The sequence below is a fragment of the Pseudomonas sp. 15C genome (assembly GCF_055484735.1).
This window is the reverse complement of sequence record NZ_JBUDGD010000035.1, coordinates 1-57,671: the sequence shown is the minus strand read 5'-3', so window position 1 is coordinate 57,671 and position 57,671 is coordinate 1. Positions and strand designations below refer to the sequence as shown.

The following is a 57,671-nucleotide window of genomic DNA, read 5'->3' as shown; positions in this document are numbered from 1 at the left end:
CTGTTCATGGGCGGTGTGGTCGGGCGGTTGTTCAAGGAATTCGCCTTGACCGCGACCTCGACCATCATGATTTCTGTAGTCGTTTCGCTGACGCTGGCGCCGACGCTGGCGGCGCTGTTCATGCGCAAACCGACGCACCACGCCCACGACAAACCGGGTTTCAGCGAACGCTTGCTCGGCTGGTATGAACGCGGCCTGCGCCGCGCCCTCGCCCATCAGAAGTTGATGATCGGGGTGTTCGGTCTGTCGCTGGCACTGGCCATCGGCGGTTACATCTTTATCCCGAAAGGTTTCTTTCCGGTGCAGGACACCGGCTTCGTCCTCGGCACCACCGAGGCGGCTGCGGACATTTCCTACGGCGACATGGTGAAAAAACACCTGGCGATGGCCGAAATCGTCGCCGCCGATCCAGCGGTGCAGGCGTTTTCCCATTCGGTTGGAGTCTCCGGCAGCAACCAGACCATCGCCAACGGGCGCTTCTGGATTGCCCTGAAAAAGCGCGGCGATCGCGACGTCAGCGCCAGCCAGTTCATCGACCGTATCCGCCCACAACTGATGAAAGTCCCAGGCATCGTGCTGTATCTGCGCGCCGGTCAGGACATCAACCTCAGCTCCGGCCCGAGCCGTGCGCAGTACCAATACGTGCTCAAGAGCAACGACGGCGCGACCCTCGCGACGTGGACGCAACGCCTGACCGAAAAACTGCGCAGCAACCCGGCGTTCCGCGACATTTCCAATGACCTGCAACTGGGCGGCAGCATCACCCACATCAGCATCGACCGCAGCGCCGCCGCGCGCTTCGGCCTGACCGCCAGCGATGTCGATGAAGCGCTGTACGACGCCTTCGGCCAGCGACAGATCAATGAGTTCCAGACCCAGGTCAACCAGTACAACGTGATCCTCGAGCTGGATACCAAACAGCGCGGCAAAGCCGAAAGCCTGAATTATTTCTATCTGCGTTCGCCGCTGAGTGGCGAGATGGTGCCGCTGTCGGCGCTGGCGCGATTCGATGCGCCGACCATTGGACCGCTGTCGATCGCCCACGACGGCATGTTCCCGGCGGCGAATCTGTCGTTCAACCTCGCCCCCGGTGTGGCGCTGGGTGATGCGGTGATTCTGCTCAATCAGGCCAAGGCAGAGATCGGCATGCCGACCGCGATCAGCGGCAATTTTCAGGGTGCGGCGCAGGCGTTTCAGAGTTCGCTGGCCAGTCAGCCGTGGCTGATTCTTGCGGCGCTGGTGGCGGTGTACATCATTCTTGGTGTGCTTTATGAGAGCTTCGTGCATCCGCTGACGATCATTTCGACATTGCCGGCGGCGGGTCTGGGCGCGGTGATCATGCTGTGGATCTGCGGGCAGGACTTTTCGATCATGGCGTTGATCGGGCTGGTATTGCTGATCGGCATCGTCAAGAAAAACGGCATTCTGATGATCGACTTCGCGCTCGAAGCGCAGCGCCAGCGAGGCCTGTCGCCGCAGGAGGCGATTTTCGAGGCGTGCATCACGCGGTTCCGGCCGATCATCATGACCACCCTCGCCGCCCTGCTCGGCGCCCTGCCGTTGATGCTCGGTTACGGCACCGGCGCCGAACTGCGCCAGCCGTTGGGGATCGCGGTGGTTGGCGGTTTGCTGGTCAGCCAGATGCTGACGCTGTTTACCACGCCAGTCATATACTTATGGCTCGAGCGGCTGTTCCACCGGCCCCGACCTGTGCCGGCAACGGCATTGGCGACCACAGACTGAGGCGGGCCATGCGCGTTCTGATTATCGAAGACGAGGAAAAAACCGCGGACTATCTGCACCGCGGCCTCACTGAACAAGGCTATACCGTGGACCTGGCCCGCGACGGTGTCGAAGGCCTGCATCTGGCGCTGGAAAGCGATTACGCGGTGATCGTCCTCGACGTCATGCTGCCGGGCCTCGATGGCTTCGGCGTGCTGCGTGCCTTGCGTGCGCGCAAGCAGACCCCGGTGATCATGCTCACCGCCCGCGAGCGCGTCGAGGACCGTATCAAAGGCCTGCGCGACGGTGCCGACGATTACCTCGGCAAACCGTTTTCCTTCCTCGAACTGGTCGCGCGTCTGCAAGCGCTGACCCGCCGCAGTGGCGGCCATGAACCGGTGCAAGTGAGCATCGCCGATCTGTGGGTAGATCTGATCAGCCGCAAAGCCACCCGTGCCGGCACCCGGTTGGACCTGACGGCCAAGGAGTTCTCGCTGCTCAGCGTGCTCGCCCGCCGCCAGGGTGAAATCCTCTCGAAAACCGCGATTGCCGAAATGGTCTGGGACATCAATTTCGACAGTGACGCCAACGTCGTCGAAGTCGCGATCAAACGCCTGCGCGCCAAACTCGACGGTCCGTTCGACGAGAAACTGCTGCACACCATTCGTGGTATGGGTTATGTGCTGGAGAGCCGTGGTGTCCAGTAACTCGATTGCCCTGCGCCTCAGCGGGATGTTTACGCTCGTGGCGCTGGTGGTGTTTGTTTTGATCGGCGGCGCGCTTTATCAACAAGTCGACAAGGGTCTGGGCCTGCTGCCCGAAGCCGAACTCGATGCGCGTTACAGCGTGCTCGAATCCACCGTCGGCCGTTACGGCACGCCGGAGCACTGGGTGAAAATCAACAACAAGCTCAAGCTGCTCGGCGAGGAAGACAAACGCATCAGTTTCTGGATCAGCAGCGGCAACCCGCAATACGAATACGGCAACCTCACGCCACAGATCCGCGCGGTCGCCAACGGCCCGCTGGGCATGCGTGACCTGCAACTGCCCGATCAGCCCGCTCCGCTGAAAGTGCTGGTCAGCCAGTTCCCGGCCAAGGACCAGCGTCCGCCGCTGCGCTTCATGATTGGCATCGACACCGAGACCTTTCACCAGACCCAGCACCAGTTGCTGATTGCCTTGGTCAGCCTGGCGGTCGTCGGCGTGCTGCTGGCGTCGGCGCTGGGTTATTGGGTGGCTCGGATTGGCTTGCAGCCGCTGATCAGACTGTCTCAGGAAGCCCAGCGTCTGGCGCCGCCACTGCGGGCCGGGCGCCTGCGTCTGTCGCCATTACCGCCGGAGCTTGAGCAGTTTGTCGAGTCGTTCAATTCGACGCTGGAGCGCGTCGAACTGGCCTATTCACGCCTGGAATCATTCAACGCCGACGTCGCCCATGAATTGCGTTCACCACTGACCAACCTGATCGGCCAGACGCAAGTGGCGTTGACCCGCGGGCGCTCTGCAGAGCATTACTTCGAAGTGCTGCAATCGAATCTGGAAGAACTCGAACGACTGCGCTCGATCATCAACGACATGCTGTTTCTGGCCAGTGCCGATCAGGGCAACAAGGCGACCCGACTCACCTCTACGTCGTTGGCCGATGAAGTGGCAACGACGCTGGACTATCTGGATTTCATTCTCGAAGACGCGCAGGTGCAAGTGCGGGTCAGCGGCGACGCGCAGGTACAGATCGAAGTCGCGCATTTGCGTCGGGCGTTGATCAATCTGCTCAGCAACGCGGTGCAGCACACCGAGCCGGGTGAGGTGATCGAGGTGTGCATCGAGATCCAGGAACATCAGGTGAGCATCGGTGTGGCGAATCCCGGATTGCCGATTGCCAGTGAACATCTGCCGCGTCTGTTTGAGCGATTTTACCGGGTCGATGCGTCGCGCCGTAATAGCGGCAACAACCATGGACTTGGGCTGGCAATCGTCAAGGCGATTGCGTTGATGCATGGTGGGGATGTGTTTGTGCGCAGTGATCGGGGGGTTAATACCTTTGGAATGCATCTGCCGATCTGAAAGACCTCACTCTAGCCCTCTCCCGGAGGGAGAGGGGACTGACCGCGTTGTTCTCTCGAGTTGCATCGACCTGAAATACCCAGTCGAACTCAAGTTCTGAAAAGCCCCCGATCAGCTCCCTTTCCCCTTGGGGAGAGGGCTGGAGTGAGGGGTTGCTCTTGGCTACACCGCAATCCTGGACTCTTACCTGCTGCGCAACAGTCATTTATGAAAATCACGCTGTTTCCCATCGCCCGGCAACCTTATCTTTGCCCGCACCAAACAGCACTCGCCAAGCGAGAAGGTTTTCAAGATGTCCAACAGTATGGGTATTGCCAGCGCGTTCGTTTTGTCCTCATTGTTCCTGTCGCCGATGGCGATGGCTGAAGAATCGCAAACATTCGTGGCGCACAATATCGCCCGCGCGCAAGCATTCGATCAGCATCAGGCCGAAGTGATGGCCAAGACCCAAGACGCCACGCAAGCCCCGCAGGCTGCCACTTCCCAGACTTCAGTCGGCGAAACCGACAGCTGAGTCGCGCACCGCACCACCGTTTCCCTCGACGCGGTTGTTTGGCTCTTCCCGTTCAACCGTCGTCATTGCAGGCCGCTGATTTTCAGCGGCCTTTTTTCGTTTTGGATTGCTCTCTCCACAGGGTTTTGTGGTGTGTGTTTAACTACGCTAAGAAGATCACCCCAACCGACATCTCATCATGATCGTAAGCCGTACCCCGTCTACCACGGGCAAATCCAAACGCCCCGAGCGGCTGCTGATCTGTGGCAGTCTGCTCAGCGTGATCGCGATTGTGTGCATCGTCACCTTCCTGCTCATCCGCGAGCACGCCAGCGCCCAGGAATCCGCCACTCGCAGCGCCACGACCATTGCGCAACTGATCGACGCCGATGTGCTGCGCACGGTCGAGCTGTACGACCTGACGCTGCAAGGCCTGATTGCCGCCGCGCAACGGGACGACCTGCAGAACGTCTCGCCGCAGATCCGTCATCTGGCGCTGTTCGACCGCTCGACCACGGCGCGTTACAAGGGCGATATCCTGCTGCTCGACACGCTTGGCAATGTCGTCGCCGACTCTTCGCGGGTCGAGCCGAAGCCGGGCAATTTTGCCGACCGCGATTATTTCCTCGCCCACGCCTTCAACCGCGACATCGGCATGTTCATCAGCCGACCGTTCCAGACCCGATGCGACTGCGATGAAGCCAATCAGTGGACGATCAGTTTCAGCCGCCGGATTTCCACGCAAACCGGCGAGTTTGCCGGCGTGGCCGTGGCGTCGCTGAAGCTCGATTACTTCGATCAATTGTTCAACAGCCTCGATATCGGTAAAGACAGCACGCTGAACATCATCAACAGCGATGGCGTGCTGCTCGCGCAGAAGCCTTATCTGCAGAGCGATTCGGTCGGCAAGAGCTTCGGCAACCGTCCAAATGTGGTGAAAATCCTCAGCGACAAGGACGGCAAAGGCAGTTTCACCAGCACCTCGAGCATGGATCAGCAGCAGCGCCTCTATACCTATTCGCGGGTCGGCAATTTGCCGCTGACGGTGATGGTCGCGCTGTCCAGCGACGAAGTGTTCGGCACCTGGCGGCGCACCGCACTACTGATCAGCGGCGCCACCGGTGTGTTGTGCGTGGGGTTGCTCTGGCTGACCTGGCTGCTCGCCCGCGAGCTGCGCTTGCGCCAGCGTGCCGAGCGCGAGCTGGCTCAACTGGCGGCCACCGACGATCTCACCGGCGTGGCCAACCGACGCATGCTTGATCAGACGCTGCGTCATGAATGGTTTCGCGCCCAGCGTTCGGGCCAGCCGTTGTCAGTGATGATGATCGATGCCGATCACTTCAAGGCGTTCAATGACCGCCACGGGCATCAGGCCGGGGATCAGGCACTGAAAACCCTGGCGCAGGTGATTGGCGAAAACGTGCGGCGCCCGGCGGATCTGGTCGCGCGTTATGGCGGTGAGGAGTTTTCCGTAATTCTGGCCGAGACCGACAGCCAGGGCGCGCAACGGATTGCCGAGAAGATTCGCCAGGCAGTCGAGCAACTGCCGCTGGTGGACGGGGCGGAGCGGGCGATGGCGGTGAGCATTGGCATTGCGACCTGGACGACGGCAAGCGAGATGACGCTGGAGCAGTTGCTGTTTGCGGCGGACAAGGCGTTGTATCAGGCCAAGGAAGGGGGGCGTAATCGGGTGGTGGTATCAACCTGAAGCCGTGCGGTGGAGGTGATGGCCCCATCGCTGGCAAGCCAGCTCCCACAAGGATTTGAGGTGTGCTGCAAATTTTTGCCTCACCCGTAAACCTGTGGGAGCTGGCTTGCCAGCGATGAGGCCAGTGCTGGCAACACAAAAACCAAGGGCATAAAAAAAGGCCATCCAGGGATGGCCTTCAAAAAACTAGAGAGGTTTTTTACTTACACGGCCGCAACCGGGCGCATGTAAGAGATCGGTGCGGTGCTGGCGTCTTCGAACGTCACCACTTCCCAAGCGTCTGTCTGCTCAATCAACTTGCGCAGCAGCTGGTTGTTCAGTGCATGACCGGACTTGAAGCCTTTGAACTCACCAATGAGGCTGTTGCCCAGCAGGTACAGGTCGCCAATTGCATCGAGGATCTTGTGTTTAACGAATTCGTCTTCATAACGAAGACCGTCTTCGTTCAACACGCCATCGGCGTCGACCACGATTGCGTTTTCAACGCTGCCGCCGAGTGCGAGGTTGTGCTTGCGCAGGTACTCGATGTCACTCATGAAACCAAAGGTACGCGCGCGGCTGACTTCTTTTACGAACGAAGTGCTGGAAAAGTCCACGCTTGCACTCTGGGTGCGGTCCCGGAAAACCGGGTGATCGAAATCGATCTCGAAGCTCACCTTGAACCCTTCGAAAGGCACGAAAGTGGCGCGCTTGTCGCCGTCTTCCACTGTCACTTCACGCAGGATGCGGATGAATTTCTTGGCGGCGTCCTGTTCTTCCAGGCCTGCCGATTGAATCAGGAATACGAAGGGTCCAGCGCTGCCATCCATGATCGGGACTTCGGACGCGGAGAGCTCGACGTAGGCGTTATCGATGCCCAGGCCAGCCATGGCCGAGAGCAAGTGCTCTACCGTGTCCACTTTGACGTCGCCATTGATCAGCGTCGTCGACATAGTGGTTTCACCGACGTTTTCCGCGCGGGCAGGAATCTGCACCACAGGGTCGAGGTCAGCGCGACAAAACACAATGCCAGTGTCGACAGGCGCAGGCTTGAGGGTCAGATAGACCTTCTCACCGGAGTGCAGGCCTACACCTGTGGCACGGATAATATTTTTCAGTGTGCGTTGTTTAATCATGGCTTGGGCCGCTTCAGCGCAAATTGCGAACTGGTATCAACAAAGGCTGGCGATGATAGCAGACCATGCCTTTGCTGAACACCAATCACCTTCATAGGCCTGATACATTCCATCAATCGGCCTGACGACGCAGGAATGCCGGGATGTCCAGGTAGTCCAGGTCATCTTGCGGATTCATCTTCGCGGCAGCCGCAGCACCGGCCTGAGCCTGGTTGCGCATGACGGTCGGACGGTCCAGATCACGGTAGTTCACCGCTGGCGCTTCCTGACGGGCCGGAGCCGGTTGTTGCACCTGCGCCGACGCCATGGAGGTGTGAACGGTGTTGTCGATGACCTTTACAGGCTTCTCGATTTTCGCGCCCAGACCGGTAGCAACCACGGTGACGTGCAGCTCGTCGCGCATGTCCGGATCGATAACGGTACCGACCTTGACCATGGCGTGCTCGGAAGCGAAGGCTTCGATGATGCTACCCACGTCGGAGTACTCACCCAGCGACAGGTCAGGACCGGCGGTGATGTTCACCAGAATGCCGCGTGCGCCCTGCAGGTTGACGTCTTCGAGCAGCGGGTTGCGGATTGCCGCTTCAGTCGCTTCACGTGCACGGTTCGGACCGCTGGCGCAGCCAGTGCCCATCATCGCCATGCCCATTTCGCTCATCACGGTACGCACGTCGGCGAAGTCGACGTTGATCATGCCCGGACGCTTGATGATGTCGGAGATACCGCGAACGGCACCGGCCAGTACATCGTCTGCCTTGGCGAAAGCCGACAGGAGGCTTGCGTCTTTACCGAGGATGGTCAGCAGTTTTTCGTTCGGAATGGTGATCAGCGAGTCGACGCTTTCCGAGAGCATGCGGATGCCTTCATCGGCGATCTGCATACGCTTGCGGCCTTCGAACGGGAACGGACGGGTCACGACCGCAACGGTCAGGATGCCCATTTCCTTGGCCACTTCGGCGATGATCGGCGCTGCACCGGTACCGGTACCGCCGCCCATGCCAGTGGTGATGAACACCATGTTGGTGCCCTGCAGCACTTCGGCAATGCGCTCGCGGTCTTCCAGAGCGGCCTGACGACCCACTTCAGGGTTGGCGCCCGCGCCCAGACCTTTGGTCACGCCGGTGCCCAGTTGCAGGATGGTCCGCGCGCCGATGTTTTTCAGCGCTTGAGCATCGGTGTTGGCGCAGATGAACTCAACGCCTTCGATGTTGCTCTTGACCATGTGATTGACAGCGTTGCCGCCGCCACCGCCGACACCGATAACCTTGATTACCGGGCTTGCGGGGATGTTGTCTACGAGTTCGAACATTTTCCCTCTCCTTACATTCTCTAGTTTTTTCGCCTACTGCTGTTTGTTGCGGTGTATCTACTGCAGTTGCTTGCCGCTTGAAGCTTGTCGCTTCAAGCTGCTTTTAAAAGTTGCCCTGAACCCACTTCTTCAAGCGGTCCAGCAACGGCGCCTGCGGCTCTTCGTTGCTGTAGCTGTCGCGGCTGCCGATACCGGAGAACGAAACCCCGTCGGACTGCTTTTGCAGGCCGTACATCAACAAACCAACGCCAGTGGAATAGATCGGGTTGCGCACCACGTCATCCAGGCCTTTGACGCCATGCGGTACACCGAGGCGTACCGGCATGTGGAAGATTTCCTCGGCCAGTTCAGTGGCGCCTTCCATCTTCGACGTGCCACCGGTCAGCACGATGCCGGCCGGGATCAGGTCTTCGTAGCCGCTGCGGCGCAGCTCGGCCTGGATCAGCGTGAACAGTTCGTCGTAACGCGGCTCGACCACTTCGGCCAGGGCCTGACGCGACAGTTCGCGCGGTGGACGGTCGCCAACGCTTGGTACCTTGATGGTTTCGCCGGCGCCGGCCAGTTTGGCCAGGGCGCAGGCGTAACGGATCTTGATTTCTTCGGCGTACTGGGTCGGGGTGCGCAACGCCATGGCGATGTCGTTGGTCACCTGATCACCGGCAATCGGGATCACCGCGGTATGCCGGATCGCGCCTTCGGTGAAGATCGCGATGTCGGTGGTGCCGCCGCCGATGTCGACCAGGCACACGCCCAGCTCTTTCTCGTCGTCGGTCAGTACCGAGTAGGCCGAGGCCAGTTGCTCGAGGATGATGTCGTCGATTTCCAGACCGCAGCGACGCACGCATTTTTCAATGTTCTGCGCGGCGTTGACGGCACAGGTGACCACGTGAACCTTGGCTTCCAGACGCACGCCGGACATGCCCAGTGGCTCGCGCACGCCTTCCTGGTTATCGATCACGTAATCCTGCGGCAGGGTGTGCAGCACGCGCTGGTCAGCCGGGATCGCCACGGCCTGAGCGGCATCCAGTACACGCTCGAGGTCCGCCGAGCTGACTTCGCGATCACGGATCGCGACGATGCCGTGGGAATTCAGGCTGCGGATGTGATTGCCGGCCACGCCGACAAATGCCGAGTGAATGCGGCAGCCGGCCATCAGCTGGGCTTCTTCGATCGCGCGCTGAATCGACTGCACGGTGGACTCGATGTTGACCACCACGCCCTTCTTCAGGCCACGGGACGGATGGGTACCGATCCCGACGATTTCCAGCGAGCCGTCGTCGGAGACCTCGCCGACCAGCGCCACCACCTTGGAGGTGCCGATATCGAGACCGACGATCATTTTGCCGCTTTGCACGTTTGCCATGGGTCCTGCCTCTTCTTAATTCTTTGCGACAGCGGGTTGGGCTGTCGTCGGCGCTACGGGTTCCCGCCAGCCAACAGCGAGGCCGTTGGCGTAGCGCAGATCGATGCGCGCAATGTTCGTAATCTGCTCTTTCAGCGTCTTGTCATAGATGGCGATGAAGCGGCGCATCTTTTCCACCAGGTTGCCGCGTCCCAGCAGCAACTCGATGCCGGGGCCGGAACTGCCAGCACCGGTGGTCAGGAACCAGCTGCCGCGTTCACGCAATTCCAGGCGTGCAATCGAAAAACCCAGCGGCCGCAGCATCTGGCTCAACACCTGGTACTGCTGCATCACTTGCTGCTGCGCCCGTTGTGGGCCGAACAGCTGCGGCAGATGTTCGTAGTTCGCCAGTTCCTTGGGCGTGAACGCCTGGCCCTGATTGTTGAGTAACGACTCGTCACCCCAACGCGCGACCGGCAGTTGCTCTTCGAGGCGGATCACCACTTGATCCGGCCACACGCGACGCACTTCGGCGTGGGCGATCCATGGCATCTGCTCAAGCTCGGTGCGCATCCCGGCCAGATCGATGGTGAAGAAGCTCGACGCCACAAATGGCGCGATGCGCTGCTGCACCGCCTGCTGGCTGATGTAGCTCAGGTCGCCCTGCACCGCGATCTTGCTGATCGGCCGGTCGGCGTACGGCAGCAGACGCTGCGCGCCTTCGTACGTACCGAAGCCCAGCGCCACCAGCAGCAGTGGCCAGAACAGACTTTTCAGAAAGCCGAAATTGGCTTTCGGCAGGCGCGCGGACATCGGCTCTTTCGCCACCATTCGGCTGGCGCCACGCGGCACCGGCTTGCGGCCGGGTGCGGGGGGCTGATGTCGCAGATGAGCGCCTTGCATGGTCTTAACCTCGCGCCTCTTTATTGCCGGCGTCTTCAACGCTGGCCGCCAGAATGGCCAGTACCAGTTGCTGGAAATCCAGACCGGCGGCACGCGCCGCCATCGGCACCAGACTGTGATCGGTCATGCCCGGTGCGGTATTCACTTCGAGGAACCAGAACTGCCCGTCGGCATCCTGCATCACATCCGCCCGGCCCCAACCGGCAATACCCAGCGCCTCACAGGCCTTGGCCGTGAGATCCATGAGTTCCTGCTCCTTGGCGGCATCCAGCCCGCACGGAATGCGGTACTGGGTATCGTTGGCGATGTACTTGGCGTTGTAGTCATAGAACGAGTGCGGTGTCCCCAGGGCGATAGGAGGCAACACCTGGTCACGCAGAGTGGCGATGGTGAACTCCGGACCTTGAATCCATTGCTCGACCAACACTTGTGAATCGTAGGTACTGGCCGCTTTCCATGCGTCGATCAACTCGGACGCAGAACTCACTTTGGCCATCCCGATACTTGAACCTTCATGCGCCGGTTTGACGATCAAAGGGAAGCCCAGTTCCGTCGCTGCCGAAATACAATCGGCTTCGCTGCACAGCACGGCGTGACGTGGCGTCGGAATCCCGAGGCTGTGCCAGACCTGCTTGGTGCGCAGTTTGTCCATGGCCAGTGCCGAGGCCAGAATGCCACTGCCTGTGTACGGAATGCCCGCGCATTCGAGCAGGCCTTGCATGCTGCCGTCTTCGCCGCCGCGACCGTGGAGAATGATGAACGCACGGTCGATCTTTTCGCTGAGCAGACGCTGCAGGAAGTCGTCGCCGACATCGATGCCGAACGCGTCCACGCCAGCGCTTTGCAGCGCCTCGAGCACGGCGTTACCGGATTTCAACGAAACCTCACGCTCGGCACTCAGGCCGCCGAAGAGCACGGCGACGCGGCCGAAGTCTTTCGGCGCGATGGTGGAAAACAGCTTGGCGTAGGCAGCAGTCATTTCAACTTCCCCTCGACCGACGCCGCCACGGCGCCAGCGAACAATTCACTTTTCAACAGCTTCGGCGCGAGCCCGCCGATATCACCGGCGCCCTGGCACAGCAGGATGTCGCCGGCACGCAGCAGCGGCTTGACCAGCGGCGCGAGGTCGACGCCACGCTCGATGTAGATCGGGTCGAGCTGGCCGCGCTGACGGATGCTGTTGCACAGCTTGCGGCTGTCGGCGCCGGGGATCGGCTCTTCGCCGGCCGGATAGACTTCCATCAGCAGCAGCACGTTGGCGTCGGCCAGTACATTGACGAAGTCGTCGTACAGATCGCGGGTGCGGCTGTAACGGTGCGGCTGATACACCATCACCAGACGGCGCTCCGGCCAGCCACCGCGCACGGCTTTGATCACCGCCGCGACTTCGGTCGGGTGATGGCCGTAGTCGTCAACCAGCATCACGTTGCCGCCGTCGACCGGCAGTTCGCCGTAGACCTGGAAGCGTCGACCCACGCCCTGGAAACCCGAGAGCCCCTGAACGATGGCTTCATCGCTGACGCCCTCGTCGGTGGCAATACAAATGGTCGCCAGCGAGTTGAGCACGTTGTGGTTGCCGGGCATGTTCACCGACACTTCCAGCGGCTCGCGATCCGGGCGCAGCACGGTGAAGAACGTCTGCATGCCTTGCTGGCGAACATTGATCGCGCGCACGTCGGCGTCTTCGCTGAAGCCATAGGTCACGGTCGGACGCTTGACCAGCGGCAGGATTTCACGCACCACCGGATCGTCCAGGCACATCACCGCCAGCCCGTAGAACGGCAGGTTGTGCAGGAATTCGACGAAGGTTTTCTTCAGTTTGTTGAAGTCGCCGTCGTAGGTCGCCATGTGATCGGCGTCGATGTTGGTGACCACGGCCACCAGCGGCTGCAAATGCAGGAAGCTCGCATCGCTCTCGTCGGCTTCGGCGATCAGGTAACGGCTGGTGCCGAGCTGGGCATTGGTGCCCGCGGCATTCAACCGGCCACCGATTACAAAGGTCGGATCGAGGCCACCGGCAGCAAACACCGAAGCGATCAGGCTGGTAGTCGTGGTTTTACCGTGGGTACCGGCGACGGCGATGCCGTGGCGATAGCGCATCAGCTCGGCGAGCATTTCCGCACGCGGTACCACCGGGATGCGGCGCTCAAGCGCGGTCGCGACTTCCGGGTTGGAGGTGTTCACCGCGCTCGACACTACCAGCACATCAGCGGCCGCAGCGTTCTCGGCACGGTGACCAATGAAGATCTGCGCGCCGAAGGATTCCAGGCGCTCGGTGACCGGCGAGGCTTTCAGGTCGGAACCGGAGACTTGATAGCCCAGGTTCAACAGCACTTCGGCGATACCGCACATACCCACGCCGCCGATACCGACGAAGTGGATGCGGCGGATGCGGCGCATTTCCGGTTGTGGCATGGCTTTCTGATTCTCAACCATGGGCCACCTCCAGACAGGTATCGACCACGCTACGGGTGGCATCGGGTTTGGCCAGACGGCGGGCCGCTTGGGCCATTGCTTCGAGTCGTTGCGGTTGCATCAAGACCTCTGTCAGGCGCGCGGCAAGGTCCGCGGCGCCAGTCGTTCTTTGCGGCATCAGGAAGGCAGCGCCTTCGCGAGCCAAATAATCGGCGTTGCGGGTCTGGTGATCGTCGATCGCGTGGGGCAAAGGCACCAGCATCGAGGGCAGACCGGCGGCCGCCAGCTCACTGATGGTCAGCGCGCCTGCGCGGCACACCACCAGGTCAGCCCAGCCATAGGCTTGAGCCATGTCTTTGATGAACGGCTGCACCTGCGCTTCCACACCCGCGGTGCGGTAGCGCTCGGCAGTCACTTCATCGTGATTTTTGCCGGCCTGATGAAACACTTCCGGGCGCAAATCGGCAGCGACCTGGGCCAGGGCTTCAGGCAGCAATTTGTTCAACGGTTCTGCGCCCAGGCTACCGCCAAGGATCAGCAAACGCGCTTTGCGTCCGGCCAGAGCAGGACGCGAGGTATCGAGGAACAGCTCGCTGCGCACCGGATTACCGGTGGTACGGCGGCTGTCCGACAGAGTAAAGGTGTCGGGGAACGCTTCACACACTCGGGCGGCGAACGGCACCAGCAACCGATTGGCGGTGCCGGCGACGGCGTTCTGCTCGTGAACGATCACCGGCACGCCGGCCAGTTTCGCGGCGAGGCCGCCGGGCCCGGTCACATAACCACCGAAGCCGACCACACACACCGGCTTCAGGCGACGCATGATTGCCCGTGCCTGCCACACCGATTTCAGCAACATCAACGGTGCCCTGAGCAACGACAGTTTGCCCTTGCCGCGCAGGCCGCTGGCGTTGATCCGGTGCAACTCGAGACCCGCCGCCGGGACCAGTTCGTTTTCGATGCCGCGTGGCGTGCCGAGCCAGTGCACGGTGTAGCCGCGCGCCTGAAACTCGCGGGCACAGGCCAGCGCCGGGAACACGTGGCCGCCGGTACCGCCGGCCATGATCAATACGTTAGCGCCCATGAGTCGGCTCCTCGGCGAAGTCGCTTTCATGGAATTCCATCTCTTCGCTGCCCAGGTGGGTTCGACTCTCCCACTCGATGCGCAGCAACAAGCCCAGACAGGCGCAGCAGATCACCAGCGAACTACCGCCGTAACTGAGGAACGGCAAGGTCAGACCCTTGGTCGGCAGCAGGCCGACGTTCACACCGATGTTGATCAGGAACTGACCAATCCACAGGAACGACAGACCGTAAGCCACATAAGCGGCGAAGAACTGTTTGGCCTTCTCGGCCCACAAGCCGATGTACATGCCGCGAACACACACGAACACGAACAGCGCGACGGTGCACAGCGAACCGACCGCGCCGAGTTCTTCGGCGAGTACCGAGAACACGAAGTCGGTGTGCGCTTCCGGCAGGTAGAACTGCTTTTGCACGCTGTTGCCCAGGCCCACGCCCAGCCATTCACCGCGACCAAACGCGATCAACGCTTGCGACAGTTGATAACCGGCGCCGAACTGATCGGCCCACGGGTCGGCGAAGTTGGTCAGACGCGCCATCCGGTAGGGCTGCATCTGAATCAGCAAGACCACGGCACCGACCGCCAGCACCACCATCAGCGAGAAACGGAACAGCCCGACCCCGCCCAAAAACAGCATCGCCGCCGCCGCGCCCATCATCACCACGGTGGCGCCGAAGTCCGGCTCCATCAACAGCAGACCGGCCATCGGCAGCAGCACGATGAACGGCTTGAAAAAGCCCATCCAGCTCTCGCGCACTTCTTTCTGGCGACGCACCAGATAACCGGCGAGGTAGATCACCACAAACACCTTGGCGATTTCCGAGGGCTGCACGTTGAAGAAGCTAAAACCGATCCAGCGCATCGAACCGTTCACTTCGCGGCCGATGCCGGGGATGATCACCATCACCAGCAAACCGAACGCGCCGATCAGCATCATCCAGCCGAGGCGTTGCCAGGTGGCGATCGGGATCATCATGGTGACGATGCACGCGCCCAAGCCCAGCACCACATAAATAAGGTGGCGAATCATGTAATACAGCGGACTGCCCGACTGCGCCGCTGCCACTTCGGTGGATGCCGAGGCAATCATGATCAAACCGAGACCGAGCAGCGCCAGACACCCGGCGAGCATCGGGAAATCGAGGTCGATGCCACGCCCGGTGATCAACGGCGACGGGTACGGTTTGATGATGTTTCTAAGGTTCATGCCAGTTCCTCCACGGCGCGGACGAACTGGTGACCACGGTCTTCGTAATGCTTGAACATGTCGAAACTGGCGCAGGCCGGCGACAGCAGCACCACATCGCCCGGTTGCGCGACGGCACGGCATTGCGCGACAGCATCGACCAGCGAGGTCGCACGAATCAAGGGCACGGCATCGCCGATCGCTTCGCCGATCTTGTCCGAGTCGCGGCCCATCAGGACCACGGCGCGGCAGTTGGCCGCGACCGGAGCACGCAGGTCATTGAACTCGGCGCCCTTGCCATCGCCGCCGGCGATCAGAATGACCTTGCCGTCGATGTCCGCGCCCAGGCCTTCAATCGCGGCCAGTGCGGCGCCAACGTTGGTGGCTTTGGAATCGTTGTAGTAGGCAACGCCATCCAGGTCACGCACCCACTGGCAGCGGTGTTCGAGCCCGGTGAAGTTGCGCAGGGCCGACAGCATGGCGTCGAACGGCAGACCGACCGCATGGCCGAGCGCCAGCGCCGCTAGGGCGTTGGACTGGTTATGCGCACCGCGCACCTTCAGTTCACGCACCGGCAGCAAATTCTGGAATTCGAAAGCCAGGTATTTCTCGCCGCCCTCTTCACGCAGACCGAATGCCTTGAAATCCGGCTTGTTCAGACCGAAGGTCCAGCACGGCTGGCCCTCGCCGATCAACGGACGGCTCAGCGCATCCTGACGGTTGACCACGAACTGCTTCGCACCACGGAAGATCCGGTGCTTGGCCAAGTGATACGCCGGCAGACCGCTGTAGCGATCCATATGGTCTTCGCTGATGTTCAGCACGGTGGCGACTTCAGCGTTGAGCTGGTCGGTGGTTTCCAGTTGAAAACTCGACAGTTCCATCACGTACAGCTCGATGTCGTCGCTGAGCAGATCCAGCGCCGGCGTGCCGAGGTTGCCACCGACGGCGACGCGTTTGCCGGCCGCAGCGGCCATCTCGCCGACCAGTGTGGTGACGGTGCTTTTCGCGTTGGAACCGGTAATCGCGACGATCGGCGCCCGCGCGTTACGCGCGAACAACTCGATGTCGCCGGACATTTTCACGCCACGCGCCGCAGCGGCTTGCAGGGCCAGAGTCGCCAGCGTCAGGCCGGGGCTCACGTAGAGCTCGTCGGCACGGCAGAGGAATTCCACGTCCAGCTCGCCACAACGCACTTCCACGTGCGGATAGTCACGCTTGAGCGTGGCCAGTTCCGGTGGATTGTCCCGCGTGTCGGCGACGGCAAACGCCACGCCCCGGTTCGCCAGGAAGCGAACCAGGGACATGCCGCTCTTGCCGAGGCCGACAACGATGCGGAAGTGGTCAGAAGCGATCAGAGACACTCGTTCTACCTCAGCTTCAGGGTGGCAAGGCCAACCAGCACGAGAATCACGGTGATGATCCAGAAACGGACGATCACGCGCGGCTCGGGCCAGCCCTTGAGTTCAAAGTGGTGATGGATCGGTGCCATGCGGAACACACGGCGACCGGTGAGCTTAAAGGACGCAACCTGAATGACCACTGACAGGGTTTCCATCACGAACACGCCGCCCATGATGAACAGGACGATTTCCTGACGCACGATTACCGCAATGGTGCCCAGTGCCGCGCCGAGTGCCAGGGCGCCAACGTCGCCCATGAACACTTGCGCCGGATAGGTGTTGAACCACAGGAAGCCGAGGCCGGCGCCAATCAGCGCGCCGCAGAACACGATCAGCTCGCCCGCGCCCGGTACGTAAGGGATCAGCAGGTACTCAGCGAATTTCACGTTACCCGACAGGTAGCAGAAAATCCCCAGACCGCCGCCGACCATCACCGTCGGCATGATCGCCAGACCGTCGAGGCCGTCAGTCAGGTTGACCGCGTTGCTCGAGCCGACGATCACGAAATAGGTCAGCACGATGAAACCGGCGCCCAACGGAATGCTGTAGTCCTTGAGCATCGGCAGGATCAGCGTGGTTTCCACCGGGGTGGACGCGGTCATATAAAGGAAGATCGCCGCACCGAGGCCGAACACCGACTGCCAGAAATACTTCCAGCGGCTCGGCAGGCCACGCGAGTTCTTCTCGATGACTTTGCGGTAATCGTCGACCCAGCCGATGGCGCCGAACAGCAGGGTCACCAGCAACACCACCCAGACGTAACGGTTGCTGAGGTCGGCCCAGAGCAAGGTGCTGACACCGATCGACGACAGAATCAGCGCGCCGCCCATGGTCGGCGTACCGGATTTTGACAGGTGCGATTGCGGGCCGTCATTACGCACGGACTGGCCGATCTGACGGTTCTGCAGGGTGCGGATCATCCACGGGCCATAGCACAGCGACAAGACCAGCGCGGTCAGCACACCGAGAATCCCGCGCAGGGTCAGGTACTGAAAGACCGCGAAGCCTTTGTAGAACTGTTGCAGATACTCCGCTAGCAGCAGCAGCATTAATGTTTCTCCAGACTGGGCCCGCACAGAGCCGCAACGATGTTTTCCATCGCTGCACTGCGCGAACCCTTGATCAAAATGGTGGTGTTTGTGTCCTGCTCGGCGTCGAGGGCCTGGATCAGTTCGGCTTGCGTGCCGAAGTGATGCGCCTGTTCACCGAAAGCGTTCACGGCGTGGACCATGTTCGGCCCGACAGCGTAAAGCGCGGAAACCTTGCCTCGGGCGTACTCGCCCACGTCGCGGTGCCCCTGCTCCGCCCACTCGCCCAACTCGCCGATATCCCCGAGCACCAGGACGGTGCGGCCAGAAAAGCCGGCGAGTATATCAACGGCGGCGCACATCGAGGTGGGGTTTGCGTTGTAAGTGTCGTCAATCACGCGCATGCCGTTTTTCGCCAGTTGCGCGACGGTGCGGCCCTTGACCGGCTGCACGGCGCCAAGCCCGGTGGCGATGCCGAACAGCGACACGCCCAAGGCGTGAGCGGCAGCGGCGGCGGCCATGGCATTGGCGACGTTATGGGTGCCGAGCAGGTTCAACTGCACACGTTCGCTGCCTTGCGGTGTGTGCAGATTGAACGCCGGGCAGCCGCGCGCATCGGTGTTCAAGTCGCTGGCGTAGAAGTCCGCCTGAACGTTGCTCAGAGCGAAGGTCAACACTTCGCGAGCGCCTGCACGGGTCTGCCAGATGCCAAAAGCCTTGTCATCGAGATTGAGCACGGCGACGCCATCAGCGGCGAGGCCGTCGATGATTTCGCCTTTGGCTTCGACGATTTTTTCCGGCCCGCCAAACTCGCCAACGTGGGCGGTACCGGCGTTATTGAGGATCGCGACGTGCGGCTTGGTCAAGCCCACGGTGTAGGCGATTTCGCCGAGACGCGAGGCACCCAGTTCGATCACCGCCGAAGTATGCTCCGGGGCGAGTTCGAGCAGGGTCAGCGGCGCGCCGAGGTCATTGTTCAGATTGCCACGGGTGGCCAGCACCGGACCGCGGGTGCGCAGGATGCTCGCGAGCATTTCCTTGACCGTGGTCTTGCCGCTGGAACCGGTCACCGCTGCCACAGGCTGAGTAAAGGCGGCGCGGTTCAAGGCGCCCAACTGGCCCAGCGCCTGACGGCTGTCCTTGACCAGTAATTGCGGCAGCGTGCTGTCGGCGACTTCACGTTCGACCAGTGCAGCAACGGCCCCCTTGCCAGCGACATCGTTCAGATAATCATGACCGTCGAAACGCGGACCGGTCAGGGCGACAAACAATTGGCCTGGCTGGATCGCGCGGCTGTCGATGCTGACGCCATTGAAGCTGGCATCGCTGCCGATAAGACGGGCGTCGAGGGCGTTGGTCAGCTCGCTGAGTGTCAGGGCCTTAAGCATGGGCCACCTCCCACGCGGTCAGGGCATGATCGGCCTCGACCAGATCGGAGAAGGCATGGCGCACGCCGTTGATTTCCTGGTAGTCCTCGTGACCTTTGCCCGCTAGAACAATCACGTCGTCAGCCGTCGCGCCGGCAATCAATTGCGCAATGGCGTGGCCACGGCCGGCGACGAAGGTGACTTTATCCACAGCAGTGAAACCGGCGCGGATGTCATCAAAGATCACGGCCGGGTCTTCGGTGCGCGGGTTGTCGTCTGTGACCAATACTTTGTCCGCCAAACGCTCGACCACTTCGGCCATCAACGGACGCTTGCCGCGATCGCGATCACCGCCGCAGCCGAACAGGCACAGCAACTGACCTTTGACGTGCGGGCGCAGTGCGCTCAGGACTTTTTCCAGCGCATCCGGGGTGTGGGCGTAATCGACCACCACCAGGGGTTGTGTGCCGCCACCCAGACGCTGCATGCGCCCGGCCGGGCCTTCGAGTTTCGGCAGCACTTTGAGAATTTCGTCGAGGGCGTAATCCAGACCGAGCAAGGCGCCGACCGCTGCCAGTACATTGCTCAGGTTGAAACGCCCGAGCAGTGTGCTGCGCAGGTGATGTTCGCCCTGCGGCGTGACCAGGGTGGCGCGCACGCCGTGATCGTCGAACTGCGCTTCGCGGCAAAACAGGTAAGCGCTGCTGTCGAGCAGGCTGTAGGTGATCAAGCGCGATTCACGTTTTTCCGCCGCCAGTTGCCGACCGAAATCATCATCGAGGTTGACCACACGGCATTTCAGGTCATTCCAGGCGAACAACCTGGCCTTGGCCTCGGCATACGCCTGCATGGTGCCGTGATAATCCAGATGGTCGCGGGACAGATTGGTCATCACCGCCACGTCAAACGCCAGCGCGCTCACGCGGCCCTGATCCAGACCATGGGACGACACTTCCATGGCCACGGCTTTGGCACCGGCCTTTTTCAGGTCGCCCAGGGTTGCCTGCACGGCGATCGGATTCGGCGTGGTATGCAGACCGCTTTCCAGCGCGCCATAGAAGCCGGAACCCAGGGTGCCGACGATGCCGCAATGCTGGCCGAGCAGATCCAGCGCCTGCGCGACCAATTGGGTCACGCTGGTCTTGCCGTTGGTACCGGTCACACCGATCAGATTCAGGTGATGGCTCGGCTCGCCATAAAAGCGCCCGGCGATGTCCGACAACTGCGCCGCCAGACCTTTGACCGGAATCAGCGGCACATCGGTGATCGGCAGCACCGTGGCACCTTCTACTTCATACGCCACGGCTGCGGCGCCGCGTTGCAGGGCATCGGCGATGTGCGCACGGCCGTCGAATTTGCCGCCGGGCACGGCGAGAAACAGATCGCCGGCGCGCACGTTGCGGCTGTCCAGCGCCAATTCACGGATCAACAGATCGTGGCCGGCGTGGGGGAATATCTTGTTCAGACTCAATGACATCAGCCGCGCCCTCCATTGGCTTTCAGCGGAATGACCGGGGTAGCGTTGGCCTGTTGCGTGGTCGGCAGGTTATCCGGGGTCACGTTCATCAGGCGCAGGGTGCCGGACATCACACGGCTGAACACCGGCGCCGACACCAGACCACCGAAGTAACCGGCCTTGGTCGGTTCGTCGATCACGACGACGATGGCGTAACGCGGATCGCTCATCGGACCAAAGCCGGCGAACAGCGAGCGGTAGGAGTTTTCCGCGTAGCCTTTGGTGCCCACCGAGGTTTTACGCGCCGTACCCGACTTGCCGCCGACGTGGTAAGCCGGCACTTGCGCACGGAACACACCGCGCGGCGCTTCGATCACTTGCTGCAACATGCCCTGCATGGTTTTCGCCACGGCTTCGGGCAGCACTTGCGTGGTCTGCGGCATCTTGTCGGTTTTGATCAGGGTCAGCGGCGCCAGACGACCGTTGTTGGCCAACGCCGAGAATGCGTGCACCAGCTGGATCGCGGTCACGGAAATACCGTAGCCGTAAGACAAGGTTGCAGTTTCGGCCTTGCGCCATTCGCGGTAATTCGGCAGATTGCCGACACGTTCGCCGGGGAAGCCCAGGCCGGTGTCCTGGCCGAGGCCGACTTTTTGCGCGAGGCGGAAAATCGTTTCGCCGCCGATGTCGAAGGCGACCTTGCTCATGCCGACGTTACTGGAATTGATCAGAATCCCGGTCAGGTCGAGCACCGGACCTTCGCTCTTGGACACGTCTTTAATGGTGTATTTGCCGATCTGCAACGAGCCCGGATACACCTCGACGGTGTCGCTCGGTTTCCAGCGACCGGTTTCGATCGCCGCACTCATCGAGATGGCTTTCATGGTCGAACCCGGCTCGAACACGTCGATCATCGCGCGGTTGCGCATCATCGCCGGTTGCAGGTTTCGACGGTTGTTCGGGTTGTAGGTCGGCTGGTTGACCATGGCGAGAATCTCACCGGTCTTCACATCCATGATCACCAGACTGCCGGCCTTGGCGCCGTTCTCGATGATCGCGTTACGCAGCTCGCGGTTGGCCAGGTATTGCAAACGCAGGTCAATCGACAACGCCAAGGGCTTGCCGGCCTTGGCGTTTTTGGTGACCTGGACATCCTTGATCAGCCGCCCGCGGCGATCCTTGATCACTTGTCGTTTGCCCGGGACCCCGGCCAGCCATTCGTCATAGGCCAGCTCGACACCTTCGCGGCCGTGATCGTCGATATCGGTAAAGCCAACCATGTGCGCGGTGACTTCGCCGGCCGGGTAGAAGCGGCGGAATTCTTCGATGCCGTAAACGCCCGGCACTTTCAGGTCGAGCACAGCCTGGCCCTGCTCGGGGGTCAAGCCGCGCACCAGGTAAATGAATTCTTTATTGGCCTGGGCTTCGAGGCGTTCGGCCAGGGCCTTCGGGTCCTGACCCAGCGCGGCGGCAAGTGCCGGCCACTTTTCTTTGGCCGACTGCATTTCCTTGGCGTTGGCCCACAGCGTCGTCACCGGGGTACTCACGGCCAGAGGTTCGCCATTACGGTCGGTGATCAGGCCACGGTGCGCAGGAATCGGGATGTGCCGCAGACTGCGCGCGTCGCCCTGCCCCTTGAGGAAGTCACGATCGACCACTTGCAGGTCGATGATCCGCCAGCAGATCGCCGCAACCATCAGGCCGAGCAGCGCCACCATCAGGCGGAAGCGCCACGGGAACAGTGCGCCTTCGAGCTTCATCATGGCGCCACCATCTTCACGTCAGCCGCGCCGGGAATGTGCATTTTCAATTGTTCGGTGGCCAGCACTTCGATGCGGCTGTGCGCAGTCCAGGTGCTCTGCTCGAGAATCAGCCGGCCCCACTCGGCCTGCGCCTTGTCGCGCACGCTGAGTTCGTTATAAAGGGTGTTGAGCAACTGACGGTTCCAGTGCGCGCTGTACGACACGGCAATCGCCGAAAAAAGCACGCCGATAAACAGCAGCAGCATCAGAAAGCTGCCGCCAGGCAATGGCTTGGCGAAAAGCTTGCTCACCGCAACTTCTCCGCGACACGCATGACCGCGCTACGGGAACGTGGGTTGGCTTTGAGTTCGGCGTCGGAGGCCGTCTGCGCTTTGCCGTGGATTTTGATTTTCGGTTCGAAGGCAACGTGGCGCACTGGCAGGTTGCGCGGCAGATTGTCGGCCTCGCCCTTGACCAGTTTGCGCATGAACAGTTTGACGATGCGATCTTCCAGCGAATGGAAGCTGATCACCACCAGACGACCGCCGACTTCCAGCGCATCCAGAGCGGCTTCGAGGCCGGCTTCAAGATCACCCAATTCGTTATTGACGTGAATGCGCAAACCCTGGAATGCGCGGGTGGCCGGGTTCTTGCCCTTTTCCCACGCCGGGTTGGCGACTTTCAGTACTTCAGCCAGATCGGCGGTGCGCTCGAACGGCTTGATATCGCGACGCTCGACCACGGCACGGGCCATGCGCCCGGAAAAACGCTCTTCGCCGTATTCCTTGAACACCCGGGCGATTTCTTCAGCCGGCGCGGTGTTGACGAACTCGGCCGCGCTGATGCCACGGGACGGGTCCATGCGCATGTCCAGCGGGCCGTCGTTGAGGAAACTGAAACCGCGTTCGGCATCATCGAGCTGCGGCGACGACACACCGAGGTCGAGCAGAATACCGCTGACCTTGCCGGCCAGACCCTGTTCGGCAACCACCGAACCGAGCTCGGCAAAGCTGCGCTGCACAACGACAAAGCGGCCGTCTTCGGCCGCTAGCGTTTGCCCGGTGGCAATCGCTTGAGGATCCTTGTCGAATCCGATGAGCCGACCGTCCGTGCCGAGCTGGCTCAGGATCAACCGGCTGTGCCCGCCGCGCCCGAACGTGCCGTCCAGATAGCAGCCATCAGGACGTACGGCGAGAGCCTCGACGGCTTCGTCAAGCAGTACGGTGATGTGGTTAAAGCCGCTATCAATAGTCACAGGATCAAATCACGCAGTTCATCAGGCATCGCGCCCGGTTGTTGAATAGCAGCAAGGTCAGCGGCAGACACCGCGTTCCATGCATCCTCGTCCCACAATTGGAACTTGTTCAGTTGGCCCACCAGCATCGCGCGCTTATCCAGCCTGGCGTACTCGCGCAGACGCGGTGGAACCAGAAAACGACCACTGCCATCGAGCTCGAGGTCGACGGCATTACCAATCAGCAAACGTTGCAGGCGACGGTTCTCTTCGCGAAGCGAAGGGAGCGCGCGCAACTTGGTTTCAATGATTTCCCATTCGTCCAGCGGGTAGACACACAAGCACGGGTCGACAGCATCAATGGTCACGATCAATTGGCCGGAACTGCGCGAATCGAGCTCGTCACGGTACCGGCTCGGCATGGCGAGACGGCCCTTTGCATCGAGACTGATAGCGTTAGCTCCGCGAAACACGTCTGCGTTTCTCCAATTTTTATCGTTTTGAGCTCAAAAAACCCACTTCATGCCACTTTCCGCCACTTGCGCACACTATAGGAATGCGCCCACCACACCGTCAAGGCGCGGATTAAAGGAAAACCCTTACAGAACGGAGATTTAGCAGCTTAAAAGGAGGCACAACGAGAATCTGACGGGGGCTTTTGACCAATAACCTGATGCAGCACTGAAAGCTGCGCTCGGAAGTTAAAGTAGTTTGTTAAGAGTAAGATTTTTTTGGTATTACAAATGCGCTTCTGCTGTTGATTGAAGCGAGGTGGGAAATGGCTATTACCGCGTTTGCCGCTGCCGGATTTTCAGCCCAGGCCTGCTGATATTACACAGCCCTGTTGCCATCGATTCAAGCAGGGAAAGAAAAGGTGGAGAGTCGATCTGTAAGCCGGGTTCTGTCTTGAACAGTCATTCGTCTACGATGGCCATCACTGGACATCTTTAGCAACCTACCCGGTCCCAGCGCGGGCCACGCCTTGGGACCCTATTTGGTCTTGCTCCAAGTGGGGTTTACCTAGCCACGAACTGTTGCCAGACGTGCGGTGCGCTCTTACCGCACCTTTTCACCCTTACCGGCGCTTGCGCGCTTAGGCGGTTATTTTCTGTGGCACTTTCCGTAGGCTCACGCCTCCCAGGCATTACCTGGCACTTCGCCCTATGGAGCCCGGACTTTCCTCCCCCCCCTAATTCTCATAGAGGGCAGCGACTGTCCGATCGACTCTCCGCCGCGAAGGTTAACGGCAGAGCGGCGGAAGAACAAGCGCTAAAACCCGCAAGACCGCTATGGGCGACGGCTTACACGCCCTTCTGCTTATCCAGCGCAACCTGATAAAGCACGTTTTTGCGCTCTCCGGTGATCTGTGCGGCAAGCGCAGCGGCGCGTTTGAGCGGCATTTCCTCAAGCAGCAGATCGAGGATGCGCATCGCCTCGCTGCTGACCGCGTCTTCGGATTCCGGCGCGGTCCAGCCCGCCACCAGCACCACGCATTCACCTCGCTGCTGATTGCTGTCCGATTCGACGAATGCGCGCAGCTCGGCCAGCGGCAAGCCCTTGAGTGTTTCGAAGGTCTTGGTGATCTCCCGGGCCAGCAAGGCCTGACGCTCGCCGCCGAACACTTCTTCCATGTCCTGCAGACACTCAAGAATGCGATGCGGGGCTTCGTAGAAGATCAAAGTGCGCGGCTCTTCCTTGACGGCTTCGAGACGAGCCTTGCGCCCCACCGACTTGGCCGGCAGAAAGCCTTCGAAGATAAACCGGTCGGACGGCAGACCGGCCGCCGACAGCGCCGCGATCAATGCACAGGCGCCTGGCACCGGCACCACATTAATGCCCGCCGCTCGCGCCTGACGCACCAGGTGGTAACCCGGATCGGAGATCAGCGGCGTGCCGGCATCGGAGATCAGCGCCACGTTATCACCGGCCAGCAGACGGGTGATAAAGCGGCTACCTTCATCCCGTTCGTTGTGTTCGTGACAGGCCGCCAGTGGCGTACCGATCCCGAAGTGCTGCATCAGCCGCGCCGAGTGCCGAGTGTCTTCGGCGGCAATCAGCGCCACTTCGCGGAGGATTTTCAGGGCCCGGGCGCTGATGTCGTCCAGGTTGCCGATGGGCGTCGCCACCACATAAAGCGAGCCAGCAGCGGAATTCAGGGAACCTGGAGCAGTCAAAGCGCACACCTCGTGATCGGTAAAAGCGGCCATTGTAGCGCGTCACGAGGCTTGCGACGTGCTCGCGCCGAGCGCGGTTTTTCGCACAGTTGCGGGCCGCCGCAACATTTACTCCTGCTAAATTGCCCGTTTCACGCCAGTAACATCGCGCCCCGGCCAGTGCTTGGGTACAATTCCACGCTAATTTGATCGAGTATCAGGAACACTTACATGATCGCTTGCCTGCGGCTGTTCACTGCCCTCTGCCTCGCTGCCTTGTTGGCGGCTTGCGCCAGCTCCCCTTCCTCCAGCCTTGGCGAACTTCCACGGACTCCGGATGCCAGCATCGAGCAACTGCTCGAACAGGCGACCCAGGCTAAAACCCCGGAAAAAGCCGCTCTGTTGCGCTTGAGCGCCGCCGACCTTGCCTATCGCCAGGGCAATGCCGGCCAGTCCGCGCAAATCCTGCAACAAGTGCCGGTCGAGCAACTCAAGCCTGGCCAGCAGATTTTCGCCAACACCCTCTCTGCCGAACTGGCCATGACCCGCAACCAGCCGAAAGCTGCGCTGACTGCCCTGAGCCATCCAAGCCTGCAGAAACTTGGCGAAATGCCGGAAGAGCAGCAAGTACGCACCGGCACTGTTCACGCCCGCGCTCTTGAAGCCGATGGCCAGACCCTGGCCGCCGCACGTGAACGAGTGTTCATCGCGCCGATGCTCGAAGGTGAAGCCGCGAGCAAGAACCACGAAGCGATCTGGACCCTGATCGGCTCGCTGCCGGCCGACCAACTGCAAGCCAACAGCACCGACGACCTCGGCGGCTGGATGGCTTTGGCCCTGGCGGTAAAAACCGCTGGCACGCTGGAACAGCAGCAGGCGGCGATCGACAATTGGCGCACACAGAACCCCAAGCACCCGGCCGCCATCAACCTGCCGCTGCCGCTGACCAAACTCAAGGAGCTGGCCAGCCAGCCTCTGAGCAAGATCGCCCTGCTGTTGCCGCAGGATGGCCAACTGGCCGCGGTCGGCAAAGCCTTGCGTGAAGGCTTCATGGCGGCGCACTACCAGGCACAACAAGCCGGGCAAAAACCGCCAGCCATCGAGTTCTACGACAGCTCCAAGCTGACCTCGATGGACGAGTTCTACCGCAAGGCCCAGGCTGACGGCGTGCAACTGGTGGTCGGCCCGCTGGAAAAACCGCTGGTCAAGCAACTGAGCACCCGCCCGCAACTGCCGATCACGACCCTTGCGCTGAACTACAGCGAAGGCGATCAGGGTCCTGCGCAACTGTTCCAGTTCGGTCTGGCTGCCGAAGACGAAGCCCGCGAAGTGTCGCGCCGCGCCCGTGCCGATGGCCTGCACCGCGCCGCAATCATGGTGCCGAAAGGCGAATGGGGCGACCGCGTATTGCGTGCGTTCAGCCAGGACTGGCAGGCCAACGGCGGCAGCATCGTCGCCACCGAGCGTGTTGATCAGCCGGTGCAACTGGCCCAGCAGATCGCCGACATGTTCCAGCTGCGCCAGAGTGAAGCCCGCGCCAAGAGCCTGCAGAATGCGGCCGGCACCAACGTCGCCGCGCAGCCTTCGCGTCGCCAGGACATCGAATTCATCTTCCTCGCCGCCACGCCACAGCAGGCGCAGCAGATCAAGCCGACCCTGAACTTCCAGTACGCCGGTGACGTTCCGGTCTACGCGACCTCGCACGTGTACAGCGCCAGCGGTGACATCAACCAGTACAACGACATGAACGGCATTCGCTTCTGCGAAACCCCATGGTTGCTGGACACCAGCGATCCGCTGCGTCAGCAAGTGGTTGCCCAGTGGCCGCAAGCCGCCGGCAGCCTCGGCCGTCTGTACGCAATGGGCGTGGACGCCTATCGCCTGGCACCGCGTCTGGGCCAGCTCAAAGCCCTGCCGGACAGCCGCATCGACGGTGAATCGGGCAGCCTCGGCATGACCCAGACCCAACGCGTCGTCCGTCAGTTGCCTTGGGCACAATTCGTCAGCGGCCAGGTGCAGCGCCTGCCGGACACCCCACGCTGATGCCCGACAGGTCACGCTCGCAAAGCGGCAAGGATGCCGAGCGCCAGGCGCTCGAACATCTGCAAAATCAAGGTCTGCGCCTGCTGGCGCAGAACTGGCTCTGCAAACGCGGCGAGCTTGATCTGGTCATGCTTGATGGCGATACAGTAGTATTCGTCGAAGTTCGTTATAGAAAGAACACTCAATGGGGTGGCGCGCTTGCCAGCATCGATGCGCGCAAGCAGCAGAAACTGATTTTTGCCGCGCAGTATTTTCTTCAGCGTGAATCGCGCTGGGCCAATTCCCCCTGCCGCTTCGACGTGGTGGCAATCGACAGCCACCCGGATCAGCTGAACTGGTTGCAGAATGCTTTCGACAGTTGATCGCCGGCGTTGCGACCCGGACAATTCCACCGCCACATTTTGCTCTTTGCTTTGCGGGCTGCACATTCATGTGCCGGACAGCCGCGCTACTTAAGGTCACACAGATGGACATGCAATCCCGAATTCGCCAGCTCTTCCAGGCCAGTATCGACACCAAGCAACAGGCGATGGACGTACTTGCACCGCACATCGAGCAAGCCAGCCAGATCATGGTCAACGCCCTGCTCAACGAGGGCAAGATGCTCTCGTGCGGCAACGGCGGCTCCGCCGGTGACGCGCAGCACTTTTCCTCGGAGCTGCTCAACCGTTTCGAGCGCGAGCGCCCGAGCCTGCCGGCGATCGCGCTGACCACCGACACCTCGACGATCACCTCGATTGCCAACGACTACAGCTACAACGAAGTGTTCTCCAAGCAGATCCGCGCACTGGGCCAGCCCGGCGACGTGCTGCTGGCGATTTCGACCAGCGGTAACTCGGCGAACATTATTCAAGCGATCCAGGCCGCACATGATCGCGAAATGATTGTCGTAGCTTTGACCGGACGCGATGGCGGCGGCATGGCGTCGCTGCTGTTGCCCGAGGACGTCGAGATTCGCGTACCGGCCAATGTCACTGCACGTATTCAAGAAGTCCACTTGCTGGCGATCCATTGCCTCTGCGATCTGATCGACAGCCAACTGTTCGGGAGTGAAGAATGACCCCTAATCGCCTTGGCCTTCTGGCCTTGACTCTGTGCCTCGGCATCAGCGGCTGCACCTCGGTGGTGAATGCCAGCCGTGAAGCACCGATCGAAGACGACCGTGGCACGCGCACCTTCGGCAGCAAGATCGACGACTCGTTGATCGAAACCAAGGTCGGCGTGAACATAGCCAAAGCCGACCCGGCGCTGGACAACGATTCGCACATCGTCGTCACCAGTTTCAACGGCGTGGTACTGCTCGCCGGCCAGACCCCGCGCGAAGACCTCAAGGCCAAGGCCGAACAGGCTGCCGCCAATGTGCAACGGGTCAAGAAAGTCCACAACGAGCTGCAAGTGCTGCAGCCTTCGTCCCTGCTGGCTCGACAGAATGACGCGTGGCTGACCACCAAGATCAAAACGCAGATGCTCACCGACGCCAGCATTCCCGGCTCGCGCATCAAAGTCATTACCGAGAACGGCATCGTCTACCTGCTGGGCCTGCTGACCAAACAGGAAGCCACTCAGGCGACCAATCTGGTTCAGGGTGTTTCCGGCGTGCAGAAAATCGTGAAGCTGTTCGAGTACATCGACTGACCACCGAGCGGCAGACACAAAAAAGGCGATCCATCCGGATCGCCTTTTTTATTACTTTACCACTTTCAGGCTTGGCCGGCCGCTGGGGCGCGGTGGCTCGCTGTCCGGTGGCGGCTGGTCGTCATCCTGCTCGATATCGTCGTCGTCATCCAGCGGCGACTCGAGATCGAACACCATGCCCTGACCGTTCTCCCGGGCATAGATGCCCAGAATCGCGCTGATCGGCACGTACAGGCTGTGCGGCACACCACCGAAGCGACCTTCGAACGTCACCACGTCGTTGTCCATGTGCAGATGGCGCACGGCGCTTGGCGAGATGTTCAGCACGATCTGCCCGTCGCTGGCGAAACCCTGCGGCACCTGCACCGCCGGGTATTCGGCGTTGACCAGCATGTGCGGGGTGCAATCGTTATCCACAATCCACTCGTAGAGCGCGCGGACCAGATAAGGTCGACTGGAGTTCATAGCGGCTCCTTAAGCCTTAGCGCATGTCGCGTTCGACACCAGACAGACTCGCCTGGAAAGCCTCACGCGCAAACTGGCGCTCCATATAATCAAGCAGCGGCTTGGCCGGCCGCGGCAGTTCAATACCCAGAATCGGCAAACGCCAGAGTATGGGTAATAGGCAGCAATCGACCAGACTTTGTTCCTCACTGAGGAAGAACGGCTTGTCCGCAAACAGCGGCGACACGCCCGTCAGGCTTTCGCGCAACTCCTTGCGCGCCACCACCCGCGCGGCTTCCTTGGCCTTGGGATCAAGAATCAGATCCACCAGACCGCACCAGTCACGCTGAATGCGATGAATCAGCAGACGGCTGTTGGCACGCGCCACCGGATAAACCGGCATCAACGGCGGGTGCGGGTAACGCTCGTCCAGATACTCCATGACCACGGTCGACTCCCACAACGCCAGGTCGCGATCGACCAGCGTAGGCAGGCTGCCGTAAGGGTTCACCTCAATCAGTTTAGGCGGCTGGCGGCCGGCTTCCACGTAAATGATTTCAGCGCTGACACCCTTCTCTGCAAGCACGATGCGCACTCGGTGGGAATAGTGGTCGGCGGGGTCGGAGTAACAGGCCAACCGATTGGTCACGCCCATGGCGATCCTCCTCGCTTGTTGAATTTTTCGGAACCGGAAAAACGCGCGCGCCCAGAGGGCACCTCCCGCAGGGTCTGACCGAGCAGACCCTGCTTTATCGGAGGCGCCCTTGGGCGCGCGCGATTAACAGCAATGCTTGAAGCGTATCAGTGCACGTCTTTCCAGTATTCACGCTTGAGCAGGTAGGCGAACACAAAGAAGAACGCCAGGTACAGCAAGACATAAGTACCAATGCGCTGATGTTGCAGCTTAACCGGGTTAGCCGAGTAAGCCAGGAAGGTTACCAGATTCTTGACCTTCTCATCGAACTGCTCTTCGTTCAGAGCACCGGATTTGGGCACGATGGTCAGTTGATCGCAGGCTTCATGGGTCAAAGCCGTGCCGGTCAGCGGATCATATTGCTTCTTGCCGTCTTCGACGATCTGCACCTGCTTGCAACCTACGACCTGGCGACCTTGCAGACCGACGAGCACGTTAGGCATGCCGACGTTCGGGAAGACCTTGTTGTTCACGCCCCATGGGCGCGCCGGATCTTCGTAAAACGACTTCAGGTATCCGTACAGCCAGTCAGTGCCGCGCACGCGGGCCACCAGGGTCAAGTCCGGCGGCGCTGCACCGAACCAGGTTTTGGCGTCAGCCGGCTGCATACCGATGTTCATGTGGTCGCCAATCTTGGCGCCGGTGAACACCAGTTTCTCCAGCATCAACTCGTGGGGAATACCGAGGTCATCGGCGACCCGCTCGTAACGCTGGAATTTGGCGCTGTGGCAGCCCATGCAATAGTTGGCAAAGGTCCGTGCGCCATCCTGCAAAGCCGCCTTGTCGGAAACATCGATATCGACTTTTTCCAGTTCCGGACCATGGCCCTCGGCTGCAAAAGTCAGGGAAGGCAGCGCAGCAAAAATCAGAGCAAGCAATAACTTTTTCATCAGCCAGTCACCCTTTCCGGTACCGGTTTGGTCTTCTCGAGCCGGGTGTAGAACGGCATCAGAATGAAGTAGGCGAAGTACAGGAAGGTGCAGACCTGCGACAGCAACGTGCGGCCCGGCGTCGGCGCAAGCACACCGAGAATGCCGAGAATCACGAACGAAATGCAGAACACCACCAGCCAGATCTTGCTCAGCCAGCCTTTGTAGCGCATCGATTTGACCGGACTGCGGTCCAGCCACGGCAGCACGAACAGCACTGCAATCGCCGCCCCCATGGCGATAACGCCGAGGAGTTTATCCGGCACCGCGCGCAAGATCGCGTAGAACGGCGTGAAGTACCAGACCGGTGCAATATGCTCAGGCGTCTTGAATGGGTTGGCCGGTTCGAAGTTTGGCTTTTCAAGGAAGTAGCCACCCATTTCCGGGAAGAAGAACACAATGAAGCAGAAGATAAACAGGAACACCACGACACCGACAATGTCCTTCACCGTGTAGTACGGGTGGAAGGCAATGCCGTCCAGCGGGATGCCGTTTTCGTCTTTATGCTTCTTGATATCGACGCCATCAGGGTTGTTCGAACCGACTTCGTGCAGCGCCAGAATGTGCAACACCACCAGACCGAGAATCACGATCGGCAGCGCCACGACGTGCAGTGCGAAGAAGCGGTTCAAGGTGATGCCGGAGATCAGGTAGTCACCACGAATCCACTGGGTCAGGTCGTCGCCGATCAGCGGAATCGCGCCGAACAGCGAGATGATCACCTGCGCGCCCCAGTACGACATCTGGCCCCACGGCAGCAAATAACCCATGAACGCTTCGGCCATCAGCGCCAGGTAGATCAGCATGCCGAACACCCAGACCAGCTCGCGCGGTTTCTGGTACGAACCGTAGAGCAGGCCACGGAACATGTGCAGGTACACCACGATGAAGAACGCCGAAGCGCCGGTCGAGTGCAACAAACGCAGGATCGAGCCGTACTCGACGTCACGCATGATGTATTCGACGGAAGCAAACGCCTCTTCTGCCGACGGCGTGTAGCTCATGGTCAGCCAGACGCCTGTGACAATCTGATTGACCAGCACCAACAGCGCCAGAGAGCCGAAGAAATAGAAGAAGTTGAAGTTTTTCGGAGCGTAATACTTGCTGAGATGGTCTTCCCACATCTTGGTTGCAGGAAAGCGCGCATCAACCCAATCCATGAACTTGCTCATCACGCTTTCTCCGTATCGACGCCAATGACAATCAGGTCATCGGTCTCATAGGAATGCGGGGGAACTGGCAGGTTCAAAGGCGCAGGTTGCGACTTGTAGACGCGGCCAGCCAGATCGTAGTGGGAACCGTGGCAAGGGCAGAAATAACCGCCTACCCAGTCTTTGCCCAAATCCGCAGGTGCCACTTCGGGACGGAAAGTCGGTGAGCAACCCAGGTGCGTGCAAATCCCGATCAGCAGCAGAATTTCCGGCTTGATCGAGCGCACTTCAGGGTCGACATAGGTAGGTTGCGTAGAGTTTTTCGAGGTCGGATCGGAGAGTTGGCCCTCGATCTTTTTCAGATTCCCCAGGATTTCCTCGGTACGGCGGACAATGAACACCGGCTGGCCGCGCCATTCAGCAATCATTTGCTGGCCTGGCTCGATTTTGCTGACATTCACTTTCACCGGTGCGCCGGCGGCTTTCGCCTTGGCGCTGGGAAACCATGACCCTACGAACGGGACCGCAGCCCCCACCGCTCCTGCAGCACCGACCACGGATGTGGCTGCCACCAGGAAGCGACGCCGGCCTGCATTCACGCCGTCATTGCTCATTCAGTCCTCTCCCATCAGCTTTTTTGGCCTGTTAAATCAGGCGTCTACTAAATAAACCGCGTGCTACTTATAAAAATTTTGCCGAATGGTAATGAAAAGCCCCAATTCTGACAAGGGAATTACCCGGAGCTCTCCACCCCTAAGCCTTGCAGTATAGGGGGTCTGCGAATGAGGCAAGTTGTCACAGCGCAATTCTTTCTGGAAAAAATGCACGCATAAAAAAACGCCCGATTCCGTGAGGAATCGGGCGTTCTTTTTTGAACGTGGAAGCGGTATTAACGCTTCGAGTACTGCGGACGCTTACGCGCTTTACGCAGACCCACTTTCTTACGTTCAACTTCACGGGCGTCGCGGGTAACGAAGCCAGCTTTGCGCAGAGCGCTACGCAGGGTTTCATCGTAGTCCATCAGAGCGCGAGTGATGCCGTGGCGGATTGCGCCAGCCTGACCACTTACACCACCACCGATCACGGTGACGTAGATGTCGAACTTCTCGACAGTCTCGGTCAGCTCCAGCGGCTGACGAACTACCATGCGGGCAGTTTCGCGGCCGAAGAAGTTATCCAGCGAACGGTTGTTGATGGAGATGTTACCAGTACCCGGACGCAGGAAAACGCGTGCGGTTGCGGTCTTGCGACGGCCAGTGCCGTAATTTTGAGTCGCCGACATAATGTACTATTCCGTTAAAACTTCAGTTCTTGGGGCTGCTGAGCAGTATGTGGGTGAGCAGCGCCCGCATAGACTTTCAGCTTACGGTACATGTCGCGACCCAGTGGGTTTTTAGGCAGCATGCCTTTAACCGCGGTCTCGATCACGCGCTCAGGGGCCTTGGCGATCAGCTTTTCAAAGTTGATCGACTTGATGCCGCCCGGGAAACCGGAGTGGGAGTAGTACATTTTGTCAGTGGTTTTAGCGCCGGTAACACGGATCTGCTCGGCGTTGATGACGACGATGTAGTCGCCGGTGTCAACGTGAGGAGTGTACTCAGGCTTGTGCTTGCCACGCAGACGGCTCGCGATTTCGGTGGCCAGACGACCCAGGGTCTGACCAGCAGCGTCGACGACAAACCAGTCGCGCTTTACTGTTTCCGGTTTAGCAGTAAAAGTTTTCATTCTTTATAGCCTCAGGGGCCGCCTGTAAATAAGACGGCGGATCTTACTGAATAGTGCGTACTTTGACAAGTCAAAGGCAGCCGGATACAGACGCTTTCGGGGGCTCGGGTCGGCGCGTCCGTTCAACGGCAAGATTCTTCGGCGGCGGCGCATCACTTCCACTGCAGAAAGAGGTCGGCAATTATGCAGATTGCGAAAAATATTTCAACCTGCTTTTATGATTGTTTTGCCCAAGGAGCACCCGATGGACTATCGCCAGCTAGGCCGTACCGACCTGAACGTGAGTGCAATCTGCCTCGGCACCATGACCTGGGGCGAGCAGAACACTGAAGCTGAAGCCTTCGCCCAGATCGAACGCGCCAAAGAGGCCGGGATCAATTTCCTCGACACCGCCGAGATGTACCCGGTGCCGCCGAAAGCCGAAACCTACGCCACTACCGAGTGCTACATCGGCAATTACTTCAAGAGTCGCGGCGACCGCGCCGACTGGATCCTCGCCAGCAAGATTGCCGGCCCGGGCAACACCATCGACTACATTCGCGACAAGAACCTGCGCCACAACCGCCAGCACATCACTGAAGCGCTGGATGGCAGCCTCAAGCGCCTGCAGACCGACTACATCGATCTGTATCAACTGCACTGGCCGGAACGCAGCACCAACTTTTTCGGACAGCTGGGCTACAAACACAAGACCGAAGCCAACCTGACGCCGCTGGAAGACACCCTCGAAGCCCTCGATGAGCAAGTGAAAGCCGGCAAGATCCGCCACATCGGCCTGTCCAACGAGACGCCGTGGGGCACCATGCGCTTTCTGGCCTTGGCCGAAGCCCGTGGCTGGCCGCGTGCGGTGTCGATCCAGAACCCGTACAACCTGCTCAACCGCAGTTTTGAAGTCGGCCTGGCGGAAATCGCCATCCGCGAACAATGCGGGCTGCTCGCCTATTCGCCGCTGGCGTTCGGCTTCCTCTCCGGCAAGTACGAGGGCGGCGCGCGCCCGGCGAAAGGTCGCCTGAGCCTCTACAGCCGCTTCAGCCGCTATTTCAACCCGCAGTCAGAGGCAGCGTGCAGCCGTTACGTTGCCCTGGCCCGTGAGCACGGCCTGGATCCGGCGCAGATGGCCCTGGCGTTCGTCAATCAGCAAACGTTCGTCACCAGCAACATCATTGGCGCGACAACGCTCGAGCAACTGGACAGCAACATTGCCAGTTTCGATCTGAAACTTTCCGATGAAGTGCTGGCCGGGATTGAGGCGATTCACAAGGATCATCCGAATCCGGCGCCATAACTGATCGGCAAAAGCTTCGCGAGCAGGCTCAGTCCTACAGGGGAATGCGTTCCAGAATGCAGGAGTGAGCCTGCTCGCGATAGCGGCCCGTCAGTCGCGCGAGGGTCAGAGCGACCGCGCAATGATCTCCTTCATGATTTCATTGGTCCCGGCATAGATCCGCTGCACCCGCGCATCCGCCCACGCCCGGGCCACCGGGTATTCCCACATGAAGCCGTAGCCGCCGTGCAACTGCACGCATTCATCGAGCACCTTGCACTGCAAGTCGGTGCCCCAGTATTTGGCCATCGCCGCCGTCGGCACGTCGAGTTTGCCCTGCAGGTGCAGTTCCAGACAGCGGTCAACGAACACCCGGCCGATCTGGATTTCCGTGGCCATCTCGGCCAGTTTGAAGCGGGTGTTCTGGAAATCGGCAATCGACTTGCCGAACGCCTTGCGATCGCGGGTGTAGTCGAGCGTCCACCGCAACGCCGCTTCGGCCGAGGCGAGGCCTCCAATCGCCACGGTCAGGCGCTCCTGTGGCAATTCCTGCATCAGATAAGCGAACCCTGCCCCGGCCTGCCCCAGCAGATTTTCCTTCGGCACGCGTACGTCCTGGAAGAACAACTCCGACGTGTCCTGCGCCTTCATGCCAACCTTCTCCAGACGCTTGCCCTTCTCGAAGCCCGGGGTGTTCGCCTCCACCAGAAACAGACTGGTGCCCTTGGCGCCGGCCTTCGGATCGGTCTTGGCGACCACGATCACCAGGTCGGCAAGAAAGCCGTTGGTGATGAAGGTTTTCGAGCCGTTGATCACGTACTCGTCGCCGTCCAGCACCGCCGTGGTTTTCACCCCTTGCAGATCGGAGCCTGCACCCGGCTCGGTCATGGCGATCGCCGTAACCATCTCGCCAGAAACCAGTTTCGGCAGGTATTTGTGCTTCAGCGCTTCACTGCCGTAATGCAGGATGTACGGCGCGACGATGTCCGAATGCAGGGAAAACCCGATCCCGGTCAAACCCAGCCTGCCAACCTCTTCGATGACTACCGCGCTGTAGAGAAAATCCGCGCCCAGCCCGCCGTATTCCTCCGGCAGATGCGAGCACAACATCCCCGCCTCGCCCGCCTTGTTCCATAGCTGGCGGTCGATGTGGCCTTGTTTTTCCCATTGCGCGTGGAACGGCACCGCTTCTTTTTCGAGGAAGGTTCGTACGCTGTCGCGGAACAATTCGTGCTCTGCGCTGAACAAGGTTCTGGGGATCATGCGGCACCTGTCTTTCTTGTTGGAGGGATACGTCCTTCAGAGACTATGCGCCGCCAGCGTCACGGGACACTGGACACATCCGACAAAAAATAAGACGATCCAGCCGTCTGGTGACCACTTTCCCTTATAAAAACAAAACAAAAGTTGAATTATGTCCAAGCACGTCTCCACGCCTTTGCGGCGCGTCAGCATCCTGGCAATCGACCGGGTTTTCGCTTCCACCCTCATGCAAGCCAAGGATTTCTTCCATCTGGCCAGCCTGCGTTATGGCAAACAACTGGGCCAGGGCCTGACACCGGCGTTCGAAACACGCCTGGTCAGCCCCGACGGCAAACCGGTAAACAGTTTCAGTGACGTAATAATGCCGGTCGATGGCGGTCTGGAAAACGCTGATGTCATTATCCTTCCAGCGTTCTGGGATGACTTCGACACGCTGTGCAGCCGTTACCCGCAAGTCCTGCCATGGCTGCGAGAACAACACGCCCGTGGCGCAGTGTTATGCGGCGAAGCGACCGGGGTGTTCTGGCTGGCGGAAGCGGGTTTGCTCAATGGCAAGGAAGCGACCACCTACTGGCGTTTTTTCAATGCTTTCGCCGAGCGTTTCCCCAAGGTTTATCTGAATCAGGACAAACACCTGACCGATGCCGACAACCTGTATTGCGCCGGCGGCACTACGTCAGCCTGCGACTTGTACATTTATCTGATCGAACGCTTTTGCGGCGCAAACGTGGCGCAAGCCGTGGCTCGCGACATTCTTTACGAAGTGCAGCGCAGCTATTCGCCGGGACGCATCGGTTTCGGCGGGCAGAAGCTGCACCAGGATGTGATCATCCTGCAGATCCAGCACTGGCTCGAAGAGCATTTCGCCGACAAGTTCCGCTTCGAAGACGTGGCGCGCGAGCACGGCATGAGCATCCGCAATTTCATGCGCCGTTTCCAGACCGCCACCGGCGACAAGCCGCTGCATTACCTGCAACGCCTGCGCATCGAAACCGCCAAGGGCTTGCTGTCGGGCAGCCGCAAGAGCATCAAGACCATCAGCTATGAGGTCGGTTACGACGACGCAAGCTTCTTTGCCCGACTGTTCCGCCAGCACACCGAATTGTCGCCGAACCAGTATCGGCAGCAGTTTCAGCAGGCGGCATAAGCCCCTGCCCATGCACAAACCCATGTAGGAGTGAGCCTGCTCGCGATCGCGTCCGTCCATGCAGCCTTTATGTGACTGATCCACCGCTATCGCGAGCAGGCTCACTCCTACAGGGTATTGCGGTGAATTGTGGATATAAAAAAAGCCTGCAATCGCAGGCCCTTTTTTTGTAATGCGAAGCTGTTTAAGGCTTGTGCGCCCGCGACAGGAATTCGTGGGATTGCATCTCGAGCAGACGGCTCAGCGTACGCTGGAATTCGAAGGTCAGGCGGCCGCCGGTGTAAAGATCCTTCAGCTCGACTTCGGCAGAAATGATCAGCTTGACGTTGCGGTCGTAGAACTCGTCGACCATGTTGATGAAGCGTCGGGCGATGTCGTCGGTGGTGACGCTCATCTGCTCGACACCGCTGAGCAACACGGCGTGGAAAATCTTGCCCAGTTCGATGTAATCGTTCTGGCTGCGCGGGCCGTCGCACAGTTCACGGAAGTCGAACCAGGCCACGTCGTCGCAAGTGCGCAGCGCACGGATTTCGCGGTTCTCGATGATCAGCACATCGTTTTCGACTGCTGCTGTGCACTCCGGCGTCAGCGCCTTGAAGCTCTTGCGCAGGCTTTCATGGGCGGCTTCGTCGAGCGGATAGTGAAACAGCTCGGCTTGTTCGAGGTGGCGCAGACGATAGTCGACCCCGCTGTCGACGTTGACGATCTCGGTGTTCTGCTTGATCAGCGCAATCGCTGGCAGGAAACGCGCGCGTTGCAGGCCATCCTTGTACAGACCGTCCGGGACGATGTTCGAGGTCGCGACCAGGGTCACGCCATTCTTGAACAACTCTTCCATCAAGGTGCCGAGGATCATCGCGTCAGTGATGTCGGAAACGAAAAATTCATCGAAGCAGATCACCCGCGACTCGGTCGCGAAGCGCTTGGCGATGATGGTCAGCGGGTTTTTCTCGCCGCCGAGGGTTTTCATCTCTTCGTGCACGCGCTTCATGAAACGGTGGAAGTGGGTGCGGGTCTTTTCCTTGAACGGCAGCGCTTCGAAGAAGGTGTCGACCAGGTAAGTCTTGCCGCGACCTACGCCGCCCCAGAAATACAGGCCCTTGACCGGCGTTTGATCCTTTTTGCCAAACAGCTTGCCGAGAAACCCCGGCTTGTTCTGGTCGGCGGCGATCAGGTCGTCGTACAGACGCTGCAAATGACGCACAGCGGTTTCCTGCGCAGCGTCATGGAAGAAGTCCGGGCGTTTCAGATCTGCTTGATATCGTTCTAGGGGCGTCATAATTCGTTAGCAAGGCAACAAAAACGGGCCGTCACTGTAGCGACGGCCCGCAGGAATGGCAATCGACCCTTGGTCGGGCCGTGCCGCCGATCAGTCCTGAGCCGGGGTCAGCGCGACGCGCAGTGCTGCGATGGCCGCGTCCCGCGCAGCCGCGTCGGCGAACGCCGGGCTGTCGCCGATGCATTCGCCTTGCAGCCAGACGCTGAAGCTCAGGTCATCGTTGCGCACGTCCAGCGGCTCGCCGGACTGCAACTGCTTGGTCACCTGCCCCGCGGTTTTGCCATCGGCGAAGTTGCGCGACAACAGCAATTGCTCGCCATCGGCCGCCAGCAGACGGAAACGGAAGCTGCCGTCGTCTTCGCGGAAGCTGACGAAACGTGCGGCTTTGGCGGCTTTCTTCTTGGTGGTTGCGGCGACCTGCACCTGGTTGACGAACGAACGCAGGCCAACCGCTTCACGCAATTCATTGAGGAACGGCGTGGCCACGGCACGGGCCTTTCTCGCGCCGATCTGCAGGATATCTTCCAGATCCGCCGGGCGTTCGATCAACTGGTGATACTTGTCGCGCGCTTCGCCGAGTTCGTTGTCGAGCAACTGGAACAGACGGTTCTTTGCCTCGCCCCAACCCAGACCACCAAGCAGTTCGCTGCGGAATTCGTCAGCCTGTGCCGGTGTGGCGAACGCCGTGAACAGGGTGAACAGATGCGAGTTGTCCGGATCCTTGGCTTCGCCCGGGGCCTTGGAATCGGTGACGATCCGCGAGATCGCGTCCTTCATTTCCTTGGCGCTGGAGAACAACGGGATGGTGTTGTCGTAGCTCTTCGACATTTTGCGACCGTCGAGGCCGGGCAAGGTCGCCACGCTTTCCTCGATCAGCGCTTCAGGCATGGTGAAGAACTCCTTGCCCTGGCCGAACAGATGGTTGAAACGCTGGCCGATATCCCGGGCCATTTCCACGTGCTGGATCTGGTCGCGGCCGACCGGCACCTTGTGCGCGTTGAACATCAGAATGTCTGCGGCCATCAGCACCGGGTAGCTGTAGAGACCCATGGTGATACCGGCATCCGGGTCTTCACCGGTCTCGACGTTCTTGTCCACCGAGGCCTTGTAGGCGTGCGCACGGTTGAGCAGGCCTTTGGCGGCAACACAGGTCAGCAGCCAGGTCAGCTCGGGGATTTCCGGAATGTCGGACTGACGGTAAAAGGTCACGCGGTCGACATCCAGGCCACCGGCCAGCCAGGTCGCGGCGATTTCCAGACGCGAGCGCTGGATGCGCAGCGGGTCATCGCATTTGATCAGGGCGTGGTAGTCAGCCAGGAAGTAGAACGAATCGGCATTGCTGTCGCGGCTGGCGAGGATCGCCGGGCGGATCGCGCCGGCGTAGTTGCCCAGATGCGGCGTGCCGGTGGTGGTGATGCCAGTGAGGATGCGGGTACGGTTGGTCATGGGTAATCGCTTGTCAGACTGCAATCAATTCGAGAGACGCGGCAGGATCAGATCCTTGAGATCGGTCAGCTTGCCGTGAAAAAAGTGTCCGCATTCTGCCACTTTCAGCAGCTCATGGGGGCGCTGGAGTTGCTCGGACCATTGGTAGACCAGTTGCGGATCGATGACCTCATCGGTTTCCGGCTGGATCACGGTCAGTTCGCCATGCTGCGGCAGTTGATCCTGCTCGCCCAGGCGCATCACCGCCGGCGCGACCATGAACAGGTGCTCGAGCTGCACGCCCTCGGCTTCGAGACGGCCGCCGAGACTTGCTGCAACAAATCCGCCAAAGGAAAAACCGAACAGGGTCAGCGGCAAGTCCGGGTGTTTTTCCCGCAGCCAGGCAGCGGCGGCCTGGGCATCGTCGACTTCACCGGTGCCCATGTCGTGGGTGCCTTCGCTGGCGCCAACGCCGCGATAGTTGAAGCGCAAGGTGATCAGGCCGGCGTCGCGCGCGGTGCGCTGCAGGGTCGAGACGACCTTGTTGAGCATGGTGCCGCCCTGCACCGGGTTCGGATGGCAGATCAGCGCGATGCCGCGCGGCTGCTCGTTGTCCAGGTAAAGACTTTCCAATTGACCCACCGGGCCGGCAATCACTACAGGGGTTTCACGCATCAGCAAGGGAGGAACTCCGTGACCTCGAATCGGGTCGACTCGTCTAGCAAATTGTCTGTGCCGATCTATTGCGAGTGAATCGCGGTATACAGCGCAGGTTCGAGCCGTTAACGTAAAGCAAAGCCGTTTATAGAGGAAGGACTCGTGGAACACTCGCTCTTAGTTTGGTTGTTACCGACTCTTGCCCTGGTTATGGGTGTCGCCATTGGATTCCTGATCGCGCGCGTTGCGCCGAACGCCGCACCGAGCCGTACGCAGCGTCAACTGGATGATATCCAGGAGCGTTTCGACAGTTATCAAAACGAGGTGGTCACCCACTTCAACAGCACCGCGATGCTGGTCAAGAAGCTCACTCAGAGCTATCAGGAAGTGCAGGATCATCTTGCCGAGGGCGCCAACCGTCTGGCCCTTGACGAACAGACCCGCCAGCGCCTGATCGCTGCCCTGCATGCCGACGCCGCACAGGCACCGCGCGAACGCCTGACGCCACCGCGCGATCAAGAGCCGCCGCGCGACTACGCGCCGAAAAGCCCGAACTCGCCGGGCATGCTCGATGAGCATTATGGGTTGAAGAAGTAAGCAGTCTTCGCGCCAGACAAAAAGCCCCCGGACAGTGATGTGTCCGGGGGCTTTTTTGTATCCGATGATTTTGTGGTGCCCATTTAATAGCCATCGCGAGCAGGCTCACTCCTACATTTTGAAATGCATGCCCCAGTAGGAGTGAGCCTGCTCGCGATGGGGCCATAACGGCCAACACAAAAAAATGCCCGGTCACAAGACCGGGCATTTCTTCATTCAGGCAATCGCTTACGGATACTGCTGCACCGTACCCGGCTGTTGCTGCTGACCACCGTATTGCTGACCCGGAATCGCCTTCAGGTTGACCTCAACCCGGCGGTTCTGCGCCCGGCCATTGACGTCACCGTTGCTGGCAATCGGATTATCCGGACCGGCGCCACGGGCCGACAGGTTGGCACCGCTGACGCCTTGCGAGGTCAGGTAAGTCGCCACGCTCTGCGCACGACGCTGGGACAAGTCCATGTTGTGCTGGCGGCTGCCGGTGCTGTCGGTGTAGCCGACGATTTCGATCTGATTCTGGTTGAACTCTTTCAACGAGTTGGCCAGATTGTTCAACGGCTGGTAGAAGCTTGGAGCGATGTTCGCCGAATCGGTCGCAAAGGTGATGTTACCCGGCATGATCAGCTTGATCTGATCGCCCTGACGCTGCACTTCAACGCCGGTGTTGGCCATGCTCGCGCGCAGTTTTTTCTCCTGCTGGTCGGCGTAATAACCGTAACCGGCCGCCGAGGCACCGACGACGGCGGCGCCGATCAACGCGCCCTTGCCACGGTTATCGTGACCGATCGCGGCGCCGGCGAGCGCGCCGGCCAAGGCACCGAGGCCACCGTATTTGGCGGTCTTGCTCATGCCTTGCGAGCCACCGTCGGCCTGCCCCTGATTGTCATACGGATTGGGCGAGGCGCAGCCGGACAGCAAGGCCACGGCAGTAGCGACAATAATCAAACGACGCGTGGTGAACATGGAGAGCTCCTGGTTTTTTGCTTTCTTTGGTGCAGCGTCCATCGGTTAATGGACCCGTGCGGGCGTTGGATCATGACAATGCCTGAAAATTCCGCCGCACAACCGTTACAAAAAATTCAGGCACGCACGAACGGGTTTTCACGCATCTCGTCGCCCAAGCGTGTATCCGGCCCATGCCCGGCCACCACGGTTGCGTCTTCATCCAGCGTGTATAAACGCTGCTTGATCGAACGCACGATGGTCGCCTGATCGCCGCCCCACAAATCCGTGCGCCCCACGCCACGACGAAACAACGTGTCGCCGGCTATCAACAGCTTAGCCTCGGAAAACCAGAAGCTCATGGAACCTGGCGTATGTCCCGGCGTGTGCAGCGCCACACCGCAACCGCAGGCCAGTTCTTCATCGTCGCTCAACCAGCGATCCGGCGACGGCACCGGCGTGTAGGGCACGCCGAACATCTGGCATTGCATTTCGAGGTTGTCCCAGAGGAACTGGTCATCCTTGTGCAGATGCAGGGTCGCGCCGGTTTTTTCTTTCATCTGCCCCGAAGCGAGGAAGTGATCGAGATGTGCGTGGGTGTGGATGATGCTGACCACTTTCAGACCATGCGCATCAAGGCGCGCCATGATCAGGTCGGGATTGCCGCCGGGGTCGACGACGATGGCTTTTTTTGTGATCGGGTCGCCGATGATCGTGCAGTTGCACTGGAGCGGGCCAACCGCAAAGGTTTCGCGGATCAGCGTTGGCGAGGCGGCAGGCATGATGACTCCCAATAGCGTGGCAAATTTGCAGAATACGTTTGCCCACTTCAGTAATCCACGTTTTTGGTCGATACAAGGTTCTTGGCAGCCATGCGTCGGCCAGTCAAAAAAATAGTGTCAATATGATGTCACGCGCCCCGTTTTTGTTGCAAAATCATACTTTTCAGCGGCCGTATCTTGGACAGGCCGCGGTCCATCCAGGAATATACCCATGCCTCGCCCGACTCAATCGACTGATAGTACTTTCTCCGCATTGACTGGAAATAAAGCCGTAGACAGCTTGATCTCGGGCTCTCAGTGGGAAAGCGTCCGATCGACCGATAAAAGCGCGCCGACTGAACTCACCTTCAGTTTCGTCACCGTGGGGTCGTCATATTTCGCGACCAATTACAGTGCCAATAACGAATACAACGCGGTTTTTTCCCTCACCGCCAATCAGCAAAACGCCGTCTTCAGCGCCCTGAGTTCGTGGAGTTCGGTGGCGAATATCAAGTTCAGCCAGACCACCGACGATGTGTTCAATGTCGGCGATCTGCGCTTCGGCGGCTATTCGCTGATGGACAGCGGCACCGTGGCCTGGGCTTACCTGCCCGGCAGTGCGCCAAGGTCCGGCGACGTCTGGATCGGCCCCGAGACCAATCAGGCGGTACCGGATAAAGGGTCCTACGATTACCTGACCTTCCTGCACGAAATCGGCCATGCCATCGGTCTCAAGCACCCGTTCGCCACCAGTGTGACCAATAACACGGTGCTGGATGCTTCGCTGGACGATGTGCGTTTTACCGTGATGAGCTACAACGACAATTACTCGTACCAGCCCACGACGCCAATGCTGCTGGACATCCTTGCCATCCAGAGCCTGTATGGTGCCAACAACGCCTGGCAGGCCGGTAACACCACCTACTCGTGGGCGAACAATCAGTCGGTTTTCGAAACCATCTGGGACGCTGGCGGCACTGACACCATTGATGCGTCCAATCAGCTGAATGCCGTGCGTATCGATTTGAATGAAGGCGCCTTCAGTCAGATCGGCAAAGCGTTTCTCGACCTCAAGACGTTGACTGCATTCAATGAAGGCCTGGCCATCGCCTACGGCGCGAAGATCGAAAACGCCGTCGGCAGCAGCAATGACGACAGCCTCACCGGCAACGCTCTGGACAATATCCTCAACGGCCTCGGTGGCGCCGACACGATGGTCGGCGGCACCGGCAACGATACCTATTTCGTCGACAATGTCGGCGACTCCGTTATCGAGACCAGCAACCTGTCGAATGAAATCGACACGGTGCTCAGCTACATCGATTACACCCTGGGGCCCAATGTCGAACTGCTGACCTTGATGGGCACCGGCAACCTCAGCGGTACCGGTAACGCGCTGAACAACCGCATCACCGGTAACTGGGGGCAAAACACGCTCGATGGCGGTGCCGGCGCGGACACGCTGATCGGTGGCGGCGGCAACGACACATACTTCGTCGACAACGCTGGCGACGTCGTCGTTGAAACCAGCGAAGTGGGTGGCGGCACCGACACTGTCAATTCATCCGTCAGCTACAGCCTGAGTGCCAACATCGAAAACATAGTGTTGACCGGGTCCGCCAACCTGAACGCCAACGGCAACAGCAGCAACAACGTAATGACCGGCAACAGCGGCAACAACGTACTCAATGGCGGCGCGGGTGTGGACACCCTGATCGGTGGCGCTGGCGATGACACTTACTATCTGGACCAGTCGGCCGAGCTCGGGCTGATTCAGGAAAACGGCGGCGAGGGTAATGACACCCTGCGTATCTATTACAACGCCACGGCCTCGACCAATACGGTCAACCTCAATCAAGGCAACCTCACTGACGTTGAAAACGTCTGGTTGATGGGTTCCGGCAACTACACCGTGCAAGGCAACAGTCTGGCCAACTACCTCCTCGGCGGCGCTGGCAATGACAACCTGCAGGGCGGGGCCGGCGATGACCGGCTGGATGGCGCAGCGGGTGCCGACACGCTGGCAGGCGGCGCAGGTGACGACATCTATGTGATCGATAACGCCGGCGACGTTGTCATCGAAGGCAGCGGCGAAGGCCGTGATCGCGTACTGAGCAATATCGGTTACACCCTCACCGCCAACATCGAAGACGGACAACTGCTGGGCAACGGCGATCTGTATCTGGTCGGCAACAGCGAGGACAACACTCTGATCGGCAATGCCGGCAGCAACATCATCAATGGCCAGGCAGGCGCCGACACCATGGACGGTGGCGCCGGCAACGACACTTATTTCGTCGACAACGTGGGCGACGTCATCATCGAAAACGGCGCCTCGCTGACCGAGATCGACACGGTGCTGTCCTCCCTCGCCAACTACACGCTCGGCGCCAACCTGGAAAATCTCACCCTGCGTTTTGCCGACAATATCAACGGCACCGGTAACGCGCTGAACAACGTCATGACCGGCAACACGGGCGACAATATTCTCGACGGCGGCGCCGGTGCCGACACGCTGATCGGTGGCTTGGGCAACGATACCTACGTGGTCGATAACGCCAGCGACGTGATAGTCGAAAGCAGCGCATCGATGACCGAGATCGACACCGTGCGCTCTTCGATCAACTACAGCCTGGGCGCCAACCTGGAAAATATCGTGCTGACCGGCGCCGCCAACCTCAATGCCAACGGCAATACCCTGAGCAACGTGATGACCGGGAACAGCGGCAATAACGTGCTCAACGGTGGCGCGGGCCTGGACACCATGATCGGCGGCAATGGCGACGACACCTATTACCTCGACCAGAGCGGCGAACTCTCGCTCATCCAGGAAAACGCCAGCGAAGGCAGCGATACCCTGCGCATCTATTACAACTCCACGCCGCTGACCAGCGTGGTCAACCTGAGCCTGAGCAATCTGGCCAACGTCGAGAACGTCTGGCTGATGGGCACTGGTGGCTACACGGTGCAGGGTAACAACCTGAACAACTATCTGCTCGGCAGCGCGTCGGCGGATACCTTGCAAGGCGGTAACGGCGATGACCGCCTGGACGGCGCCGCCGGGGCGGACACCTTGATCGGCGGCAGCGGTGACGATACCTACGTCATCGACAACGCAGGCGACCAGGTAGTGGAGCTGGGTAACGAAGGCCGTGATCGCGTCCTCACCAACATCGGCTACACGCTGACCGGCAACGTCGAAGACGGCCTGTTGCTGGGCACCAGCGACCTGTATCTGGTGGGTAACGGGCTGGACAACGTCCTGACCGGCAATAGCGGCAACAACATCATCAACGGCCAGGAAGGCGCCGACACCATGGACGGCGGTGCGGGCAACGATACCTATTTCGTCGACAACGTCGGCGACGTGATCATCGAAAACGGCACCTCGCTGACCGAGATCGACACCGTGCTGTCGTCGATGTCCAGCTACACGCTCGGTACCAATCTGGAAAATCTGACGCTGCGCTTCGCCGACAATATCAACGGCACCGGCAACGCGCTGAATAACGTCATCACTGGCAACGCCGGCAACAACATTCTGGATGGCGGTGCAGGTGCCGACACCCTGATCGGCGGTCTGGGCAACGACACCTATGTGATCGATAACGTCGGCGACGTGATTGTCGAAAGCAGCACCCTGATCAATGAGATCGATACCGTTCGCACCTCGTTCAACTACAGCCTTGGCGCCAATCTGGAAAACGTCGTGTTGACCGGCTCGGCCAACCTCAATGCCAACGGCAATACCCTGAACAACGTCATGACCGGCAACAGCGGCAATAACGTACTCAACGGCGGCGCGGGGCTGGACACCATGATCGGTGGCGCCGGTGACGACACCTATTACCTCGACCAGTCAGGTGAGTTGTCGCTGATCCAGGAAAATGCCAGCGAAGGCACCGATACCCTGCGTATCTACTACAACGCTACAGCTTCGACTAACACGATCAACCTCAACCCGGCCAACCTCAGCCACGTCGAAAACGTGTGGCTGATGGGTACCGGTAACTACATCGTGCAAGGCAACGGCCAGGACAACTATCTGCTCGGCGGCGCCGGCAACGACACGCTGCAAGGTGGTGCCGGTAACGACCGTCTGGATGGCGCGGTCGGCGCGGACACGCTGGCTGGCGGTACAGGCGATGATACTTACGTGATCGACAACGCCGGTGACCTGATCATCGAAGGCCTCGGCGAAGGCCACGACCGCGTGCTGAGCAATATCGGCTATACCCTGACCGCTAACGTCGAAGACGGCCAGTTACTGGGCAGCAGCGACCTGTACCTGGTGGGTAACGGGCTGGACAACGTCCTGACCGGCAACAGCGGCAATAACATCATCAACGGCCAGGAAGGCGCGGACACGATGGACGGTGGCGCCGGCAACGACACCTACTTCGTCGACAATGTCGGCGATGTCATCATCGAGACCGGGACGTCGCTGACCGAGATCGATACCGTGCTGTCCTCGCTGGCCAATTACACCATGAGCGCCAACCTGGAAAACATGACGCTGCGTTTCGCCGACAATATCAACGGCACCGGCAATGCTCTCAACAACGTCATCACCGGCAATGCCGGCAATAACGTTCTCGACGGCGGCGCGGGTGCGGACACTCTGATCGGCGGTCTGGGCAACGATACCTATGTGATCGACAATGCCGGTGACGTGATTGTCGAGACCAGTACGCTGGGCAACGAAATCGATACGGTTCGCTCCTCGATCAATTACACCCTGGGCGCCAACCTGGAAAACCTGCAACTGACCGGCAGCACCAACCTGCTGGGCTATGGCAACGAACTCAATAACGTCCTCACTGGCAACGATGGCAACAACGTGCTCAATGGCGGCGCCGGCAACGACACATTGATCGGTGGTCGCGGCGTTGACATGCTCACCGGTGGCAGCGGGGCCGATACCTTTGCGTTCACCGACATCAGCGAAGTGGGCAAAGGCGCCGAGCGCGACGTCATTTATGACTTCAACAGCCTGCAGGGTGACAAGATTGATTTCTCGGCGTTCGACGCCAATCTGGGCACTGCCGGCCTCGACGCGTTCACCTTTATCGGTGCGGGCGACTTCACCGGCGCCGGGCAATTGCGCTTTGTCGATCAGGTACTGTCAGGCAATGTCTCCGGTAATGCCGGCGCTGACTTCGAGATTCATCTGGTCGGTGTGAACGCATTCTCCGAGCAGAACCTTGTGGCTTGATTGACATGAGTTGAACGCAACGCGCAACGCGCATGATGAAAAAAACGCCCCGAACCTGTCGGGGCGTTTTTTTTGCAACCGCTGCATGGCGCTATGCCAACAGTCCCAGCTCCTTGGCTCTGGCCACCGCTTGAGTGCGCCGCTCTACCCCCAGCTTGCTATTGATGTGGCTGGCATGGGTTTTTACGGTATGCAGGGAAATGAACAACTGCTCACTGATCTGCTGATTCGAACAACCTTGAGCAATCAGCCGCAATACCGCCAGCTCCCGAGTGCTCAGTTGTTCTGCGGCGCTGGTGTCCATGCCCACGGCTGTGGGCGGCGCAAGCTGCGCGAGCAACTGTTGCGCCGCCCGCGCAGGCGAGTTTTGCACATGCGTACGTAGCCAGTCCGCGTGGTCTTTCACTAACTGGTCAAATGGCTGCAAGACGCCACCGCCAGCGGCTTCCAACGCTTGAATGAACACCTTGCGGGCCTCCGCCTCGCGCGCGCCGGTCAGAAGCAGCGCGACTTTCTGCGTCAACGCCATCACACAGAGCAACTGGCGTCCGCTTTGCTGGCCGTTCTGGTGCAACGCGTCCAGACGCCCCTCGGCGAGCATCGGGCGCCCCTGAATGACATCGAGCAGCGCCTGCTGCAGTTCGACATGCAGTGGCAGTTGTGGATGGAATTCGGGCGGTGCCGCGGCCTGCTCACCGGTATAGGTCTGGCTCAAGCGCGTGAGCCAGGCCTCGGCGAGATCGGTACGCCCCTGTGCTAGCCACAGTTCGCATTTGACCAGAGTGATCATCGCCAGGTAGTAAATTGGCGGTACGTCCCAGATGTGCATCAAGCGTTCGGCTTCGGCGAGTTCGGCAAATGCCTTGGCGAATTCGCCACGGCTGCCGTCCAGACGCGCAATCACGCAATGGCCGATCAACACGCTGATATCGCGACAGGCGCGCGCTTCGCCAAGGCCAGCCAGCAGGCGCACTCGCGCCGCGTCGGGCTGCATGCGCATCGCCAGCAGAAAACCTTCGTACAACGTCAGCCGCGCGCGCACCGCATACAAGCGTTGCGGCGACAAACCGCGCAAACGTTCCAGACCCTGATGCACTTCATCCAATGCCCGCAGGATCTCGCCGCGCGACTGCAACACCCGCGCCCGGTCGTAATGCGCGAGCGCTTCGAACAGCGGATTGCCAACACGCTGCGCCAGTTCCAGAGACTCACGGTTGAGGCCGCGGGCGCGCCACAGATCACCGTCGGCAATCGCCAGATTGGACAGGGTCGACAAACACATCAGCCGTTGCCCATAACGTTTGGCCGGCAGGCTTTCCAGGGCCTCGGTGCAGTATCTGATCGTCAGCTCCCGATGGCCGCGCCCACGGGCAATGATCCCGCTCAACGCCAGCCACTGCGCCAGCATCGACTTCTGGGCAGTGGCCGAAGGCGCCGGCAGAAAGCGGCTCAGATGACTGGACAGATCTTCGGCGGCATCGAGCTGGCAGGCCAGCCCCAGTGCCCAGCTGTACAGAACGATCAGCCGCGGCGTGCTGATCAGCAGGCTGTCGGGCAAGTCCATTTTCCAGCGCAGCAACATGCCGACATTCTGCTCGGCGAGCAGTTGTTCTTCGGACAGGTTCTGCACCAGATTTGCCGCCACATCAAGGTGACCGGCACGCAGGGCTTGCTCCACAGCTTCGTCGAGCAGGCCCTGCGCGTTGAACCAGCGACAGGCGCGCAAGTGCAACGTGGCAGTCGGCACCAGCGCCTGCGCCGGAGGACGACTGCGCAACAAATCAGAAAACAGATGGTGATAGCGATACCAATGCCCGTGTTCATCGAGCGGCACCAGAAAAACCTGATGAGCCAGCAGGAAACGCAAAATTTCGGCGCTGTCATGGGCTTCACGCACGGCGTCGCACAACTCGCTGCAAAAACGCTCCTGCGGCGCGGTGTCATACAGGAATGTCTGCACTTCGGCCGGCAGGCAATCGATGACTTCTTCCAGCAGATAATCGCGAATCAGCCCTTCCCCGCCGTTGAGCGCTTGCGGCAATGCCGCCTCGCTGCCCGCCTCGGACACCGCGAGCAACCAGAAACGCAAACCGGCAACCCAGCCTTCGCTGCGCTGGATCAGGTTTTCCAGCGCTTCGCCCCGCAGTGACGTGCTGTGGCGATCGAGCAGCGCCAACGCCTCGTCGTGAGTCAGGCGCAAATCCTGTTCATGCAGCTCCAGCAACTGCCGCGACAGGCGCAGGCGCGCCAGATGCCAGTCCGGGCGCTGGCGGCTGGTGACCATGACCAACAGGCCATCGGGCAGATGATTGAGGAAAAACTGCAGGCAACGGTCGAGCACCGGACCTTGGGCGAGATGATAATCGTCGAGCACCAGCAATAACGGTGCGGCTGCGTCGAGATGCAGCGCCAGCTCGTCGAGCAGGCCGTCGAGCCATTCTTCGAACGCGAACGGCTGATGGCGCTGACGCATTTTCAGCAGCCCGAGGGCACCGGCACCCAACGCTGGAAAGTAATCTTGCAAACCTTCGAGCAGACGCTCGAGAAAGCGCCCGGGATCACTGTCGCGCGCGCTCAATCCGAGCCACAGGCTTTGCCAGTGCGCCGGCAGACTCTGACAGAACTCCACCGCCAGCGAACTCTTGCCGAACCCCGCCGGAGCGCTGACCAGCAACAGACGCCCGCCGAGCCCCGCTTGCAAGCGCTCGCACAGACGCGGTCGCAGCACATAGCCGTCGGGCAGTGGCGGGCGAAAAAAACGCCCGTCCAATGCCGTGACGGCAGCACTTGCAGGACCCGGAATCGGGGACAGATCAGTCATGGCCGGCTCTTGTTCGAATGGCGTTGGCGGCGTTGCAGATGTCCGCAGCCTAGCCTTAATCGAACCGGTTATGAAGGTTGCTGCTACAAATGGCTACAAAAAGACTACAGACACGAAAACGCCCCGAACCGGTCGGGGCGTTTTCACGAGGATGCGGCCTCGGGTTTACTGCGGTTTAGCGAACACCGTCCTGACGCAGAGCGGCCGGGGTGAAGTCGCTGGTGGTGGCGGTGAAGCCGAAGTCATACGCACTCTTCTCTTCGTTCTTCATGCCCAGTGCCAGATAGCGGCCGGACTGCAGGTCGTAGAGGGTTTCCAGGGCATACCACGGCACTTGCTTGTCGTAGTAGTTCTCGGCGTGCGCCTCGGCGACGCGCCACAGTTGGCCACGACCGTCGTAGTGGTCGATGACCGCTGCCTGCCAGGTATCCTCGTCGATGTAGAAGTCACGCTTGGCGTAAATGTGGCGCTGGCCTTCCTTCAGCGTCGCCGTCACGTGCCAGACGCGGCGCAGCTCGTAACGCGCCAGGTCCTGGTTGATGTGGCCGGCCTTGATGATGTCCGAGTACTTCAATTTCGGATCGTCGAGCTTGTAGCTGTCGGAGGCGATGTACATCTCCTTCTTGCCTTCGAGCTTCCAGTCGTAGCGATCCGGGGCACCGTTGTACATGTCGAGGTTGTCGGACGTACGCAGGCCGTCCGCTGCGGTACCCGGACCGTCATAGGACACTTGCGGTGCGCGGCGCACACGACGCTGACCGGCGTTGTAGACCCACGCCGAACGTGGCTCTTTAACCTGGTCGAGGGTTTCGTGCACCAGCAGTACGCCACCGGCCAGACGTGCCGGCGCGGTCACTTTCTGCTTGAAGTAGAACAGGATGTTGCCCGGGTTCGCCGGATCGTAGTCCTTCATCTTGTCGCGGAACACGAACTGGTCCTGGAAGTACACCAGGCTGTACGAGCCGTTCGGCTGCGGCGTGGCCTGGGTCACCAGACGGGTCACGCTGCCGCCGCGATAGCGGGTGATGTGGTTCCAGATCACTTCCACGCCGGTTTTCGGAATCGGGAATGGCACGGCGGTATCGAAATTTTCCAGACCGTTGCCGCCCGATACCAGATTGGTGCTGGTGGCGTTCTTCTTGATGGCCGCGAATACGTTATCCGGCACGGTGGCGCCGCGATGGGACGGATAGACCGGCATCTTGAAGGTTTCCGGGTAGCGCTTGAACATCGCGTACTGGCCCGGCGCAAGCTTGTCCTTGTACTTGTCGGCATCCTTGGCGGTGATGGTGAACAGCGGCTGCTCGCTGGCGTAAGGGTTGGACAGGAAGCCCTTGCTGTCGACACTGCCGGCATTCTTCGGCAGTGGCTTCCAGGCCGGGATCGAACCGTCGGCGTTACCGGCCATTTCCGCGCCCATCGGCGTCAGGCTTTTACCCAGCTTGTCGGCTTCAGCGGCAGGCACGGCGGCCATGACGCTGGTTGCCAGCAGCGACAGACCCAGAACACCGGCGTGGAACAGACTCTTTGTTATTTTCATAAATTCGTTCGTCCTGAAATGCAGTGCTTAGAAGTTCACGCCGAAGCTGAGCGCAACGAAGTCGCGGTCATCCACGGTGGTGTACTTGCCGTCGAAGAAGTTGGTGTAAGCCAGGCTCGCGGTGTAGGTGTTCTGGTACTCGGCATCGACGCCCAGGCTGACCGCCTTGCGACCTTCCTCGAAGTTGCCGCCAGGGCCTGGCGAGTAACCGCTGACGTCGTGGGACCAGGCCACGTTCGGCTTGAGGTTCACACCGGCGAACACGTCGTTGTATTCCCAGATGGCGCGACCGCGGTAGCCCCACGACATCGACGTGGTGAAACCATCGTTGTCACAGTTGCGGCTGCGGTTGTTCTGCGGCGAACCCGGACCTGCACCATTGATGGTGCTGGCGTTGAGAATGTTCGCGCAGGTATTGGCAGTGCCAGTGGCTGGCAATTCACCCGGACCGTAGACCGGGTCGCGGCCATAACGCATGTCGGAACGGCTCTCCAGCCCGCCGACGTAGGTCGCACCGACTTCACCGACGAGGGTCAGACGGCTGGCGCCCATGACCTGATCGAAGAAGTGCGTGAAGGTCGTCTGGATCTGGGTGATTTCCTTGCGCTCGTAACCGTGCAGATCCTGACCCGGTACGCCGGTGAGCAGCGAAGCGTTGGTCAGCGCGCCGCCCAGTGGACGTACACCAGCAAACAGGATGTCGGTGGAGTTCAGCTGCACCGGTGCGTTCGGACGGTAGCTGATCTCACCGCTCCACGCCGTACCGGTAGGCAGGGTGGTGGAGAAGCTCAGGCCGTAGAGGCGAATGTCTTCAGGGTATTCAATGAAGTATTGCGAGTTGCCGGCTACCAGCAGTGGTGCGAGTGCGGCAAACGGCCCTGGCAGTCCGGCAGCTGTGTTGTAGACCGATTGCGGTGCGCCAGTGGCGCTGAAAATCGGCGCACGACTGTGGTAGTTCATGAAGTAGGCGCCAAACTCGGTGTCGAGTGGCTCGAACATGTATTTGAGGGATGCACCCCACTGACCACTGTCGCGGGCATCGCGGTCCGGACCACGGCGCACCAGCACGCCTTCCTGGTTGACGTCGACGCCGGCGTTGGCAAGCGGGCCCAGGGCAATGGCCGGAATCTGCGAACGCTTGTTCAGCACGCGCAGGTTGCTGTCGCAACCGTCGGCCACGATGTCTGGCTGGGAGAAGAAGGTGCCGCAGTTGTCGACGACGGTCTGGTCCCATTCCAGCTGATAGAAGGCTTCAGCCGAAAGGTTGTCGGTCAGGCTCTGCGAAACGTAGAACATGTTGACCGGAATCAGGCCTTCCTTGATTTCGGCACCCGGACGACGGAACGCGGACACGTCAATCGGGTTGATCGAGTTGATGCCGCCGCCGATGAAGGTGCTTTCACCCCAACTGACCACTTGCTTGCCCAGACGCACGGAGCCTGGCTGATCGGCAATCGCATAGTTGTGGTAGACGAAGGCGTCGAGGATCTGCCCGCCCGAGGACTTGGCGCCCTCCTTGCGATTGCTGTCGCTGATGTCCTTGAACTCGCGGCTTTCATCCTTGAGTTCGAAGTCGTACCAGTATTTGCCACGAACGAACACGCCGGTGTCGCCGTACTTCAGTTCGAGGTCATGGATACCCTTGAAGATTTTCGAGAAGGTTTCGCCGCTCTTGAAGTTGGCGTGGCCGTCATCGGAGGTTTGCGACAGGCCGCGGCCGCCGTTGTTGACGCCGATGAGGTTCTTGTTCGGGCTCTGAGTAGACCAACTCGCACCGATCGACAGGGACGAGTCGAACTGGCCTTCGATTTCACCGACGTTGAAACTGACGCCGAATGCGGGCCCGGCGAGCGAGGAGGCAAGACTGACTGCCAGAGGCAGTTTCGCCCGGCGCCAGAACTGGTTTACTGAGGTCATCGACGCTACTCCATGTGCATTATTGTTATGGCAGTGAGTACTTTCAAAAACGCTGTGAAGGGCCGGAAGCCAAGGCTGCCCGAAACCGCTTCAAAGTTGCTCGCCCCAATCAGTGCGTGTGCTCCGTTTTCAAAAAGTCCTTGAGCGGACTATAGCCAGCAGGGGGTACTGCTTGATCCCTCTAAAGTGTGATTTGCAGTCGCCAACCACTCTGGAACAGTCCTTTCGCCAGTCCGACACAAGTCGGCACGGCAAGGATGGCTGATTTTTTCGATTTCACAAGCCAAGCGCTTGCTCGGTGGGTCTGGCGCGCCGGTTTCGGCGCGCCAGCGGACACTCAAAGTGTCGAAAGGAAGGTGCTGTTGCTGGCCTGCCATTCGCTGATGTCGAGGCGGATGCGCTTCTTGTCGAGCTTGCCGACACTGGTCTTGGGAATTTCGGTAACAAGGGCAATCTGACTCGGGATCGCCCACTTGCTCAGGTGCCCCAGTTCGACGAATGGCTTGAGGTGCTCCTTGAGCTCCCGCGCGCCGATCTCATGGCCTTCGCGAATCACCAGCAGGGCAAACGGGCGCTCGCCCCACTGTGGATCGGCAATCCCCACCACTGCTACTTCGCGTACCGCGACGTGACGGCTGATCAGGTCTTCGAGGTCCAGTGACGAAATCCACTCGCCGCCAGTCTTGATCACATCCTTGATGCGGTCGCGGATGTCGATCACGCCCATGCTGTCGAGCGTGGCAACGTCGCCGGTGTGCAGCCAGCCGCCGCTCCACAGTTCAGCACCCTTCTGCGGCTCGTTGAAATAGCCCTCGGTGAGCCACGGTGCCCGCAGCACCAGTTCGCCCTGGGTTTCGCCGTCGGCCGGGAGAAAGTTGCCCTCGCCGTCGACAATGGCCGCCTCGACCAACGGCCCCGGCACCCCGGCCTTGATCCGGTAAGTGGTGCGTTCGTCTTCAGTGCCGGCCATCAGCTCGTCATTGAGGTGCGCGCAGGACACCAGCGGCCCGGTTTCCGACATGCCGTACGCTGCCGTCAGCTGGATGCCCCGGGCCTTGGCGTTTTCGTACAGGGAGCGATTGAGCGCACTGCCGCCAATGACAATCTTCCAGCCGCCGAAATCGGTATTTTGTGCGCCTTTGGCATTGAGCAGCATTTGCAGGATGGTCGGCACGCAGTGCGAGAAAGTCACTTTCTCCTTGCGCCACAGTTCGACGAGAAACTCCGGGTCGTAACGCCCCGGATAAACCTGTTTCAGCCCGAGCATGGTTGCCACGTACGGCAAGCCCCAGGCATGTACGTGAAACATTGGGGTGATCGGCATGTACACATCGCTGGTACCGAGCAGACGCACGCTGTCGATCGAGCCCATGATCGTCGACACGCCGATGGTGTGCAGGACCAGTTGCCGATGGGTGAAATACACGCCCTTGGGATTACCGGTGGTGCCAGTGGTGTAGAAGGTGGTTGCGACGGAGTTTTCGTTGAAGTCCTGGAAATCGTATTGCGGACTCGCAGCAGCCAGCAATTGCTCGTATTCGCCGACCAGGTTTGGCAGCTCGGCGGTTTTTTCCGGCAGATCGGTCAGCAGCAGGGTTTTCTCGACCGTGGTCAACTGCGGCGCGATCGCCTGATACAAGCCGGCGAATTCGCTGTTGACCAGCACGAAGCGGTCCTCGGCGTGGTTCATCGTGTAGAGAATCTGCTCCGGCGACAGGCGCACGTTGATGGTGTGGATCACCGCGCCGATCATCGGGATCGCGAACATGCATTCCAGATAACGATGGCTGTCCCAGTCCATCACCGCCACCGTGTCACCGGCCTTCACACCCGCCGCCGTCAGCACGTTGGCCAGCCGTGCGACGCGCTCGATCAGCGTCGGATAGCTGTAGCGCAACTGGTCACGGTAGATGATCTCGCGGGTTTTCTCGTACCGGGCGCCGGACATGAGCAGCCGTTTGATCAGCAATGGATACTGGTAGGCCCCGTCGGCCGGGGGAATGACGCGAGTCTGCAACATAAGAATCCCTTTTCTGACTGCACGGTGTTGGCGGAGAGATCAGTACTCTAGTGCGCCTGCATGACAGTCAAATCAGCCAAAGGAATGATTTGCACAGCCGTACAAATGCTAGCTTTGCGCCAGCATCCAATGACTGAATCAGGGGCATGCGAACCGGGCGGCGGGCAAACCTGTGAGAGCAGCAGCGAAAGGTTGCTTCGCCTGACAAAAATCTGAACCGCCCCAAAAGCCCCTCACCCTAGCCCTCTCCCAAAGGGAGAGGGAACTGACCGAGTTGTGCCGAGCCAAACGCCGAACTGAAAGACCGAGGCGATTGTGGGTTCGGAGAAAGTCGTTCAGGCCGGCCTATTTCTCCAACTTCCCCCAATCGGTCCCCTCTCCCTCGGGAGTGTATGTACCGGACACATGGTAGACACATGTTCGGAGACATGGTGGACACTTTTAAATAGACACATTGCTCATCGCGAAGGAGATGGCCTGT

The 57,671-nt window shown here is 60.2% G+C and carries 47 protein-coding genes and 1 other RNA gene (1 of these 48 running past the window's edge); 13 read left to right on the top strand and 35 right to left on the bottom strand.

Annotated elements, in window-relative coordinates:
* From ACYYKW_RS18035 to ACYYKW_RS18015, 5 genes are all read left to right on the top strand, one after another.
* Positions 1-1,743, top strand: partial view of a multidrug efflux RND transporter permease subunit gene (locus tag ACYYKW_RS18035; RefSeq protein WP_464990716.1) — the 3' portion only. The gene continues 1,359 nt to the left of window position 1, outside the view; 1,743 of the gene's 3,102 nt are visible here — the last part of the coding sequence; its start codon lies off the left edge, out of view; its stop codon occupies positions 1,741-1,743.
* 8 nt (positions 1,744-1,751) lie between these two features.
* Positions 1,752-2,429 carry a heavy metal response regulator transcription factor gene (locus tag ACYYKW_RS18030; protein ID WP_090286106.1) on the top strand — a complete coding sequence of 226 codons (678 nt, stop codon included), beginning with the start codon at positions 1,752-1,754 and terminating at the stop codon, positions 2,427-2,429.
* Positions 2,419-3,783 carry a heavy metal sensor histidine kinase gene (locus tag ACYYKW_RS18025; RefSeq protein ID WP_464990715.1) on the top strand — a complete coding sequence of 455 codons (1,365 nt, stop codon included), beginning with the start codon at positions 2,419-2,421 and terminating at the stop codon, positions 3,781-3,783. Before ACYYKW_RS18030 ends, ACYYKW_RS18025 begins: the two co-directional genes overlap by 11 nt.
* 292 nt (positions 3,784-4,075) lie before the next feature.
* Positions 4,076-4,297 (top strand): hypothetical protein, encoded by a 222-nt coding sequence (locus ACYYKW_RS18020; protein WP_090288633.1) that lies wholly within the window; start codon positions 4,076-4,078, stop codon positions 4,295-4,297.
* 178 nt (positions 4,298-4,475) lie between these two features.
* Positions 4,476-5,984 carry a sensor domain-containing diguanylate cyclase gene (locus tag ACYYKW_RS18015; RefSeq protein ID WP_464990714.1) on the top strand — a complete coding sequence of 503 codons (1,509 nt, stop codon included), beginning with the start codon at positions 4,476-4,478 and terminating at the stop codon, positions 5,982-5,984.
* A gap of 203 nt (positions 5,985-6,187) precedes the next feature.
* On the opposite strand, the gene lpxC is transcribed toward ACYYKW_RS18015, so the two are convergent.
* The 18 genes from lpxC to rsmI all read right to left on the bottom strand — a co-directional run bounded on the left by lpxC (position 6,188) and on the right by rsmI (position 25,775).
* On the bottom strand, positions 6,188-7,099 hold the full coding sequence (lpxC, locus tag ACYYKW_RS18010) for a UDP-3-O-acyl-N-acetylglucosamine deacetylase (protein ID WP_007916984.1): 912 nt from the start codon (positions 7,097-7,099) through the stop codon (positions 6,188-6,190).
* Positions 7,100-7,211: 112 nt separating this feature from the next.
* Entirely contained in the window at positions 7,212-8,408 is a 1,197-nt protein-coding gene (gene ftsZ / locus ACYYKW_RS18005) for a cell division protein FtsZ (RefSeq protein ID WP_016986475.1), read from the bottom strand.
* Positions 8,409-8,511: 103 nt separating this feature from the next.
* Positions 8,512-9,771: a cell division protein FtsA gene (gene ftsA / locus ACYYKW_RS18000; protein WP_007916987.1), complete on the bottom strand. Its 1,260-nt coding sequence runs from the start codon at positions 9,769-9,771 to the stop codon at positions 8,512-8,514.
* Between the two features lie 15 nt (positions 9,772-9,786).
* The gene (locus ACYYKW_RS17995; protein ID WP_464990713.1) at positions 9,787-10,653 is read right to left on the bottom strand and encodes a cell division protein FtsQ/DivIB; all 867 of its coding nucleotides are present in this window, start codon (positions 10,651-10,653) and stop codon (positions 9,787-9,789) included.
* Between the two features lie 4 nt (positions 10,654-10,657).
* Complete coding sequence (locus tag ACYYKW_RS17990) at positions 10,658-11,632, bottom strand: D-alanine--D-alanine ligase (protein ID WP_464990712.1); 975 nt, start codon at positions 11,630-11,632, stop codon at positions 10,658-10,660.
* Positions 11,629-13,089: a UDP-N-acetylmuramate--L-alanine ligase gene (murC, locus tag ACYYKW_RS17985; protein WP_090286114.1), complete on the bottom strand. Its 1,461-nt coding sequence runs from the start codon at positions 13,087-13,089 to the stop codon at positions 11,629-11,631. The genes ACYYKW_RS17990 and murC overlap by 4 nt, the downstream gene beginning before the upstream one ends.
* Positions 13,082-14,152 carry an undecaprenyldiphospho-muramoylpentapeptide beta-N-acetylglucosaminyltransferase gene (gene murG, locus ACYYKW_RS17980; protein ID WP_464990711.1) on the bottom strand — a complete coding sequence of 357 codons (1,071 nt, stop codon included), beginning with the start codon at positions 14,150-14,152 and terminating at the stop codon, positions 13,082-13,084. Before murG ends, murC begins: the two co-directional genes overlap by 8 nt.
* Entirely contained in the window at positions 14,142-15,359 is a 1,218-nt protein-coding gene (gene ftsW, locus ACYYKW_RS17975; protein WP_090286119.1) for a putative lipid II flippase FtsW, read from the bottom strand. The genes murG and ftsW overlap by 11 nt, the downstream gene beginning before the upstream one ends.
* Complete coding sequence (gene murD / locus ACYYKW_RS17970) at positions 15,356-16,702, bottom strand: UDP-N-acetylmuramoyl-L-alanine--D-glutamate ligase (protein WP_464990710.1); 1,347 nt, start codon at positions 16,700-16,702, stop codon at positions 15,356-15,358. Before murD ends, ftsW begins: the two co-directional genes overlap by 4 nt.
* Positions 16,703-16,707: 5 nt before the next feature.
* Entirely contained in the window at positions 16,708-17,790 is a 1,083-nt protein-coding gene (mraY, locus tag ACYYKW_RS17965) for a phospho-N-acetylmuramoyl-pentapeptide-transferase (RefSeq protein ID WP_090286123.1), read from the bottom strand.
* Positions 17,790-19,157, bottom strand: coding sequence for a UDP-N-acetylmuramoyl-tripeptide--D-alanyl-D-alanine ligase (locus ACYYKW_RS17960; RefSeq protein ID WP_464990709.1), 1,368 nt, complete (start codon positions 19,155-19,157; stop codon positions 17,790-17,792). The genes mraY and ACYYKW_RS17960 overlap by 1 nt, the downstream gene beginning before the upstream one ends.
* Entirely contained in the window at positions 19,150-20,613 is a 1,464-nt protein-coding gene (locus tag ACYYKW_RS17955; RefSeq protein WP_464990708.1) for a UDP-N-acetylmuramoyl-L-alanyl-D-glutamate--2,6-diaminopimelate ligase, read from the bottom strand. The genes ACYYKW_RS17960 and ACYYKW_RS17955 overlap by 8 nt, the downstream gene beginning before the upstream one ends.
* Complete coding sequence (locus tag ACYYKW_RS17950) at positions 20,613-22,352, bottom strand: peptidoglycan D,D-transpeptidase FtsI family protein (RefSeq protein ID WP_203422138.1); 1,740 nt, start codon at positions 22,350-22,352, stop codon at positions 20,613-20,615. The genes ACYYKW_RS17955 and ACYYKW_RS17950 overlap by 1 nt, the downstream gene beginning before the upstream one ends.
* A complete protein-coding gene (ftsL, locus tag ACYYKW_RS17945) occupies positions 22,352-22,645 on the bottom strand; it encodes a cell division protein FtsL (protein WP_016773269.1) in 294 nt (97 codons plus the stop codon). The genes ACYYKW_RS17950 and ftsL overlap by 1 nt, the downstream gene beginning before the upstream one ends.
* Positions 22,642-23,589: a 16S rRNA (cytosine(1402)-N(4))-methyltransferase RsmH gene (rsmH, locus tag ACYYKW_RS17940; protein WP_418951622.1), complete on the bottom strand. Its 948-nt coding sequence runs from the start codon at positions 23,587-23,589 to the stop codon at positions 22,642-22,644. The genes ftsL and rsmH overlap by 4 nt, the downstream gene beginning before the upstream one ends.
* Positions 23,586-24,041, bottom strand: coding sequence for a division/cell wall cluster transcriptional repressor MraZ (mraZ, locus tag ACYYKW_RS17935; protein WP_090286131.1), 456 nt, complete (start codon positions 24,039-24,041; stop codon positions 23,586-23,588). The genes rsmH and mraZ overlap by 4 nt, the downstream gene beginning before the upstream one ends.
* Before the next feature lie 401 nt (positions 24,042-24,442).
* An RNA gene (gene rnpB, locus ACYYKW_RS17930) (RNase P RNA component class A) lies at positions 24,443-24,796 on the bottom strand.
* A 73-nt stretch (positions 24,797-24,869) separates the two neighbouring features.
* Positions 24,870-25,775: a 16S rRNA (cytidine(1402)-2'-O)-methyltransferase gene (rsmI, locus tag ACYYKW_RS17925; protein WP_095123192.1), complete on the bottom strand. Its 906-nt coding sequence runs from the start codon at positions 25,773-25,775 to the stop codon at positions 24,870-24,872.
* A 177-nt stretch (positions 25,776-25,952) separates the two neighbouring features.
* Between rsmI and ACYYKW_RS17920 the strand changes: the two genes are divergently transcribed.
* From ACYYKW_RS17920 to ACYYKW_RS17905, 4 genes are all read left to right on the top strand, one after another.
* Positions 25,953-27,764, top strand: a complete 1,812-nt coding sequence (locus ACYYKW_RS17920) for a penicillin-binding protein activator (RefSeq protein ID WP_464990707.1) — start codon at positions 25,953-25,955, stop codon at positions 27,762-27,764.
* Positions 27,764-28,126 carry a YraN family protein gene (locus tag ACYYKW_RS17915; RefSeq protein WP_090286138.1) on the top strand — a complete coding sequence of 121 codons (363 nt, stop codon included), beginning with the start codon at positions 27,764-27,766 and terminating at the stop codon, positions 28,124-28,126. Before ACYYKW_RS17920 ends, ACYYKW_RS17915 begins: the two co-directional genes overlap by 1 nt.
* A gap of 104 nt (positions 28,127-28,230) precedes the next feature.
* Positions 28,231-28,824, top strand: a complete 594-nt coding sequence (locus tag ACYYKW_RS17910; protein ID WP_008082788.1) for a phosphoheptose isomerase — start codon at positions 28,231-28,233, stop codon at positions 28,822-28,824.
* Positions 28,821-29,399, top strand: coding sequence for a BON domain-containing protein (locus ACYYKW_RS17905; RefSeq protein ID WP_090286140.1), 579 nt, complete (start codon positions 28,821-28,823; stop codon positions 29,397-29,399). The genes ACYYKW_RS17910 and ACYYKW_RS17905 overlap by 4 nt, the downstream gene beginning before the upstream one ends.
* Positions 29,400-29,450: 51 nt before the next feature.
* Here the strand turns inward: ACYYKW_RS17905 and ACYYKW_RS17900 are convergent, their stop codons facing one another.
* The 7 genes from ACYYKW_RS17900 to rplM form a co-directional block, all read right to left on the bottom strand.
* On the bottom strand, positions 29,451-29,864 hold the full coding sequence (locus ACYYKW_RS17900; RefSeq protein WP_090286142.1) for a ClpXP protease specificity-enhancing factor: 414 nt from the start codon (positions 29,862-29,864) through the stop codon (positions 29,451-29,453).
* Positions 29,865-29,880: 16 nt separating this feature from the next.
* On the bottom strand, positions 29,881-30,498 hold the full coding sequence (locus ACYYKW_RS17895) for a glutathione S-transferase N-terminal domain-containing protein (RefSeq protein WP_090286143.1): 618 nt from the start codon (positions 30,496-30,498) through the stop codon (positions 29,881-29,883).
* Between the two features lie 146 nt (positions 30,499-30,644).
* Positions 30,645-31,427, bottom strand: a complete 783-nt coding sequence (locus ACYYKW_RS17890) for a cytochrome c1 (RefSeq protein ID WP_093098468.1) — start codon at positions 31,425-31,427, stop codon at positions 30,645-30,647.
* Positions 31,427-32,638, bottom strand: a complete 1,212-nt coding sequence (locus tag ACYYKW_RS17885; RefSeq protein ID WP_042608381.1) for a cytochrome b — start codon at positions 32,636-32,638, stop codon at positions 31,427-31,429. Before ACYYKW_RS17885 ends, ACYYKW_RS17890 begins: the two co-directional genes overlap by 1 nt.
* On the bottom strand, positions 32,638-33,231 hold the full coding sequence (petA, locus tag ACYYKW_RS17880; RefSeq protein ID WP_007917031.1) for a ubiquinol-cytochrome c reductase iron-sulfur subunit: 594 nt from the start codon (positions 33,229-33,231) through the stop codon (positions 32,638-32,640). Before petA ends, ACYYKW_RS17885 begins: the two co-directional genes overlap by 1 nt.
* 275 nt (positions 33,232-33,506) lie before the next feature.
* Entirely contained in the window at positions 33,507-33,899 is a 393-nt protein-coding gene (gene rpsI, locus ACYYKW_RS17875) for a 30S ribosomal protein S9 (protein ID WP_003228056.1), read from the bottom strand.
* A gap of 14 nt (positions 33,900-33,913) precedes the next feature.
* Positions 33,914-34,342 (bottom strand): 50S ribosomal protein L13, encoded by a 429-nt coding sequence (rplM, locus tag ACYYKW_RS17870; protein ID WP_007917032.1) that lies wholly within the window; start codon positions 34,340-34,342, stop codon positions 33,914-33,916.
* A 244-nt stretch (positions 34,343-34,586) separates the two neighbouring features.
* On the opposite strand from rplM, the gene ACYYKW_RS17865 reads away from it, so the two are divergent.
* Positions 34,587-35,627: an NADP(H)-dependent aldo-keto reductase gene (locus tag ACYYKW_RS17865; protein ID WP_464990706.1), complete on the top strand. Its 1,041-nt coding sequence runs from the start codon at positions 34,587-34,589 to the stop codon at positions 35,625-35,627.
* 105 nt (positions 35,628-35,732) lie between these two features.
* Here ACYYKW_RS17865 and ACYYKW_RS17860 read toward each other — a convergent pair whose 3' ends face one another.
* The gene (locus ACYYKW_RS17860) at positions 35,733-36,869 is read right to left on the bottom strand and encodes an acyl-CoA dehydrogenase family protein (RefSeq protein ID WP_464990705.1); all 1,137 of its coding nucleotides are present in this window, start codon (positions 36,867-36,869) and stop codon (positions 35,733-35,735) included.
* Positions 36,870-37,119: 250 nt separating this feature from the next.
* Between ACYYKW_RS17860 and ACYYKW_RS17855 the strand changes: the two genes are divergently transcribed.
* Positions 37,120-38,016: a GlxA family transcriptional regulator gene (locus ACYYKW_RS17855; RefSeq protein ID WP_197677989.1), complete on the top strand. Its 897-nt coding sequence runs from the start codon at positions 37,120-37,122 to the stop codon at positions 38,014-38,016.
* A 184-nt stretch (positions 38,017-38,200) separates the two neighbouring features.
* Here ACYYKW_RS17855 and zapE read toward each other — a convergent pair whose 3' ends face one another.
* The 3 genes from zapE to ACYYKW_RS17840 form a co-directional block, all read right to left on the bottom strand.
* The gene (gene zapE / locus ACYYKW_RS17850) at positions 38,201-39,295 is read right to left on the bottom strand and encodes a cell division protein ZapE (protein ID WP_090286153.1); all 1,095 of its coding nucleotides are present in this window, start codon (positions 39,293-39,295) and stop codon (positions 38,201-38,203) included.
* 90 nt (positions 39,296-39,385) lie between these two features.
* A complete protein-coding gene (locus ACYYKW_RS17845) occupies positions 39,386-40,741 on the bottom strand; it encodes a tryptophan--tRNA ligase (protein ID WP_464990704.1) in 1,356 nt (451 codons plus the stop codon).
* Positions 40,742-40,765: 24 nt separating this feature from the next.
* The gene (locus ACYYKW_RS17840) at positions 40,766-41,395 is read right to left on the bottom strand and encodes an alpha/beta hydrolase (protein WP_336355463.1); all 630 of its coding nucleotides are present in this window, start codon (positions 41,393-41,395) and stop codon (positions 40,766-40,768) included.
* 144 nt (positions 41,396-41,539) lie between these two features.
* On the opposite strand from ACYYKW_RS17840, the gene ACYYKW_RS17835 reads away from it, so the two are divergent.
* Positions 41,540-41,974 carry a Z-ring associated ZapG family protein gene (locus ACYYKW_RS17835; RefSeq protein ID WP_464990703.1) on the top strand — a complete coding sequence of 145 codons (435 nt, stop codon included), beginning with the start codon at positions 41,540-41,542 and terminating at the stop codon, positions 41,972-41,974.
* Between the two features lie 228 nt (positions 41,975-42,202).
* Here ACYYKW_RS17835 and ACYYKW_RS17830 read toward each other — a convergent pair whose 3' ends face one another.
* A complete protein-coding gene (locus ACYYKW_RS17830) occupies positions 42,203-42,937 on the bottom strand; it encodes a YiaD family glycine zipper/OmpA-like lipoprotein (RefSeq protein ID WP_090286156.1) in 735 nt (244 codons plus the stop codon).
* 116 nt (positions 42,938-43,053) lie between these two features.
* On the bottom strand, positions 43,054-43,698 hold the full coding sequence (locus ACYYKW_RS17825) for an MBL fold metallo-hydrolase (RefSeq protein WP_464990702.1): 645 nt from the start codon (positions 43,696-43,698) through the stop codon (positions 43,054-43,056).
* Between the two features lie 361 nt (positions 43,699-44,059).
* Between ACYYKW_RS17825 and ACYYKW_RS17820 the strand changes: the two genes are divergently transcribed.
* Positions 44,060-48,892, top strand: a complete 4,833-nt coding sequence (locus ACYYKW_RS17820) for a M10 family metallopeptidase C-terminal domain-containing protein (protein ID WP_464990701.1) — start codon at positions 44,060-44,062, stop codon at positions 48,890-48,892.
* A gap of 91 nt (positions 48,893-48,983) precedes the next feature.
* Here the strand turns inward: ACYYKW_RS17820 and ACYYKW_RS17815 are convergent, their stop codons facing one another.
* From ACYYKW_RS17815 to ACYYKW_RS17800, 4 genes are all read right to left on the bottom strand, one after another.
* Positions 48,984-51,713, bottom strand: coding sequence for a LuxR C-terminal-related transcriptional regulator (locus tag ACYYKW_RS17815; RefSeq protein ID WP_464990700.1), 2,730 nt, complete (start codon positions 51,711-51,713; stop codon positions 48,984-48,986).
* A gap of 175 nt (positions 51,714-51,888) precedes the next feature.
* Entirely contained in the window at positions 51,889-53,253 is a 1,365-nt protein-coding gene (locus ACYYKW_RS17810) for a DUF1329 domain-containing protein (protein WP_090286162.1), read from the bottom strand.
* A gap of 27 nt (positions 53,254-53,280) precedes the next feature.
* Positions 53,281-55,170: a DUF1302 domain-containing protein gene (locus ACYYKW_RS17805; protein WP_090286164.1), complete on the bottom strand. Its 1,890-nt coding sequence runs from the start codon at positions 55,168-55,170 to the stop codon at positions 53,281-53,283.
* A gap of 337 nt (positions 55,171-55,507) precedes the next feature.
* On the bottom strand, positions 55,508-57,190 hold the full coding sequence (locus ACYYKW_RS17800; RefSeq protein WP_464990699.1) for a fatty acid--CoA ligase: 1,683 nt from the start codon (positions 57,188-57,190) through the stop codon (positions 55,508-55,510).
* Positions 57,191-57,671 lie beyond the last annotated feature (481 nt).

What these genes read in the sequence shown, in the direction of transcription:
- zapE (WP_090286153.1), bottom strand. Translation starts at nt 39,295, where the DNA reads ATGACGCCCCTAGAACGATATCAAGCAGATCTGAAACGCCCGGACTTC.
- ACYYKW_RS17840 (WP_336355463.1), bottom strand. Translation starts at nt 41,395, where the DNA reads ATGCGTGAAACCCCTGTAGTGATTGCCGGCCCGGTGGGTCAATTGGAA.
- rplM (WP_007917032.1), bottom strand. Translation starts at nt 34,342, where the DNA reads ATGAAAACTTTTACTGCTAAACCGGAAACAGTAAAGCGCGACTGGTTT.
- ACYYKW_RS17960 (WP_464990709.1), bottom strand. Translation starts at nt 19,157, where the DNA reads ATGCTTAAGGCCCTGACACTCAGCGAGCTGACCAACGCCCTCGACGCC.
- ACYYKW_RS17805 (WP_090286164.1), bottom strand. Translation starts at nt 55,170, where the DNA reads ATGACCTCAGTAAACCAGTTCTGGCGCCGGGCGAAACTGCCTCTGGCA.
- murG (WP_464990711.1), bottom strand. Translation starts at nt 14,152, where the DNA reads ATGGGCGCTAACGTATTGATCATGGCCGGCGGTACCGGCGGCCACGTG.
- lpxC (WP_007916984.1), bottom strand. Translation starts at nt 7,099, where the DNA reads ATGATTAAACAACGCACACTGAAAAATATTATCCGTGCCACAGGTGTA.
- ACYYKW_RS17915 (WP_090286138.1), top strand. Translation starts at nt 27,764, where the DNA reads ATGCCCGACAGGTCACGCTCGCAAAGCGGCAAGGATGCCGAGCGCCAG.
- mraY (WP_090286123.1), bottom strand. Translation starts at nt 17,790, where the DNA reads ATGCTGCTGCTGCTAGCGGAGTATCTGCAACAGTTCTACAAAGGCTTC.
- ACYYKW_RS18030 (WP_090286106.1), top strand. Translation starts at nt 1,752, where the DNA reads ATGCGCGTTCTGATTATCGAAGACGAGGAAAAAACCGCGGACTATCTG.
- ACYYKW_RS17885 (WP_042608381.1), bottom strand. Translation starts at nt 32,638, where the DNA reads ATGAGCAAGTTCATGGATTGGGTTGATGCGCGCTTTCCTGCAACCAAG.
- ACYYKW_RS17845 (WP_464990704.1), bottom strand. Translation starts at nt 40,741, where the DNA reads ATGACCAACCGTACCCGCATCCTCACTGGCATCACCACCACCGGCACG.
- ACYYKW_RS17995 (WP_464990713.1), bottom strand. Translation starts at nt 10,653, where the DNA reads ATGCAAGGCGCTCATCTGCGACATCAGCCCCCCGCACCCGGCCGCAAG.
- ACYYKW_RS17905 (WP_090286140.1), top strand. Translation starts at nt 28,821, where the DNA reads ATGACCCCTAATCGCCTTGGCCTTCTGGCCTTGACTCTGTGCCTCGGC.
- ftsZ (WP_016986475.1), bottom strand. Translation starts at nt 8,408, where the DNA reads ATGTTCGAACTCGTAGACAACATCCCCGCAAGCCCGGTAATCAAGGTT.
- ACYYKW_RS17810 (WP_090286162.1), bottom strand. Translation starts at nt 53,253, where the DNA reads ATGAAAATAACAAAGAGTCTGTTCCACGCCGGTGTTCTGGGTCTGTCG.
- ACYYKW_RS17950 (WP_203422138.1), bottom strand. Translation starts at nt 22,352, where the DNA reads ATGAAGCTCGAAGGCGCACTGTTCCCGTGGCGCTTCCGCCTGATGGTG.
- ACYYKW_RS18015 (WP_464990714.1), top strand. Translation starts at nt 4,476, where the DNA reads ATGATCGTAAGCCGTACCCCGTCTACCACGGGCAAATCCAAACGCCCC.
- ACYYKW_RS17830 (WP_090286156.1), bottom strand. Translation starts at nt 42,937, where the DNA reads ATGTTCACCACGCGTCGTTTGATTATTGTCGCTACTGCCGTGGCCTTG.
- ACYYKW_RS17955 (WP_464990708.1), bottom strand. Translation starts at nt 20,613, where the DNA reads ATGTCATTGAGTCTGAACAAGATATTCCCCCACGCCGGCCACGATCTG.
- ACYYKW_RS17890 (WP_093098468.1), bottom strand. Translation starts at nt 31,427, where the DNA reads ATGAAAAAGTTATTGCTTGCTCTGATTTTTGCTGCGCTGCCTTCCCTG.
- ACYYKW_RS17900 (WP_090286142.1), bottom strand. Translation starts at nt 29,864, where the DNA reads ATGAACTCCAGTCGACCTTATCTGGTCCGCGCGCTCTACGAGTGGATT.
- petA (WP_007917031.1), bottom strand. Translation starts at nt 33,231, where the DNA reads ATGAGCAATGACGGCGTGAATGCAGGCCGGCGTCGCTTCCTGGTGGCA.
- ftsW (WP_090286119.1), bottom strand. Translation starts at nt 15,359, where the DNA reads ATGAACCTTAGAAACATCATCAAACCGTACCCGTCGCCGTTGATCACC.
- ACYYKW_RS17815 (WP_464990700.1), bottom strand. Translation starts at nt 51,713, where the DNA reads ATGACTGATCTGTCCCCGATTCCGGGTCCTGCAAGTGCTGCCGTCACG.
- murC (WP_090286114.1), bottom strand. Translation starts at nt 13,089, where the DNA reads ATGGTTGAGAATCAGAAAGCCATGCCACAACCGGAAATGCGCCGCATC.
- ACYYKW_RS17895 (WP_090286143.1), bottom strand. Translation starts at nt 30,498, where the DNA reads ATGGGCGTGACCAATCGGTTGGCCTGTTACTCCGACCCCGCCGACCAC.
- ACYYKW_RS17860 (WP_464990705.1), bottom strand. Translation starts at nt 36,869, where the DNA reads ATGATCCCCAGAACCTTGTTCAGCGCAGAGCACGAATTGTTCCGCGAC.
- ftsA (WP_007916987.1), bottom strand. Translation starts at nt 9,771, where the DNA reads ATGGCAAACGTGCAAAGCGGCAAAATGATCGTCGGTCTCGATATCGGC.
- ACYYKW_RS17800 (WP_464990699.1), bottom strand. Translation starts at nt 57,190, where the DNA reads ATGTTGCAGACTCGCGTCATTCCCCCGGCCGACGGGGCCTACCAGTAT.
- ACYYKW_RS17865 (WP_464990706.1), top strand. Translation starts at nt 34,587, where the DNA reads ATGGACTATCGCCAGCTAGGCCGTACCGACCTGAACGTGAGTGCAATC.
- ACYYKW_RS17910 (WP_008082788.1), top strand. Translation starts at nt 28,231, where the DNA reads ATGGACATGCAATCCCGAATTCGCCAGCTCTTCCAGGCCAGTATCGAC.
- ACYYKW_RS18020 (WP_090288633.1), top strand. Translation starts at nt 4,076, where the DNA reads ATGTCCAACAGTATGGGTATTGCCAGCGCGTTCGTTTTGTCCTCATTG.
- rsmI (WP_095123192.1), bottom strand. Translation starts at nt 25,775, where the DNA reads ATGGCCGCTTTTACCGATCACGAGGTGTGCGCTTTGACTGCTCCAGGT.
- rpsI (WP_003228056.1), bottom strand. Translation starts at nt 33,899, where the DNA reads ATGTCGGCGACTCAAAATTACGGCACTGGCCGTCGCAAGACCGCAACC.
- ACYYKW_RS17825 (WP_464990702.1), bottom strand. Translation starts at nt 43,698, where the DNA reads ATGCCTGCCGCCTCGCCAACGCTGATCCGCGAAACCTTTGCGGTTGGC.
- ACYYKW_RS17990 (WP_464990712.1), bottom strand. Translation starts at nt 11,632, where the DNA reads ATGACTGCTGCCTACGCCAAGCTGTTTTCCACCATCGCGCCGAAAGAC.
- ACYYKW_RS17920 (WP_464990707.1), top strand. Translation starts at nt 25,953, where the DNA reads ATGATCGCTTGCCTGCGGCTGTTCACTGCCCTCTGCCTCGCTGCCTTG.